At 41.3% G+C, this 52,152-nt stretch carries 48 protein-coding genes; 28 read left to right on the forward strand and 20 right to left on the reverse strand.

The window, feature by feature from the left end:
* From B9T26_RS13905 to B9T26_RS13915, 3 genes are all read right to left on the reverse strand, one after another.
* On the reverse strand, positions 1 to 240 hold a 240-nt coding region (locus B9T26_RS13905; RefSeq protein WP_086200257.1), incomplete at its 3' end, for an IS630 transposase-related protein.
* Between the two features lie 117 nt (positions 241 to 357).
* On the reverse strand, positions 358 to 4,872 hold the full coding sequence (locus tag B9T26_RS13910) for a translocation/assembly module TamB domain-containing protein (protein WP_086200258.1): 4,515 nt from the start codon (positions 4,870 to 4,872) through the stop codon (positions 358 to 360).
* 38 nt (positions 4,873 to 4,910) lie between these two features.
* The gene (locus B9T26_RS13915) at positions 4,911 to 7,634 is read right to left on the reverse strand and encodes an autotransporter assembly complex protein TamA (RefSeq protein ID WP_086200259.1); all 2,724 of its coding nucleotides are present in this window, start codon (positions 7,632 to 7,634) and stop codon (positions 4,911 to 4,913) included.
* Between the two features lie 177 nt (positions 7,635 to 7,811).
* Between B9T26_RS13915 and B9T26_RS13920 the strand changes: the two genes are divergently transcribed.
* Entirely contained in the window at positions 7,812 to 9,134 is a 1,323-nt protein-coding gene (locus tag B9T26_RS13920; RefSeq protein WP_086200260.1) for an MFS transporter, read from the forward strand.
* A gap of 4 nt (positions 9,135 to 9,138) precedes the next feature.
* Positions 9,139 to 9,774, forward strand: coding sequence for a 2-polyprenyl-3-methyl-6-methoxy-1,4-benzoquinone monooxygenase (coq7, locus tag B9T26_RS13925; RefSeq protein ID WP_086200261.1), 636 nt, complete (start codon positions 9,139 to 9,141; stop codon positions 9,772 to 9,774).
* A gap of 51 nt (positions 9,775 to 9,825) precedes the next feature.
* Here the strand turns inward: coq7 and B9T26_RS13930 are convergent, their stop codons facing one another.
* On the reverse strand, positions 9,826 to 10,401 hold the full coding sequence (locus B9T26_RS13930; RefSeq protein ID WP_086200262.1) for a DedA family protein: 576 nt from the start codon (positions 10,399 to 10,401) through the stop codon (positions 9,826 to 9,828).
* A gap of 468 nt (positions 10,402 to 10,869) precedes the next feature.
* On the opposite strand from B9T26_RS13930, the gene B9T26_RS13935 reads away from it, so the two are divergent.
* Positions 10,870 to 11,196: a pyrimidine/purine nucleoside phosphorylase gene (locus B9T26_RS13935; protein WP_086200263.1), complete on the forward strand. Its 327-nt coding sequence runs from the start codon at positions 10,870 to 10,872 to the stop codon at positions 11,194 to 11,196.
* A gap of 509 nt (positions 11,197 to 11,705) precedes the next feature.
* Here B9T26_RS13935 and B9T26_RS13940 read toward each other — a convergent pair.
* From B9T26_RS13940 to B9T26_RS13975, 8 genes are all read right to left on the reverse strand, one after another.
* Complete coding sequence (locus B9T26_RS13940) at positions 11,706 to 12,335, reverse strand: hypothetical protein (protein WP_086200264.1); 630 nt, start codon at positions 12,333 to 12,335, stop codon at positions 11,706 to 11,708.
* A gap of 326 nt (positions 12,336 to 12,661) precedes the next feature.
* Positions 12,662 to 13,099, reverse strand: coding sequence for a 2-amino-4-hydroxy-6-hydroxymethyldihydropteridine diphosphokinase (locus tag B9T26_RS13945; protein ID WP_086200265.1), 438 nt, complete (start codon positions 13,097 to 13,099; stop codon positions 12,662 to 12,664).
* Positions 13,056 to 13,436 carry a dihydroneopterin aldolase gene (folB, locus tag B9T26_RS13950; RefSeq protein WP_086200266.1) on the reverse strand — a complete coding sequence of 127 codons (381 nt, stop codon included), beginning with the start codon at positions 13,434 to 13,436 and terminating at the stop codon, positions 13,056 to 13,058. Before folB ends, B9T26_RS13945 begins: the two co-directional genes overlap by 44 nt.
* 156 nt (positions 13,437 to 13,592) lie before the next feature.
* Positions 13,593 to 14,891 (reverse strand): ABC1 kinase family protein, encoded by a 1,299-nt coding sequence (locus B9T26_RS13955; protein WP_086200267.1) that lies wholly within the window; start codon positions 14,889 to 14,891, stop codon positions 13,593 to 13,595.
* A gap of 58 nt (positions 14,892 to 14,949) precedes the next feature.
* On the reverse strand, positions 14,950 to 15,705 hold the full coding sequence (locus B9T26_RS13960; RefSeq protein WP_086200268.1) for a HesA/MoeB/ThiF family protein: 756 nt from the start codon (positions 15,703 to 15,705) through the stop codon (positions 14,950 to 14,952).
* A 152-nt stretch (positions 15,706 to 15,857) separates the two neighbouring features.
* Positions 15,858 to 17,504 (reverse strand): AMP-binding protein, encoded by a 1,647-nt coding sequence (locus B9T26_RS13965; protein ID WP_086200269.1) that lies wholly within the window; start codon positions 17,502 to 17,504, stop codon positions 15,858 to 15,860.
* A 248-nt stretch (positions 17,505 to 17,752) separates the two neighbouring features.
* Positions 17,753 to 18,889: an acyl-CoA dehydrogenase family protein gene (locus tag B9T26_RS13970; RefSeq protein ID WP_086200270.1), complete on the reverse strand. Its 1,137-nt coding sequence runs from the start codon at positions 18,887 to 18,889 to the stop codon at positions 17,753 to 17,755.
* 247 nt (positions 18,890 to 19,136) lie between these two features.
* Entirely contained in the window at positions 19,137 to 19,907 is a 771-nt protein-coding gene (locus tag B9T26_RS13975) for a 3-hydroxyacyl-CoA dehydrogenase (RefSeq protein ID WP_086200271.1), read from the reverse strand.
* A 156-nt stretch (positions 19,908 to 20,063) separates the two neighbouring features.
* On the opposite strand from B9T26_RS13975, the gene B9T26_RS13980 reads away from it, so the two are divergent.
* The 4 genes from B9T26_RS13980 (at position 20,064) to B9T26_RS13995 (ending at position 24,026) form a co-directional block, all read left to right on the forward strand.
* A complete protein-coding gene (locus tag B9T26_RS13980) occupies positions 20,064 to 21,086 on the forward strand; it encodes an AraC family transcriptional regulator (protein ID WP_086200272.1) in 1,023 nt (340 codons plus the stop codon).
* A gap of 209 nt (positions 21,087 to 21,295) precedes the next feature.
* On the forward strand, positions 21,296 to 21,649 hold the full coding sequence (locus tag B9T26_RS13985) for a hypothetical protein (protein WP_086200273.1): 354 nt from the start codon (positions 21,296 to 21,298) through the stop codon (positions 21,647 to 21,649).
* Between the two features lie 569 nt (positions 21,650 to 22,218).
* The gene (locus B9T26_RS13990; RefSeq protein ID WP_086200274.1) at positions 22,219 to 23,187 is read left to right on the forward strand and encodes an aliphatic sulfonate ABC transporter substrate-binding protein; all 969 of its coding nucleotides are present in this window, start codon (positions 22,219 to 22,221) and stop codon (positions 23,185 to 23,187) included.
* Positions 23,187 to 24,026, forward strand: coding sequence for an ABC transporter permease (locus tag B9T26_RS13995; RefSeq protein WP_086200275.1), 840 nt, complete (start codon positions 23,187 to 23,189; stop codon positions 24,024 to 24,026). The genes B9T26_RS13990 and B9T26_RS13995 overlap by 1 nt, the downstream gene beginning before the upstream one ends.
* Before the next feature lie 39 nt (positions 24,027 to 24,065).
* On the opposite strand, the gene prmC is transcribed toward B9T26_RS13995, so the two are convergent.
* Positions 24,066 to 24,884 (reverse strand): peptide chain release factor N(5)-glutamine methyltransferase, encoded by an 819-nt coding sequence (prmC, locus tag B9T26_RS14000; RefSeq protein ID WP_086200276.1) that lies wholly within the window; start codon positions 24,882 to 24,884, stop codon positions 24,066 to 24,068.
* A complete protein-coding gene (gene prfA / locus B9T26_RS14005) occupies positions 24,884 to 25,972 on the reverse strand; it encodes a peptide chain release factor 1 (RefSeq protein WP_086200277.1) in 1,089 nt (362 codons plus the stop codon). The genes prmC and prfA overlap by 1 nt, the downstream gene beginning before the upstream one ends.
* A gap of 366 nt (positions 25,973 to 26,338) precedes the next feature.
* Here prfA and B9T26_RS14010 point away from each other — a divergent pair, with 366 nt between their 5' ends.
* The 7 genes from B9T26_RS14010 to B9T26_RS14040 all read left to right on the forward strand — a co-directional run bounded on the left by B9T26_RS14010 (position 26,339) and on the right by B9T26_RS14040 (position 31,687).
* Positions 26,339 to 26,770, forward strand: a complete 432-nt coding sequence (locus tag B9T26_RS14010; protein ID WP_086200278.1) for a hypothetical protein — start codon at positions 26,339 to 26,341, stop codon at positions 26,768 to 26,770.
* Between the two features lie 192 nt (positions 26,771 to 26,962).
* On the forward strand, positions 26,963 to 27,400 hold the full coding sequence (locus tag B9T26_RS14015) for a hypothetical protein (protein ID WP_086200279.1): 438 nt from the start codon (positions 26,963 to 26,965) through the stop codon (positions 27,398 to 27,400).
* 205 nt (positions 27,401 to 27,605) lie between these two features.
* Positions 27,606 to 28,121 carry a hypothetical protein gene (locus B9T26_RS14020; RefSeq protein WP_086200280.1) on the forward strand — a complete coding sequence of 172 codons (516 nt, stop codon included), beginning with the start codon at positions 27,606 to 27,608 and terminating at the stop codon, positions 28,119 to 28,121.
* 156 nt (positions 28,122 to 28,277) lie between these two features.
* Positions 28,278 to 29,279: an LLM class flavin-dependent oxidoreductase gene (locus tag B9T26_RS14025; protein WP_086200281.1), complete on the forward strand. Its 1,002-nt coding sequence runs from the start codon at positions 28,278 to 28,280 to the stop codon at positions 29,277 to 29,279.
* Positions 29,280 to 29,450: 171 nt separating this feature from the next.
* Complete coding sequence (yiaA, locus tag B9T26_RS14030) at positions 29,451 to 29,927, forward strand: inner membrane protein YiaA (RefSeq protein WP_086200282.1); 477 nt, start codon at positions 29,451 to 29,453, stop codon at positions 29,925 to 29,927.
* A gap of 255 nt (positions 29,928 to 30,182) precedes the next feature.
* Complete coding sequence (locus B9T26_RS14035) at positions 30,183 to 31,112, forward strand: reductase (RefSeq protein ID WP_086200283.1); 930 nt, start codon at positions 30,183 to 30,185, stop codon at positions 31,110 to 31,112.
* Positions 31,113 to 31,132: 20 nt separating this feature from the next.
* Positions 31,133 to 31,687, forward strand: a complete 555-nt coding sequence (locus tag B9T26_RS14040; protein ID WP_086200284.1) for a flavoprotein — start codon at positions 31,133 to 31,135, stop codon at positions 31,685 to 31,687.
* 68 nt (positions 31,688 to 31,755) lie between these two features.
* Here B9T26_RS14040 and B9T26_RS14045 read toward each other — a convergent pair whose 3' ends face one another.
* A complete protein-coding gene (locus tag B9T26_RS14045) occupies positions 31,756 to 32,499 on the reverse strand; it encodes a hypothetical protein (protein ID WP_086200285.1) in 744 nt (247 codons plus the stop codon).
* A 103-nt stretch (positions 32,500 to 32,602) separates the two neighbouring features.
* Positions 32,603 to 33,439 carry a pyruvate, water dikinase regulatory protein gene (locus B9T26_RS14050; protein WP_086200286.1) on the reverse strand — a complete coding sequence of 279 codons (837 nt, stop codon included), beginning with the start codon at positions 33,437 to 33,439 and terminating at the stop codon, positions 32,603 to 32,605.
* A gap of 153 nt (positions 33,440 to 33,592) precedes the next feature.
* Here B9T26_RS14050 and ppsA point away from each other — a divergent pair, with 153 nt between their 5' ends.
* From ppsA to alr, 12 genes are all read left to right on the forward strand, one after another.
* The gene (gene ppsA / locus B9T26_RS14055; RefSeq protein ID WP_086200287.1) at positions 33,593 to 35,971 is read left to right on the forward strand and encodes a phosphoenolpyruvate synthase; all 2,379 of its coding nucleotides are present in this window, start codon (positions 33,593 to 33,595) and stop codon (positions 35,969 to 35,971) included.
* A gap of 89 nt (positions 35,972 to 36,060) precedes the next feature.
* Positions 36,061 to 36,831: an RDD family protein gene (locus B9T26_RS14060; protein WP_086200288.1), complete on the forward strand. Its 771-nt coding sequence runs from the start codon at positions 36,061 to 36,063 to the stop codon at positions 36,829 to 36,831.
* A gap of 317 nt (positions 36,832 to 37,148) precedes the next feature.
* Positions 37,149 to 38,213: a ubiquinol oxidase subunit II gene (gene cyoA / locus B9T26_RS14065; protein WP_086200289.1), complete on the forward strand. Its 1,065-nt coding sequence runs from the start codon at positions 37,149 to 37,151 to the stop codon at positions 38,211 to 38,213.
* A 3-nt stretch (positions 38,214 to 38,216) separates the two neighbouring features.
* Positions 38,217 to 40,205 (forward strand): cytochrome o ubiquinol oxidase subunit I, encoded by a 1,989-nt coding sequence (gene cyoB / locus B9T26_RS14070; RefSeq protein ID WP_086200290.1) that lies wholly within the window; start codon positions 38,217 to 38,219, stop codon positions 40,203 to 40,205.
* A gap of 4 nt (positions 40,206 to 40,209) precedes the next feature.
* The gene (gene cyoC / locus B9T26_RS14075) at positions 40,210 to 40,830 is read left to right on the forward strand and encodes a cytochrome o ubiquinol oxidase subunit III (RefSeq protein WP_086200291.1); all 621 of its coding nucleotides are present in this window, start codon (positions 40,210 to 40,212) and stop codon (positions 40,828 to 40,830) included.
* Positions 40,830 to 41,156, forward strand: a complete 327-nt coding sequence (locus tag B9T26_RS14080) for a cytochrome o ubiquinol oxidase subunit IV (protein WP_086200292.1) — start codon at positions 40,830 to 40,832, stop codon at positions 41,154 to 41,156. The genes cyoC and B9T26_RS14080 overlap by 1 nt, the downstream gene beginning before the upstream one ends.
* Positions 41,157 to 41,166: 10 nt before the next feature.
* On the forward strand, positions 41,167 to 42,045 hold the full coding sequence (gene cyoE, locus B9T26_RS14085) for a heme o synthase (RefSeq protein ID WP_086175040.1): 879 nt from the start codon (positions 41,167 to 41,169) through the stop codon (positions 42,043 to 42,045).
* 311 nt (positions 42,046 to 42,356) lie between these two features.
* Positions 42,357 to 42,743, forward strand: a complete 387-nt coding sequence (rpsF, locus tag B9T26_RS14090; protein ID WP_086197267.1) for a 30S ribosomal protein S6 — start codon at positions 42,357 to 42,359, stop codon at positions 42,741 to 42,743.
* A 12-nt stretch (positions 42,744 to 42,755) separates the two neighbouring features.
* Entirely contained in the window at positions 42,756 to 42,983 is a 228-nt protein-coding gene (gene rpsR / locus B9T26_RS14095; protein WP_004719336.1) for a 30S ribosomal protein S18, read from the forward strand.
* Between the two features lie 9 nt (positions 42,984 to 42,992).
* Positions 42,993 to 43,439: a 50S ribosomal protein L9 gene (gene rplI, locus B9T26_RS14100; protein WP_086200293.1), complete on the forward strand. Its 447-nt coding sequence runs from the start codon at positions 42,993 to 42,995 to the stop codon at positions 43,437 to 43,439.
* Between the two features lie 257 nt (positions 43,440 to 43,696).
* Positions 43,697 to 45,142, forward strand: a complete 1,446-nt coding sequence (gene dnaB, locus B9T26_RS14105) for a replicative DNA helicase (protein WP_086200294.1) — start codon at positions 43,697 to 43,699, stop codon at positions 45,140 to 45,142.
* Positions 45,143 to 45,474: 332 nt separating this feature from the next.
* Complete coding sequence (gene alr, locus B9T26_RS14110; protein ID WP_086200295.1) at positions 45,475 to 46,539, forward strand: alanine racemase; 1,065 nt, start codon at positions 45,475 to 45,477, stop codon at positions 46,537 to 46,539.
* 63 nt (positions 46,540 to 46,602) lie between these two features.
* Here alr and B9T26_RS14115 read toward each other — a convergent pair whose 3' ends face one another.
* Genes B9T26_RS14115 through B9T26_RS14130 form a run of 4 tightly spaced genes read right to left on the reverse strand, consistent with a single transcriptional unit; the run spans position 46,603 to position 50,332 of the window.
* Positions 46,603 to 47,343, reverse strand: coding sequence for a proteasome-type protease (locus B9T26_RS14115; RefSeq protein WP_086200296.1), 741 nt, complete (start codon positions 47,341 to 47,343; stop codon positions 46,603 to 46,605).
* Between the two features lie 26 nt (positions 47,344 to 47,369).
* Positions 47,370 to 48,149, reverse strand: a complete 780-nt coding sequence (locus B9T26_RS14120) for a transglutaminase family protein (protein WP_086200297.1) — start codon at positions 48,147 to 48,149, stop codon at positions 47,370 to 47,372.
* Positions 48,146 to 48,748: an alpha-E domain-containing protein gene (locus B9T26_RS14125; RefSeq protein WP_086200298.1), complete on the reverse strand. Its 603-nt coding sequence runs from the start codon at positions 48,746 to 48,748 to the stop codon at positions 48,146 to 48,148. The genes B9T26_RS14120 and B9T26_RS14125 overlap by 4 nt, the downstream gene beginning before the upstream one ends.
* Positions 48,749 to 48,772: 24 nt before the next feature.
* Complete coding sequence (locus B9T26_RS14130; RefSeq protein ID WP_086200299.1) at positions 48,773 to 50,332, reverse strand: circularly permuted type 2 ATP-grasp protein; 1,560 nt, start codon at positions 50,330 to 50,332, stop codon at positions 48,773 to 48,775.
* 381 nt (positions 50,333 to 50,713) lie between these two features.
* Between B9T26_RS14130 and B9T26_RS14135 the strand changes: the two genes are divergently transcribed.
* Complete coding sequence (locus B9T26_RS14135) at positions 50,714 to 51,715, forward strand: helix-turn-helix transcriptional regulator (RefSeq protein WP_086200300.1); 1,002 nt, start codon at positions 50,714 to 50,716, stop codon at positions 51,713 to 51,715.
* Positions 51,716 to 51,861: 146 nt separating this feature from the next.
* Complete coding sequence (locus B9T26_RS16005) at positions 51,862 to 52,140, forward strand: helix-turn-helix domain-containing protein (protein ID WP_086200301.1); 279 nt, start codon at positions 51,862 to 51,864, stop codon at positions 52,138 to 52,140.
* Positions 52,141 to 52,152 lie beyond the last annotated feature (12 nt).

Raw genomic sequence — 52,152 nt, forward strand, 5'->3', positions numbered from 1 at the left:
ACCAAAACGTTCTGCCCGTTCACTAATATAATCATCAGGATATTGTTCAACATCCTTCAATATTTGCTCTTTGCTGATTTTAGCTGGACGACCTGGAATTGGTTTAATCTCGGTTGATTTTTTCCATAGCTGTATCGTACGCGTGCATACCCCAAAATGTTGAGCAGCTTTACGTACTGACAGTTGATCTCTTGCCATAATTTCTATGACTTTGTCTTTAAAATCTTTTGAATATCCCATGTCTTATAGTGTATTAAATATTTGAGAACTTAGCTATAGTCTACACGTGATTTTAAAGTGTAGACTAAAAAAATTACATAATAACAATGTCTTAACAATATTTATCTTTTCAGATTGTTAGAAGCGCCAGTTATAGAATACGTCGATGGCACGTTCTAGTGACTGACTCGCTTCCAGATATAAACGCTTATTCATTTGATAACGTAAGGTCAATTTATTCACCGGTGTAAATACCCCAACCCCGTAACGGATAAACAGATCCGGGGTAATATAACCCGTCACACTCACTTGAGTATCATCCCCTGTTCCTTGAGCATCCAAAGCCAAACCACTTAGACCAAAAGTACGTCCAATCTGGTTGGTTAGCGCACGGGTACCACCTAAGCCCATACTGATTCCGGCAGCAGCAATGGTATTGTTAACATCGGACTTGAAGCCCTCTGCCTGACTAATACCACTGGTGCCTTCATTAATACGACCAGTAATTAAGGCGTTCAGTGCTTCTTGCTCAGACAAACCGGCATCGTTATAGACCTGAATATTTGGTGTGGTTGCCGTACCGGTGACCCGTACCCCAACCAAGCTGCCTTGTACACTCTTATTGGCATCGATATCTAAAGTCGGGTTATATAAAGGCCCGTTAAAACGTGCAATCGCACGATTTAAATCCAGACTTTGTCCATAAGCTTCAATTTTTACCCGCTGGCTCACCCCTATAGCACCATTGGCACGCATGGCCGTTTCAAGCCCCCGTTGTGAGAGGTACAAACGCCCTGCCAGTGGAATACGGCTATCAAAGCCTTGGAAAATCACCTGATTACCTAAATTTACCAAGACATCGGCACGAATATCCCAAGGTCGGGCAGCTCTTAATATGGCCAGCTGATCTTGTCCTTCACGCACAATTCGTACATCTGAAGATACATTGACTACCGGTGCTGAAGCTTCAGGCATAGAAATTAAGGCACGTGGCACATCTACCTTACCATTTAAGGTCAATTTTTTCTTAAACGGCAACATATCCAAAGTCACATCTGGCGTAACCACGGCGGTAATTAACGGTGCCTGACGAACAAGCAGGTTTTCACCTTTTAAATGCAACTGAATGCGAGGATCATCTTTCCAGTTTACGCTACCGGTCAATGCACCAACACCTCGTCCACTATTAAATGCTCCATTAATGGTGGCGTGATCTTGGCGTATAGAAGAATAAACTTGAATATTGGTTAAATTCACCGGCAATGAGATCATGCTGATTGCACCATCTTTCAGGCGCATTTCACCATTCACTAAAGGCTGCGTTAAGGTACCGCTAATTTTTCCGGCAAATGACAGGTTACCAGCCAAAGAACGGACATCTTGAATAAAGGGTTTAAAGACTTTCAGTTGCACCTGATCAAAGGCAATCTCACCACGCATCGGCATATTGTCTTTATAGGGATCAATAATTACATTGGCATAACCGGTACCAATTTCAGGTGTTTTAACATCTAGACGAACTTGCAAACCTGCCGCGACACTTTTTGCCACTACTGCAATTTCATTATAATTCAGGGTAGAACCGGTATCTTGTGGATCTTCGGCCGCAAGCCCAATTACACCATTACGGGTCACCAGTCTGGCATCAATTTTTGGCTTGCCGCCTTGTATCCAGGCTGCTTTGGCATAACCATTAACCTTACCGGTAATTTCCAGACCTTCGGGCATAAAGGCAGCAAAATCATTTAAGTCGACATTTTGGGTAATAAAGGAAACATTGCCCTTGGTTTTGCTTACCCGAATCGGTTGGTCAAAACACAACTGGCTTTGCTGGCTAGACCAGCAATGGGCGCCGACAAACAATTCACTTTTTGCCGAGCTGTAAATCACAGAGGCATTTTGACGTTGCACCAAACGTGCACGCAAAGAGTCAAAGTCACCGTTCTGGATTTGTCCTAACCAATCATTCTGCGCATTAAAACCACCGGCCAATTGCACATAGAATTTGGAAATTCGGTTTTGCGCCTGAATTTTCAAGATGTGAGCTTTACGTGTACCGGCCAGTGAAATTTCACCCTGCTGAATCTCACGTGCTCCACTGCGCAAGTTTTCCATTTTCGCTGTCATCAATGTCGGGGTCGATTCCGAAGTCGGCAGCTCGCCCTGTACACGCAATTTTTTCACACTGAATAACTGGTTAAAACCAAAATCATCTACTGCCAGATTTGCAGTCGCTTGCAAGCGTGGCTGTGATTGCACATTTAAATAACCATAAGCACGACCACGCAGACCACTGTAAATTTCATACAAGGCTGGTGCATTGATTTTCAATCTTAAGTTTTGTGCATTGCCTGTGGCTTGAACCTGATTTTTGGCATAAGAAAGATAGAGATTATTTGCTTCAAATTGTTGTGGCAGGAAGCCTTTTTGATTGGAATCGATCACCACAGCCAGATTACCGGTGCCCCGTACAGGTTTATTGTTGATGATACCCGCGAGATTCAATTTCTGGATATTGATGCGTTTTAAAGCGTCCGACCAAATCCCTTCAGTTTTCACATTACCGGAGAGTTCACCACGTACAGAAGAAACAAAATAATGCGGTTTAAAGCGTACCAGGGAAGCATTGATATTCCAGCCAATGCCATTGTGCAAATGGATCAGACCACTGGCATAAATTTTTCCGGCAATACCTGAATGTTTCAGTTCATCCACTTTAATCAGTTCTGGCGTACCGGAGATCTTAAACTTGAGCATGCCTTCACTGGCAGGAAGCTGACTGGCATTCAGTGCCCCATCATAATTCACGGCAAAACTTTTAAATGCACCACCCGCCTTTTGATCATTAAACAAAATGGCTGCGGTACTACGACCGGTTAAGCGTACTGTTTCGTTGTTATTTTGCTGTGCCAGACGACCAGTTAAATTAATCGCATCCAGATGGATAATTTGCTGATTCGGTTTGGCAAAACCGTTGGCTTTGACCTGTCCATTGAGCAGATTCACCGGTGCAGCTTCAGCTACAGTTTGCGGATTAAAATCTTTGGCATTAACAATGGCATTCCATTTCAATTGACGTTTTTTAGTCGGCAATTCTACTTTTGCATTACCCGTTAAGCTGCCTTTGCCCGCTACATAACTAAAACTTGGGATATTTAAATTATCATTTTTTAGATTGAGCTGTGCAGTGTATAACCCTTCAGGCAACACACCCTTATCATTTTGGGTGACCGCAGTAGCAACATGAATATCCTGTTTGCCTTCGACCAGCGCTAATTTTACGTCACCTGATTTACTGCTTAACCAGCCCACATAAGGCACGGCGCGATCAATATTTTGCCAGGCAACATTCAGCAGCATCGGATTTGGTTTTTTACCTTTCTGCTCCGCCTGATCGAGCTTTAAGTTCCATGTTTCATAACGGTCAAAATCTACTAAGGCCGTCAGATGCATGCCATCTTGCAAACGCCCTTTAGAGGCAATTTTGGCATCCAGACTTGGCGGCAGAAAGTCCTGAATGATTTGCGGAATCAGTTTGTCTTTGGGATTGATTTTATCGACACGACCATTCATATCCCAAGTGACATGATCTTTCCAGCTCACTACACCAGCCACATTCACCGCGCCATTCATCAGCTGGCCATTTAAATTGCGAATGTCGAGCTGATGCACCAAGTCGGTATGCATACTGCCGTTATATTGGCCTTGCGGAATATTTTTACCACTTAAGTCCGTGATTGCATCGATATTTAAACGCTCGATATCACCATTAAATTTTGCCACGCCATTCTTGGTATATAGCTTTTGTTCAGTCAGTAATGGCCAATGGTATTTTTTAAACTTTAACTCACCAAACATGGGAACATGTTTACGCACCGGATGTAATACTACCCAACCGGTCAACAAGTCTGGAGTATTGGTGGCTACACCGGCCTGAATGGTATCCAGCGAACCTTTCGCTACGACTTTAATATCATGAATATTCAGGCTCTTGTTCAATGAGGGTATATTCAGATCACCCACAGCATCTAAAGGATATTTTCCTTCAAACTTCATGTTACCGCTGGCATTTTTAACAGAAAGATAGCCCATATCCATTCGGGAATCTTCGAACTTCAGTTCAGTCCCCGACCAGAGCGCTTTATTCAGGTGAATATCGTGAAACTTTACACTTGCCGCAGCAGTCTTAATTAATAGATGATCAACATCAGCGGTGTCTAGACGTAACACAAAGGGTAAGCGAATTTCACTAAATTTAAACGGTTCATCGCTGGGTGGATGCTTGGTAATAATTTGCAGATTACGCACATCGGCACGATTCAGGTGAATTTCTTTCTTCAGAATTGCACGCCAACCCAAGGTGACATCTGCTCGGTCTATTTTAACGTCTACCGGCTTTAGGGTAACTAAAATATTTTTGAGGATAATGCCGCTTAACAGATTACCGCCTTCATATTCATAATGAATAATCTGCTGGCGCTCTAAAACACGATTCAGCAAAAATCTGCTGCCTTTATCGGTACTAAACATTACAGCGAAAGAAGCAATCAGCAACACAAACACAATAAGTAGTGTGAACAGCACACTCCTTAGAATACGACGCTTTTTAGGTCTAGGTGTTTCATTCTCTGGTTGCTGTTCTACTTCAGCCATAATACTCTCTAAAAACTAAGATTTATAAAAACCAAGATTTATAATTGTGAACCAATAAAGAAATGCAGACGTATTGGATGGTTGTCATCAGAAATACCTGAAGCCACATCTACGCGAATAGGACCAATGGGCGATGCCCAACGCAGCCCCAAGCCCACACTATATGCTGTAGGCGTATTAAAGGTTTTATCATAAGCATTGCCGACATCGCTAAAAATGGCTGCACGCCAGCCTTCTTTAAATTGATAGTTATATTCAAGTGATCCCACAGCCAAAGCCTGACCACCGATTTTAAATCCATTTTCTTCTGGCGATAAACTTTTATAATCAAAACCGCGTACAGTTTGGTCACCACCAGTAAAGTAACGCAGATTATAAGGCACCTTGCTAAAGTCTTGGGTCAAGATATAACCCAAATCACCGCGCCCTACAAACTGGTGATTGTCATTTTCACCCAAAGAGTAAATAAAACGCCAGCCTGCATTGAGAATGGCCATATCCGCATCGGACAATAACGATTCACTGCCAAGTTCCACTTTATAGGTCTGCTTAAAGCCTTTACCCGGGTTAACACGTTTGTCACTGGTGGTACGCGACGCTTCATAGCCAAACAATAAAGATTGTTGCTGTTCATTGGAGTTCGCCAGGAAAGTGTCCGGAATTTCACTTGCGGCAATATCACCATCTTGGGTCAGCTGGTCTAAACGGTAACGAAGACCAAAAGTATGTTGCCAGCTACCACGCGGTCTTTTAATAATTCTGTCCACACCAGCCACAGCAGATTCAATTTGCAAGCTATTGCCTTGGGCAACATCATCACGTTCCTCGCGCTCATAACCGCCCACAATACTGATATAGTCATTGATGGGATGGTGATAAGGAATATTATAATGCCCATCTATAGACTGACGAATTTGAGAGAGTTCGACGTTGGCATCAAAGGAATGTCCACGGCGGTTGACAATGGCACGGCGGTACTGACCACGTAAACGCGTACCTGTATCTGTACCATAACCTACACCCAGCTCTGCACTATTCAAACGGTCTGCGTTTAAAGTCACAATAACCGGAATTTTCTTCTCTTCACGTGCCTGAACTTTTAAACGTTCTTCTTCAGAATCTTTCATTTCCTGTTGTGCACGCATTTGACGCAGATTTTCATCCCCTTCAGTTTCACCTTTACCGGCAAATTGGGTTTCATCTGCTACCGATTGCGTTACCTCTTTTGCAGAAGCGACCCGTTTTTTATCCTGCACCGCCGCTTCGCTTTCAGATATTTTTTGCTGATCGACCAAGGCCTGAATATCTGGTGGTAATTCCAGCGATTTTTCAATTGGATCTGGGCGTACTGCATCTACCAAGGTGTAATTAAAATAACGTGAGTTAGTGAGGTTATTGGCCAAGCCATTGACACGCCAGAAGGTATAGTCCGCACCATCTTCCCAAGAGACCATGCTTTGCAACACATCCATATCGATCGGAAATGGTTTGGTCGGATCACTCATACGAAACTCAACAGGACCTAACTTATAGCGTTCGCCTGTCTCATAACGTAAATTCACATCTGCCGTGTTTTGCGGCTGGGCTACTTTAACATCATGCAAACGCCAGTAACCATCAAAGAAACCGTTATTGGATGCGGCATCGTTAATACGGGTTTTGGTGTGTTCATATAGACCATGATTGAAAATATCGCCCACATCCTGATCCGGTAAAAGCCGGATCACCTGGAACTGAGGCTGGTTTTCACCGGCACCACTCAATTCAATATTCTGCTCTTTAATTTGTACCGGTGCATTTGCCGTCACTCTGACCCGAACACGGCTTTCACTGAGTTTCTCGAATTTAAATTCGGCATTATAAAAACCAACCGCTTGCGCCGCTTGATTGGACAAGGTTCTCAGCTGTGGCAATGCAGATGGAAAATCGCTAAATGATTCCTCAGTAAAACTGGAAAGTTTAGCCTTGAGATTTGTTTTCAGATTGTCCAGTGCCTGTGCATAAGCTTTGGCAGAAACGTCGCTGCTGTTTGGCGTAGCAACAACAATTACATCGGCACTGATACGTTCTACCTTGGCAGTATTGAATTGACGTGGTGGGCGTATTTTATAGAGCCAGCGTTTAAAAAAGTTAGGTTCTTCTATTTCGTCAGTGGGTGCCAGTTCAGGCAAGGTCTTACCGGCTTCATTGGCTTCAACCACAATCTGGCTGTCGGCCTGAATAGTTGACATCAGCTGATCGATATTCACCGGTGCCTGATTGATTTCAACCAGTTCCTGCTGCGTGGCATCAGAAACTACCGCTTCTGTGCCTTGACCTGCACGGTATTGCTGGGCTTCTTTTTTCGCCTCTTCAGCGACACGAAAAATTTCATTTGCCATGTCTGCACTGACAGGTGTAATCGGCAGTTCTTCTAGGTCTTCAAATTCAATCGGTTTGAATTCTTCCAGAGGCTGTGTAGCCTGTTCTTGCTGCTCCAGCATTTGCAAGCTATCAGGTGCGGCTGAGTTTTGGAGGCTTTCTATTTTTTCCAGTTCTTCACTACTGCTCATACCCTGTTTAACAGCTTCATCCTTGAGTTGCTGCTGAAATTCTGCTTCAGTGATTGGAGGATTTGGCTGAGTGACTTGTGCAAAACCTTGTTGAGCCAGTAACATGAATACCAGACTGAGTCCGAATCGTTTATGCTCATTGTTCCACTGTAAAATGGAATTAACACTTAAACTCAGTGTCGACTTTTGAAAATTCAGTTTTGAAAGCATAAAAAACTCTAAACTCATATAATATTTGTAATGGAAATGCCCGATGAAAGCTTGCTAACAAACTCAAATCTATTGGAATTTTCCCAAAAGTATAGGTTGAAAACATCATACATGATTTTTATTGTGTTTTACCAAATGCTCACATTTCTTAATAAAACTTAATGAAGTCCAGAAACCATGGAAAAAAATGAACATCTTCTAGGCACACGTCGATTCTTACCGATGTTTGTCACTCAATTTTTCGGTGCCCTGAATGACAACGTTTATAAACAGGCCTTGTTGCTGGTCATTACCTATGGTTGGATTAATCAGCAAAGTGCCAGTGTAAGTACACTCAACAACCTTGCAGCCTTGCTATTTATTTTACCCTATTTCATTTTCTCTGCGACAGCCGGACAGATTGCCGATAAATACGAGCGTTCACAACTTGTACGGGGCATCAAAATTCTCGAAATTGTGATTATGCTGATTGGCTCTGCCGGCTTTTTACTCGGTCATTTGTGGTTGTTATTGGTGGCTTTATTTTTAATGGGCACGCATTCAACCTTTTTCGGGCCAATCAAATACGCCATTTTGCCGGAAATTTTAAAACCGAATGAGCTGATGTCAGGCAATGCCTTATTTCAGTCAGGAACCTCGATTGCCATTTTAGTCGGGATGATTTTAGGCGGTGCGGTAATATCGGCCTCAGATGGTAATCTGATCTGGATTAGTATCACCATAGTAACCATTGCCGTTTTAGGTTATATCTCCAGCCGTTTTGTCTTAAAGCAAAAAGTAACTGCGCCTGATGTACACATAGACTGGAACTTTTTTAGAACCAGTTTCCAAACTCTAGCTTATGCAAAAAGTTTACCGGTCGTGTTTCTTATTCTGCTGGGCAATTCCTGGTACTGGTTTTATGGCGCGACCTATCTCACCCAAATTCCGCAGCTGACTCAACAGAACCTGCACGCCTCTGAAAACGTAGTCAGCTTGCTATTAACTTTCTTTTCTGTGGGGATTGGGGTTGGTTCATTATTGTGCCGTAGAATTGGCGGTACAGAAGTCAATTTGAAGATGGTGCCGATTGGCGCGATTGGCCTAACCGTATTTGCTTTTTATCTGGCAGCAAGTTTGGCTTTTGTGCCTGAACGTACAGGCGAGATGCTCGGCTTGAAAGATGTCTTTACCCAAGGCTGGAGTTATTACCATGTCATGCTTGCTGTGACATTGCTTGGGATTAGTGGCGGTTTTTATATCGTACCTCTATACGCCATGATGCAGGCCTTTTCGCCACAATCACATCGTGCACGTGTGGTTGCTGCAAACAACATTCTCAATGCCGTATTCATGGTATCCTCTGCAATATTTTCCATTATCATCTTAAGTGTACTTAAGATTGATATTAAAATACTTTTTAGTATTACAGCAATTCTAAGCGCCATTTTCACTACATGGCTCCTGTTTAAGCTCAAGCCCATGCTTGCAGCACAGCAACAAGATGCTTTAGAGGATTAATTTTATGCGTCAATATACCGGTATCGACAAATTTATTCATTCGTTTGACCAAGCGCTACGCAGTCTGGTTCCCGGAACGACCTCTGCACATCGTGAAAATCCAGGCCATGATGTAGAAACCAAATTAGGGGTTAGTGAAGCACGCCATGTTGCAGGCTTAATGCGGGTAAACCATAGTGGTGAAGTGTGTGCACAGGCGCTTTATCATGGTCAGGCACTCACAGCCAAACTTCCAAATGTACGCCGTGAAATGGAACAGGCTGCCATTGAAGAACAAGACCATTTGGCTTGGTGTGAAGATCGCTTAAAAGAACTGGATAGCCATACCAGTTTGCTCAATCCGGTTTGGTATGGACTGTCTTTTGGCATGGGTGCGATTGCCGGTATCGCTGGTGATAAATATAGTCTGGGTTTTGTGGCAGAAACAGAACGTCAGGTGAGCTTGCATTTACAAGACCATATTAAACAGTTGCCTGAGCAGGATGAGCGTTCACGTAAAATATTGGTGCAAATGAATGAAGATGAGTTGCACCACAGAGATACTGCGTTAAATGCCGGAGGTGTAGATTTACCTGCACCGGTACGGATTACCATGACAGCCATTTCCAAACTGATGACCAAGACCAGTTATTATATTTAATTGAAATTTGCATGATTGAGCCCACTTGAATGTGGGCTTTTTTATGCCTCTTTAAGGTGAATGTTTATGATGAATGAATAGCGCATATATAATCCGAGCCAGTACAATACAAGCCACCACGGCAAGAACAATATAAATATCATGATGGTAAGACAGTACACTTGCCCAAAACACATGTAACCAGTGGCTAATCTGCAATCCAACACTCACAATAACGAACGCCCAGATAAAACAGGCCAGTAGATTAATCAGCATATATTTCCATAGCGGATAAGCTTTAATCCCGATGGATATGGGCAAAATGGTCCTGAGTCCCCACGCAAATCGCATCAACAAAATGGTCAGCACCGGATAATGATCGATGATGCTGCTGGCCTGGGTAAATTTTTGCGCCAATTGCGGCTTGCTTTGGAGGATTTTCTGACCATAGCGAACGCCAATTTGATAGTAAAATTGATCGCCAATAAAACCGCCTACCATCGCGACCAGAATAAGAACCCAAAAATGGAAAATATGCTGATGCACCGCATAGGCACCGAGTATCAGGACAGTTTCACCTTCTAATAGCGTTCCAATAAAAATGGCAAAATAACCATAATGTTGCAGCAGATCAGTCCAGTTCATCATTTTTAAATGTGTCTGATAACAATTTTAATATCTTCACCAGATCGCTATTCATTGCAAAGGCCAGTCTGGTTGCTTTTTTAAGCATTTATATTTCATCAGTAAAATAAAGTGATTTCTCGGCCGATATCATCTCATCCATATTTGTTGTTTTTAGCTTTGTCTGGGGCATGGCATGATTTATATATTTGTTATTCATCTGCAATAAACTGTTTTTAAAAAGCTTTTTTCATTCAAAAAAATGAATCTAAAAATATAAGAGATAAACCTGTTTCCTTGTAAGTTTTAGCTTACAACACTTGTCTAAAATTTAATTGGCATAAATAAGCTTTTATAACACTGCATAAAGCTTTTATTCTTGTAAAATTTATACAATACGATGACCAAAATATATAAAAAAAATTGATTCGTATACTTTATAAAAATAAATATTAGCTGCACAAACAACAAAAATAATCTAAGGAGCAAGGTATGTCTACCCAGTTCAATTTTGTCTCTGTCAAAAAAAAATCAAACATTCATTTTGATGGCTGTTCTGTAAGTCATGTGATTGAGTTGAAAGATGGAACTAAAAAAACCATAGGTGTGATTCTTCCCACAGAACGCCCTCTTGTTTTTGAAACTCTGGTTGCTGAACGCATAGAAATTGTTTCAGGCAAATGTCTGGTTCAAATTGGCAACAATCAACAGAGTCAAACCTATTATGCGGGCGAGTCTTTTTATGTGCCTAAAAAAACCCAATTTAAAATCATCAGTGATGACATTATTGATTATGTTTGCCATCTGGAAGATCGTTAAGATTGGCTGCAACCAGCATTACACAGTAATTGATTCACAATAAAAAAGCCCGACATCCTGTCGGGCTTTTTCGTATTGGTTCGCTCGGTATAACTCCTGTCGTACCTTACTATCCTTGTGCTTGTCTATTGTTATTCTTGTATGGAACTTCCTGTTCCTGATGATTTCATCATATGAAATTTCCACTATTCCAACCAGAAGCTATAAACTTGAATTCATGTGAGCAAATGCGTACAAAGTCGATTAAAAATTATCCCAGATTTATCCGCAGAAATTGGGGATAACTTTTGCCGTGGAAAGACCGAAAACACTGAAAAAAGTTTCAATTAGATTAAAAATTAATCATTTTTATTGGCAAAATATTCCACTTCAGAATAAAAAGAAACCGTCTTGTTTCCAAGATAGTTTTTTGGAAATTTTATGGATTTTTATTTTAAGTTAACATACTGATATTACATAATTATTTAAATTACATTACGTATAATCGCCATTATGTTAAATGAAAGGCTTTATAAACTACTAATTTTAAAGTCTTCTAATGTTTTGCCTTTTTCATTTAATAAATTATGAACAAACTCAGGATCCAACTTGAGCATAAGATCAATAGCATCATGTATTTTCCAAAAATGTAGTTTAGGATGATCAATTATTTGAGTTAAATGATTTTTTATCAAAGGAATATATTCACTATATTTATACTTTTCAATTACCCAAAATACACCTGCGATATCAAATGGTTGAGTGTTAGATTTTTCGATAATTTTTTGTATAGGAGGGAATATTTTACTTCTAGCCTGCTCACTAAATCCTAAGTCAGCTTGGGTTGCCCAATAACTGACAAAAGCGCGAAGTACATGCTGCAGTGTATCATCATAACCATGTAAACGATGATCTATATAACCGTCTAATTTATTCTCATTTAATAAATTTACTAATACATCAAAACCAGATGACTGTCCCCAATGAGTCAAAAGTTTTGCTGCTTCAAAGACAGTATTTTCATCAGAAGAATTTAATAAATTTATGACTTTTTCTATACGATCTTCAGGAATATCTTCTAGATCTAAATCGGTTGCATCACATGCGTAATCTGCATGAGTAGGAACGTCATGCAGTAATACATAAATTTCTTTATTCATTAATCCACTCATTAATAATTATCTTAAGATTTCCTAAAATTAACATAATACACGTTATGCGAAGTTCAAAATTTATTTTATATAAATCATTAATTTAATTCCAATCAAAAAGCTTAATCCTTGCATATTAGGCTTTTTGATTGATTTTTCATGTTCCACGCCTAATATTTGATCATTTTTTCATAATTTAAATAACTTAGACTTTATAAGCACTCACCTTTTGTCCAATGTTTATTGCTTGATTAAACAAATCAAATGTTCAGGTTAATCTCATCTCACTTAGGCTATTTTTATAACTTAATTCGCTTATCCGTGAGAACTGAATTTTAATTTGTCCAATTCACCACTGGAAATTGATGATTTTCGTGCTGAAAATCAGTGCTCTGCCAAATATCGAGCATTGGAATTTTGACATCTAGAGCCAAAGGTAATTTTTTGGGGTTAAACCGCATATGCTCTAAGTCCTGTCCCCATGCAATTAAGTCCACATCCAAAGAAATTTGATGTGAAGGACGTACACGCCCCGAATCTGTTTCCATTTTTTTTAATAGCGCAATGATATCATCCACCGATATGGCTGCTTTTAACAAACATGCCGCATTCCAATAATCCGCACCCACAGCATCGCGACATGGAATTAAATAAATTTCAGAGAATTGAACTTGTCCAATTTCAGCAATCTGGTCAAATGCCTGCTTAAAATGAAGTTCAGGATTACAATTACTCGCCAGAGCTAAGGCGAATATCGTTTCGGTGGCGTTCAAGACGAATTCCTACAGAATTTGCTTGCGCGATAATGGCAGGCTTACGGATAGTAATCATAATCGATTCTACTGTAGGAAAGGTAGTAAAAAGCGCGTTTAACACAAGTTTTGCTGCATGTTCAATCAGTTCTGGCTTGGCATCCTGAATAACTTTGGCAGAAATCTCGCAAATTTCAGCATAGTTTAAAGTATGTTCCAGTTTGTCCGAATTAGAAGCCTGTTCCAGACTGGTCTGAATGGTCATATCCAGCATTAAAGGCTGTATGATTTGACGTTCCCAATCGAAACATCCCACTACAGTGTCGACCTTTAAACCTTCAATGATAATTGCGTCCATGTTTAACCTTTCATTAATTTATAATCCCTCCCTTGCGAAACAACGTTTCTCACCCTTTAAAAATGGAGGAGCTTTAAGCTGGCTCAACAGAAGTTGAATAGTCAAAAAGTCCCCCTTTAATAAAGAGGGATTTAGGGAGATTTTCTTAAAAATACTTTAATGCTTTAATAGCAAATTCGGATCCAGAGTTTGCACCATTTGCAGTCTCTGGTCTGCATAAATATCGGTATATGGCGCAAGGATGCGCATAAAGCGATCGAAATACAGCATTTGTTTAAACAGCAAGGCAAAGTCACGCGGGAAGCGAATACCATGACGCTCCCCTACACCCACCATATCCATCATGATGTCATTTAAATCAGCAGGATTAGAAGTCAGCAATTCTTGAGGATCGGCCATAAGCACGCCACTAAATAAACGCTCTAAATCAGCTGCGAGTACTTGGGTATCAATTTTCTTGTCAGTCATGCCCATTTTCAGCATGTTTTCTGCCATCAAGTTGTAATTGGTGTTTTGCAATGCATCCATAAAGGCAATACATGCAGTCCATACTTCAGGTTTCAGCTGGCCGACGATGCCAAAATCGATAAAACCGACACGACCATCTTCCAGCAACATCAGGTTTCCGGCATGTAAATCGGCATGGAAGCTGTTACACATCATCAGGCTACCGAACCATGTATTCATGGCAGTAATGAGTACTTGAGATGGATCTTTTGCCACCTTTTTTACCACTTCGAAATCGGTCAATGGCACGCCATACAAGCGCTGCATGGTTAAAACGCGGCGGGTTGAATATTGGTGATAAACCTTTGGTGCTGTGGCTTTCTGATTTTGCGTCACATTCAGATAATTAACAAAATCATCCAGGTTTTGTGCTTCTTCAATAAAATCGACTTCACGCACCATACGACTTTTAATTTCATCGACTATATCGGCAAGTGATGCAAACTTTACTTTCGGTACGGCTTTTTCTAAAATTTTGGTAGCCCAGTGCAACACATTTAAGTCGGTATATAGAATGGTTTCTACACCCGGCTTTTGCACTTTAATCACCACATCTTCACCGGTCACCAGTTTTGCTGCATGAACCTGAGCAATAGAGGCAGAAGCTAAAGGCTTTTCATCAATGGAAGCAAAAATTTCATCCAGATTTCTGCCTGCAAATTCAGAAGCCAATACGCCTTGAACATAACTGAATGGCAGAGAGGGTGTTTGATCTAGACAGCCTTGAAATTCTTCCACATATTCACGTGGAAACAAGGAAGGTGTGCTGGCAATAAACTGTCCGAGCTTGATATAAGTTGAACCGAGCGATTCAAAAGTTTCACGCATCAGTTTTGCGTTACTTGGTTTTTCTGTGGCGTATTTAATGCCGGCTTTTGCTGCAATAACAGCTGTTTCACCTACGCGGGCAACTGAACGCAGGCCATCTAACCAGATATTGTTTTTCATAATGTCAGCTTAGAATTAAATTGTAGTGAGTGTAGCAAAAAAATATTCGTTTGCAGGCCTATCTTGCCTGACAGACTGGACAATCTGTATCTTTTTCGAAAGCAAGTAAACGTTGCCTCATGCTTAAACCATCCCAGAGCATCAGTTTTTGCTTCAGCGGTGTTTTGCCTAGTCCCAAATAAAGCAAGGCATGATGGGCTTGCAAGCTTGCCATGACATTAGGCGTAGTGGCTAACACGCCTGAATCGGCACAGCGCAGGTTTTCATTGGCGTGTTGCTCTTTGGGAAATAGGCATTCATAACAGGCCGAATCGCCTTCTACCATAAACATTTGTCCCTGAAAACCGATGGCCGAAGCACTGATTAAAGGTACATTGAATTGCTTACAGACTTGATTGACCAAATAACGGGTGGTGAAATTATCGCAACCATCTAAAACCAGATCTTGATTTGAAATCAGTTGTTCTGCATTGCTTTGATCCAGTTTCACCGTTTGAGATTCAACCCGAATATGCGGATTAATCTGGTTTAAACGTTTAGCCAGTATTTCAGATTTATAGAAACCAATATTGTCTTCTACATAGGCTATTTGCCGTTGCAGATTACTCATTTCAATTATATCGGCATCGATGAGGGTGATTTTTCCTACACCTGCACGTGCAAGCAGTTCCGCAGTTGTACAACCGATTCCACCACAACCTACAATCAAGACATTGGCAAGTTTAAGTTTTTCCTGTGCTTGAATGTCCCAACCATCTAGCAAGATTTGACGGCTATAGAGATGCATTTCTTCATCAGTTAACTCTAGGTCCATATCTATATCAGTCACTTGGCGATTCCTATCCGAACAATCACGTTATCTAAATTCAGCATGAATTATAGTTCAAAATGATGGCTAAAGAAGACTAATAAAAAAAGCACCCTTTCGGGTGCAAAGAGCATGAAACTTTAAAAACTGAAATTAGCTTAACCGACTTTTTGAATGCCCTGCATTTTGGCAATTTCCTGTTGTTTGAGTAAATTGCGCTGAATTTTACCACTCGAGGTTTTAGGAAGGCTCTCCACAAATTCAATTTCCTTAGGATAGGCATGTTTAGACAAACGTGAACGTACATATTCCTGAAGTTGCTGACTTAACTCAACTGAAGCTGAAAATTGCGGTTTGAGCACCACAAAAGCTTTCACCACTTCTGTGCGTTCTGGATCTGGCTTGCCAATTACTGCCGATTCCAAAACCTGTTCACATTCCAATAAAGTGCTTTCCACATCGAAAGGGCCTACACGATAGCCTGACGTTGTAATGACATCGTCAGCACGTCCAATAAAATCTACCCCACCAAACTCATTTAATTTAACGGTATCGCCGGTTAAATAATAATGACCTACAAAAGATTTACGGTTATGACCGTCATAACCTTTAAACCAGGCCAGTGGTGATTGTGAGTAATCGATGGCAAGTGTACCAATACCACCTTTTTCAACTTCCTGATGGTCTTTATTCAAAACCGCAAAGCGATGTCCCGGAATGGCATAACCTGCTGAACCGACTTTCTTTTCATGCTCTAAAGCATGATGGTTAGCAATCACCATGCCCAGTTCAGTTTGTCCATATTGATCATAAATATTCACATTCAGGTCATGATTAAACCAGTGAATCACTTCCGGGGTTAATGGCTCTCCTGCACTACTGACTGCACGTAAATGCTCTTTAATGGATGGATCAAATTTTTCTTTAAAGCCGAAGAACATACGGAATGCAGTTGGCGAACCGGTTAAGTTACTCACTTTATATTTTTGAATCACTTGCACGGCGTTATCTACACTAAATGCACGCTCGTCCATAATAATGCTATGCCCCAGGCTTAAAGGCCCGGTAATACCGTAATACAAACCATAAGCCCAGCCTGGATCTGCCAGATTCCAGAAAGAATCTTCTTCAAGCAAATCCACAGCATGGGTCATATAACCTTTAAATGCCAATACAGCCTTTAAAGGCACTGGAACTGATTTTGCCAATCCAGTCGTACCAGAAGTAAACATCATCAGGAAATCATCTTCAAAGCTTTGCATGACCGGTGCAAAAACTGAAGATTGCTTCTCGAGTTCTGTCCAAAAATCATCATCCTGACGATTTGAATGATCTGACTGATGCACGGTTAAAATATGTGGGACTGCGACACTATTGAGTTTTGGTCGTTGTTCTGCATTGGTCACAATCAATTGGGTTTTGGCGTTATTGATACGATGTTCAATCGCTTTGGATTCAAATGCGGTAAATAAAGGCTGGTAAATTGCCCCCATACGCCAGGTTGCCAAAATCGTAATTAGCAATTCAGGGGTACGTGGCAATAAACCTGCAATACAATCGCCTGCTTTCAGTCCAATTAACGTAAAATAATTTGCCAGTTTTCCTGAAGCTTCTGCCAGTTGTTCAAAGGTCCAGATTGCAGATTCGCCATTTTTGCCTTCCCAGATTAAGGCCGTTTTATTTGCACCGAGATAACGCTCACAACATTCAACGTAGGCATTCACCGCCTGAGATGTACCTACCAGTTGTTCGGCAAGATAATGATCGAAATTAAACTCTTGATATGCTTGTTGCAGTGTCTTCATGATAACTACCTCTCATCCGTTTTTTATAACAAAGCGCTTGCTGAGTGCTTCTGCTTTGCGTGTCCATTTTCATTGTTGTTTTCATCATTAAAATGCCAAATGGTATTCAGCGTTTTGAACCGTTTTATTGCAATATTTATCTAGATAATCATGTTTGGAATGATCCTGCAATTTCCGAATCCATCAAAAAATATGCAGGATTTGAGCACCGACTAAAGTCTAAAATTTAACCAAACTTAAGTCTCTATTTAGATTTTGGTGACCTCGCGGGCAATAACCAAACGCTGAATGTCCGAAGCCCCCTCATAAATTTGGCTGACCCGTACATCACGGTAAATTCGCTCTACCGGGAAATCAGATACATAGCCATAACCGCCATGAATCTGAATGGCATCTGAACAGACGCGTTCAGCCATGGTGGAGGCAAACAGCTTGGCCATGGATGCTTCTTTTAAGCAAGGCAGCCCTGCATCTTTTAAGGTGGCAGCATGGAAAATCAGCTGACGAGCAGCTTCAATCTGGGTGGCCATATCCGCCAGACGGAATGCCACCGCCTGATGCTGAACAATCTCCACCCCAAAAGCCTTGCGTTCATTGGCATATTCCACCGCGGCATCCAAAGCTGCACGCGCCATCCCTACCGATTGGGCGGCAATACCAATACGTCCTGACTCCAGGTTAGATAAAGCAATCTTGTAGCCTTCACCTTCCTTACCTAATAAATTTTCGGCAGGAATGCGACAGTTTTCAAAAATGATGGTTGCGGTGTCTGAACAGTGTTGTCCCATTTTTTCTTCAAGACGCGAGACAATATAGCCTTCTGTTTCTGTGGGAACCAAGAAACAGGAAATGCCTTTTTTCCCTGCGGCTTTATCGGTCACGGCAAAGACTATTGCAACTTGGGCATATTTGCCTGTGGTAATGAACTGTTTAGTACCATTCAAGACCCATTCGTCTCCGTCACGTTCTGCCTTGCATTCCAGTGAACCTGCATCTGAACCAGCTTGAGGCTCCGTTAAACAGAAACAACCTAACCATTCACCGGTGGCAAGTTTGGTTAAATATTTCTGTTTCTGCTCTTCTGTACCGTAACGTTGGGTAATTCCGCAAGGCAATGAGTTTTGTACGCTCACTATAGTAGAAATTGCTCCGTCACCTGCGGCAATTTCCTCTAAAGCTGCCACAAGGGATACATAGTCCAGACCTGCACCGCCCCATTGTTCAGAAACTGTCATGCCCAAAGCACCCAGCTCACCCAGCTCTTTTAATTCCTGTGCAGGAAATATGGCAGTTTTATCACGTTCTGCTGCGGTGGGTTTCAGCTTGTTTTGCGAATAATTGCGCAACATGTCCTGAACCATTTTTTGTTCATCATTTAAAATCATTGAGCTTCCCTTTCTATATCTATTTTATTTACTTCAAGCTTTTTGCTATTGAGATCGTTTGAACGTAGGTGACGGCGACATGGAGGTCGCCCGCGAAACTGAGATACAGGGACGTATCTTCAGTTTCGAAAAGGATTTTTGTTTCTTTTGATCCTTCAAAAGAAAATGAATGCTTTCGCAAAGCCATTTAAATTCGATGAGAAATTCGCAGCTGTGCAAATCATCATGTTCTATAAAAATCGAAAAATTATTTAGGCTGCATACGAATCGCACCATCCAGACGAATCACTTCACCATTCAAATAACTATTTTCAAAAATATGTCCCACCAGATGTGCAAACTCTTCCGGTTTGGCTAAACGTGGTGGAAATGGCACCATCTGTCCCAAAGCATCCTGTACATTCTGTGGCATCGCCTTAAGCATAGGTGTTTCCATAATTCCCGGTGCAATGGTCATCACCCGAATCGCTTCACGAGCCAGCTCACGAGCCAAAGGCAAAGTCATGGCAACCACGGCACCTTTTGAAGCAGCATAAGCCGACTGACCAATCTGACCATCATAGGCAGCCACAGAAGCGGTATTCACAATGACACCGCGTTCTTCTTCACCCGCTTGTAATGGGTATTTCGACATCAAGCTTGCAGCAAAGCGAATCATGTTGAATGTGCCGTTCACATTAATATTCAACACGCGTTGGAACATGGCAAAATCATGAATGCCATCACGGCCCAGCACTTTGGCAGAAGGTGCTATACCGGCACAATTCACCAGACCATTCAATTGACCATATTGCTGAGCTACATTGTCAAAGAACACCTGCACTGCGTGCTCATCCGTAACATCCAGTTTGACAAATGCGGCATGCTCGCCTAAACGCTGTTGCATTTCCAGGCCTAGCTCATGATTCATATCGACCATGATCACTTTAGCGCCCTGACCCACCAGATATGTTGCCGTTGCGGCACCCAAACCTGATGCACCACCGGTCACTACAAACACTTTCCCTTGGATTTTCATTTTATTTTCCTGTTAATTCTTTGAATAAACACTCGACTTAAGATGCAGAGTAAATGCAGTTAAGCTAGAGTACAATTTCCAAACGTTGCATCCTCTCTGATGGATTTGGACAATCCCAGTCACGGCAGCAAAAATACGGAATATGGATAACGGCGCATGAATGAACAGGATTTAGACTACAGCAAAGGTACGATTTCAATCAGCCTGGTGCATGAGGCACTGCTCAATGCGCAGCAACAAGGTCTGGACATTCAAAATATTCTGATGAAATCAGGCATTCCCGATGAATTGATGCACTCCAGCAAGGCCCGTGTTTCTGTTTCCCAATACGCACAGCTCTGGACCGAGCTTGCCGATGCCATGAATGATGAGTTTTTTGGGATGGATAGCCATCCTATGCGACGTGGCAGCTTTAAACTTTTATCACAATCGGTAATGCATGCGGAGACGCTAGAAAAAGCCCTGCAACAGATTCTGCAATTCTTAAATCTGCTGCTGGATGATTTTGTCAGTCAGTTATTTGTGCAGGAAAACTACGCCTATATTGTGATTTATGAACAAACGCAGACCAAAAGAATGTTCAGCTATGCCACCTATTTAATGCTGATTCATGGCTTGATGTGCTGGTTAAGTGGACAAAGGGTTTTGCTCAAGCAGATTCAGCTTAAGTGTGATGCACCGCTAGATGATCAGGACTATAAGGTGCGATTTTGTGAAAATATTCAATACAATAGCGATGAAAATTACATCCAGTTTGATGCCAATTATTTAAAAATCCAAATCAAACAAGATCAGCAATCCTGGTATCAATTTATCAGGCAGACCCCGCAAAACCTGCTGGTGCGTTTTAAAAACCCGCATGCCATCAGTTCCCAGATCCGCAAACATTTAATGCATTTTCCTCCTGCTGAATGGCTGGAACTGAATGAAATTGCCCAGCGTTTGAATATGTCGGATGCCACCATACAACGGCGCTTAAAAAGTGAAGGTGTCAGTTATCAGCAACTCAAAAATGATATCCGGCGAGATACGGCCATTGAATTGCTGACCAAAACAGAAAAAACCTTACAGGAAATTAGCGATGAATTAAGCTTTCATGATCCGAGTGCCTTTCACCGTGCTTTTAAAAAATGGACCGGCGTCAGTCCCGGTGCCTATCGGCAGAACCAGGATCAATAAGTTAAATCGGTTGCTAAAAAATCAATCCTTTTTTGAGAATTTAATAATTCTTTGCTTTTCATTATCTTAAAAAAATGACACATTTTTCGTCGGAATTTAGTTGCAAAAAATACCAAAATAGATTACTTTTCAACCAATTTAAAGGCATATCTTTATGCCATTCCTGCTGTACTCCTCCCCATGAAACACCTTAGATTAAAGGTTCTGACATGCTTAAGATGATTGATGTACTAGAGCAAAGCTTGGTGCAAAACTTTACTCATTCTCTCAACTCTCACACCAGTCAATTTGATGAATTATTCAATCAGGGTATTTTAAATACTTCTGATTCAGCACTTCAAAATGTGGTGGTCAATTTCTTCAATCGTGCCGATGCGATTGAATCCGCTCAGGCTCTTGATATCAGTGCTGAACGCATTGCCGCGCTGCAATCCGCTACAGCGTTAAAAGATGATCAATATCTTGCAGATACAGCAAAAATCGTGGCGCTTTGTTTAGCCCTTGAAACCAATAGCTTGGAGCAAGTTGAAGTTTCAGACTGCTTACAAGATTATCCGATGTAATCTTTCAGTATATAAAAAACGGCTCACAGGAGCCGTTTTTTTATGCACATCATTACTCAATCTTTAAACTTGAATGAAATAGGATGCTTCAAGCTTTAACAACTTGCTGCGGTCCTGAGCTTGATTCAGATAATTTTGTTTGCGCAGCTGTTTAAGCTTTCAGGTGTAATAGCTTATGTGAAAAGCAGTGCTCCATCACAGTTCAAATTTATTCAAATGCCAGGGTCATTCACAAATCAAACCAGTCGGCAATTTATCGGTATTATTATTTCAATTTCTTCCCTTAAAACCATTTGTCATTACATTGAAATGACTATGAAATTATATAGACCATTGATAATCTGAAATTTTCTTTATTTTCTTTTTATTCATGTCGATGTATGTTTTTCGTATAAAATTAAAATATAGAAACATTAAAAATAAATTTATTTATATTTCATTCACTTAATTTAGATTAATCGACATATCTGGAATTAAGATAATTTTATAAAAAATACTCTTTTGTCTTATCTCTTCACTCACTGGCACTATTCGCTGCATATATTATTGTAAAATTTACTGGGGCTTATATGCACAAATTTAGCTTAAAAACTAAAATCCTGACTGCAATTACACTTGGCTTAACCAGTCATTATAGTCTGGCCGCTATACCAGATACACTGAAACTCGATTATGCCTATTACGCTCCGACCAGTTTGGTCGTTAAAGAGCAAAAGTTATTGGAAAAAGCTTTACCCAATACCCAGATTAAATGGGTATTTAGCCAAGGCAGTAACCGTTCACTCGAATATTTAAATAGTGGCAGTGTGGATTTTTCTTCTACGGCAGGTTTGGCTGCTGTCCTGAGCCGTGCCAATGGTAGTCCAATTAAAACCGTATATATCCAGAGCCAGCCTGAATGGACTGCTTTGCTGGTTGCCAAAAATTCTCCCATTAAAAGCATTAAAGATTTAAAAGGGAAAAAGATTGCAGCCACCAAAGGTACAGACCCATTCCTGTTTACCTTACAGGCACTGGAAACTGCTGGCTTAAATAAGAAGGATGTTCAGCTTGTACATTTGCAACATCCAGATGGCAAAACCGCACTTGAACGTGGACAAGTGGATGCCTGGGCAGGTTTAGATCCGCTGATGGCTGCTGCTCAAGTCCAGTCGGGTGCAAAACTACTATATAGAAATGTCGGTTTTAATAGTTACAGCGTATTAAGTACCAAGGAACAATTTGCCAACCAGAGTCCAGAAGCCATCGAAGCGGTGATTAAAGCCTATGAACAGGCACGTAAATGGGCCAAAGCCAATCCGGCTAAACTGGCCGAATTACTGGCACGTGAATCGAAACTGCCTGTTCCGGTGGCAAAGCTTCAACTCAGCCGTACCAATTTTGAGCAAAATATTCCAACAGCCAAGCATATTAATGCCCTGAAAAAATCTGGAACTATTTTGACTGAGGAAGAACTGGTGCGTAACGGTACCAACGTCAATCAGGTCGTGGATCAACTGTTTGATGCCAAATATGCACAAAAGGTTGTAAAAAAATAATGAGTTCGTCTGCATCAACGAATAATAAGACACCGATTCAACCTGAAGTTGATAGAGATAGAGTCCCAGCGCCTGGCTTGCTGAAATTATTAAGCAAGCTTAAGGGCTTGGTCATCCCTGTTTTTGTGCTGATCTTGTGTGAAGTACTGGTGAGAAATGGGGTTATCGAAGCTTACTTACTTCCCGCCCCCAGCGGCTTATGGCAGTCACTTTTGGAACTATCTTCAGGCGATTTGTGGCTGCATATTTGGACCAGTACCTGGCGGGTATTTTTAGGCTTCTTTATTGGTAGCGGACTTGCACTGGCTTTCGCAATTTTTGTAGGCTTAAATAAACAGGCTGAAGAATTTTTAGAACCTTCTTTTTCAGCGATTAAATCCATCCCAAGTCTGGCCTGGATTCCGTTGTTATTGCTGTGGTTAGGCATTGATGAAGCCTCTAAAATCACCTTAATTGCCATCGGTGCATTTTTCCCGACCTATACCAATACTGTTGCAGCCATTCAGGGCGTAGACCGTAAGCTGATTGAAGTGGCGCAAGTCTATCGTTTGAAATATTTTCAGCAGATTAAGGAGATTGTGCTTCCTGCCGCCTCACCTGGTATTTTGACCGGTCTACGCAACAGCCTGAGCTTGTCCTGGATGTTTATGATTGCGGCTGAACTGATTGCGGCCACTCAAGGGATTGGTTATTTGCTCAGTGATGGGCGGGAAACGTCCCGACCCGACATTGTGATTATTGCAATTATTTTATTGGCCATTTTAGGCAAAATGACCGATAGCTTAATGAAAATTGCTGAAAGCTGGCTGTTACGCTGGCGTGATGTGGTCAAAAAATAAAGCGCATGATGCGCTTTATTTTTATCTTATTTTTAACTTTTAATGCGGCCACTGCCCCAAAGTCACGCGATCATTACCGCCATAGTCTTTTACCGTACGGACTTGCTTATAGCCCGCCTGGGTAAAAATATGCCGTATCGCATCCCCCTGATCATAACCATGTTCAAGTACCACCCAGCCATTCACGGTCAAATGCTTTTTGCCTTGTACAATAATCTGCTCTAAATCTGCCAGGCCATGTTTGTCTGCCACCAAAGCACGCTCCGGTTCTGTAGCCAAATCCTGCATATGCACATCATCCGCATCAATATACGGCGGATTGGAAACAATCACATCAAAGAACTCGCGACCCAAAGGTTTAAACCATGAGCCACAGACAAAACGCACATGTTCAAGATCATGCTTTTCGGCATTAAACTGAGCAACATCTAAAGTCGGTTCATAAATATCGGTTGCTGTAACCGACCAATCCGGACGTTCGCTGGCAAGAGATAAGGCAATAGCACCCGTTCCGGTGCCCAAATCGACAATTCGAGCATCTTCAGGGAGTTCCAGACGTAATACTGTTTCAACCAGTACTTCAGTATCTGGACGTGGCACCAAAGTATCCTGAGTCACTTTTAAATCCAGTGTCCAGAATGGCTGTGAACCGGTGACATAAGCCAGGGGCTCACCTGCAGCAATACGGCTTAAACCTTCGGTATAGGCTTGTTCCTGTTCTGCGGTCAGTTCCTGATCCTTTTTCATGATCAAATCAAAAGCATCAATTTTGGTAATGTGCTCAAGTAACCATGCATTTTCTTGACGTTCGTAGCTTTCCGCATCACCACGTAAGGCCAAAGCCTGTGAAATATTCATTAGCCACCATTCTGCTGTGCAAGAAGTGCCAACTGATCTGCCTGATATTCGCGATGCAAACTATCCAGCAATTCGTTCAAATCACCTTCCATCACCGCATCTAACTTATATAAGGTTAAGTTAATACGGTGATCGGTCATCCGACCTTGCGGATAGTTATAGGTACGAATACGTTCTGAACGGTCGCCCGAACCAACCAGATCACGGCGCATTTCCGAAGTTGCGGCATCTGCTGCTGCACGTTTGGCATTTTCCAGACGGGAAACCAACAGCGCCATGGCTTTGGCCTTGTTCTTATGCTGTGAACGTTCATCCTGACATTCCACCACGGTCCCTGTTGGAATATGGGTAATACGTACCGCAGAATCGGTTTTGTTAATGTGCTGACCACCCGCACCCGATGCACGGTAGGTATCAATACGCAGTTCAGATGGATTGATTTCGACCGAGGTATCGACATCCACTTCAGGCAAAATGGCAACGGTACATGCTGAAGTATGCACACGACCTTGGGATTCGGTTGCCGGCACACGCTGTACCCGGTGTGCGCCACTTTCAAACTTCAGGCGACCATACACGCCTTCGCCATTAATCAGGCAGATGACTTCTTTATAACCGCCATGCTCGCCTTCATTTTCCGACAGAATTTCCAGACGCCAGCCTCGACTTTCCGCATATTTACTATACATACGGAATAAGTCGCCCGAGAAAATCGCAGCTTCATCACCGCCTGTTCCGGCACGAATTTCCAGATACGCAGAGTTGGCATCATTGGGATCTTTCGGAATCATCAGGATATTTAAATCTGCTTCAAGTTGTTCTAGCAGTGCTTTATTGTCTTTAATTTCTTCCTGCGCCATTTCCTTAAAGTCAGGATCTGACAGCATGGCTTCGGCAGTTTCAATGTCTTCTTCGGCTTGACGGAATTTAGTCCAGACTTCGGTAATTTCGGATAGGTCACTATGCTCACGAGACAATTGACGGAAGCGTTTGTTATCTGAAATCACTTCAACGTCGGCAAGTAATGCATTTAATTCTTCGTGACGGTCAGAAAGTTGATCTAATCGTAAACGTAACGATTCTTTCATTTGCTAAAATATCTCAATAAAAAGGCCATCTCCATGTCGGACTAGACATAGATCAGCGCAAAAAAATTGTGCCTAGTGTAACGATTCTAAGGGCTAAATGACATAGATATTGTGCGGACAAAACCCCTTATAAACTGAGATTTTTTTCAACCAAGCTTTACTTTGCTCCTCGTTTTCTTCATATTTCAAATGTAAATGCATATTTTCTGATCACTTTTCAACATTGTTAAAGAAACTTTACAAAGCAGAAACTAAACACCACAACTATGAACTATCCTCTCCACATTGTTGGAAAAAATTTTTGTTACATTTGCCGCCATCGAAATAACTTACTGACAATGTCTACTTTTGGACACGGAGTTAACTATGAAACTTAATGCACTATTATTAAGCGCAACATTAGCCACTGCATCGATGTTTACTGTGACTGCTCATGCAGACAGCTCTACTCGTATTGCAGCAACTTCTGCATTAGGTAGCGTAGCCGGTACTGCTATCGGTAAACAAATGGGTGGTAACACTGGAGCAATGATTGGTTCTGCAATCGGTGGTGCGGGTGGTGCTGCTGTTTCAGCAGATAGACGTGACCGTACTGGCGCTGCAATTGGTGGTGGTTTAGGCGGTGTTGGTGGTTATACTGTAGGTAAAAGCATGGGTGGAACAACTGGCGGTTATGTCGGTTCAGCTCTAGGTGCTGCGGGTGGTTCAGTTCTTGGTAAAAAAGTATCACAAGACCGTCATGCTGACCAACGCAAATACAAAAAACATTCTAAAAAATACCGTCGCAGCCATCGTTAATACATCATTAACTGACTGGACAAAAAAGCACCTTCGGGTGCTTTTTTCATTTATTCACCTTATTGACTGTTAATTATGAATAAATCTGGCAGAAAAAAAATACAAACCCTTAACAACTTGTCCATCTTCATTTCCAGATTTTTTATTACATTTAACTCAAGAGATAACAAAAGATTCCCACTGGAGTTGGTCATGAAATTTAATTCAGTTTTATTTGCTACATTAATTGCGACTTCTGCTATTGCGTCTACAACAACTTATGCAGGCAATAGTACCAATGTTGCTTTAACTTCTGCGCTTGGTAGCGTAGTGGGTACTGCAGTGGGTAAGCACATGGGCGGTAATACTGGAGCAATGATTGGTTCTGCCATCGGTGGGGCTGGCGGTGCTGCGGTTTCAGCAAATAAACGTGACCGTACCGGTGCTGCCATTGGTGGTGGTCTAGGTGGTGTGGGTGGCTATACTGTAGGCAAGAGCCTAGGTGGTACCAACGGCGGCTATATCGGTTCTGCTTTAGGTGCTGCGGGTGGTTCGGTACTGGGTAAAAAAGTCAGCGAAGACCGCCGTTATGATGACCGTTATGACCGCCGTTACAACAGCTATAACAACCGCCGTTATAATCGTCGTTAATTGCTCAAAATTTCTTTTAAAGCACCTTCGGGTGCTTTTCTACTTTTGATCATGCTTCTCTTTCTATCGTCTTAGTGCATGATTAATTATGAATAAATGTGCCAGAAAAAAAATACAAATAATAAACAACTCATCCATTTTTATTTCTACATCTTTTATTACATTTAAGCCAATAGATAACAAAAGCTTCCCTCTGGAGTTTGCCATGAAATTTAATTCAATAATTCTAGCTGCTGTAGTCACAACATCTGCTTTAACAATGACAACTGCAAATGCAGGCAATACAACAAATACAGCCCTAACTTCTGCCCTAGGTGGGGTGGTCGGTGCCGCAGTAGGTAAACAAATGGGTGGTACTACAGGTGCCATGATTGGTTCCGCCATTGGTGGTGGTGCCGGAGCTGGTGTTGCTGCAAATAAGCGTGACCGTACTGGCGCTGTGATCGGTGGTGCGTTAGGCGGTGCTGGTGGCTATACCGTAGGCAAAAACATGGGCGGTACCAACGGTGGCTATATTGGCGCTGGCTTAGGTTCTGCCGGTGGTGCAGTCCTCGGTAAAAAAGTTAGCGAAGACCGCCGTTACGATGATCGCTATGATGATCGTTATGATCGTGATGACCGTCGTCGTTATAATGATCGCTATGACCGCCGTAATAATGGTTACCGTTACAATGACCGCCACGATAATGGCCGTCATTTAGGCTGGAACAAACATCGTTAATTTTAAAGATTCAATTTAAAGCACCTTCGGGTGCTTTTTTTATAGTTGCGATGAGCCCCCCTATTTACATAACACACCCATATATCGAAAAAAAACGATATACAAATTCAGGCAGGCATCGTATGCTTTTATTAGCCCTGATATTAGAGAAAACCAATGCGTTCTTTAAAAGATACCGAATTTTCAATTCTGGACTTAGTTCCTGTTCGTGAAAATAAAAGCATTCAATCTTCATTGCATCATGCACTTGCTTTGGCTCAACATGCCGAAAAATTAGCTTATAAACGCTTATGGCTGGCTGAACATCACAATATGTCTGGTATTGCCAGTTCAGCAACTTCTGTTCTCTTAGGCTATTTACTGGCAAATACGCAAACTTTAAAAGTCGGTTCAGGCGGTATTATGTTGCCGAACCATGCCCCTTTAATAGTTGCAGAGCAATTTGGCACTTTAGCAACACTCTATCCAAACCGCATTGAACTTGGTCTTGGTCGTGCACCGGGTACAGATCAAAATACCATGCGTGCACTGCGTCGTGGTCAGCAAGAAACTGAAGATCAATTTCCGCAAGATGTACTGGAAATTCTGCAATACTTTAAAGACCCACTCCCACAGCAACGTATTGTGGCAACTCCAGGCCAAAGTACCCATGTTCCAGTCTGGCTATTGGGCTCTAGTTTGTTTAGCGCACAACTGGCTGCAAAATTGGGACTGCCCTATTCATTTGCCTCACACTTTGCCCCGCGCATGCTGGATCAAGCGATTAAACTGTATAGAGAAAACTTTGAACCCTCAGAATATCTGGAGCGACCTTATGTGTCGATGGGTGTACCTACCGTCATAGCCGATACAGATGAAGAAGCGCAATATTTAGCAACATCACCCTATCAGCGTATTATCTCAATGTTCCGTAATCAGCGCGGCATGTTGAAACCACCAATCGAAAACATTGATGAAATTTGGTCACCATCAGAAAAAATGTCGGTGCAACAGTTCTATGCCATGGCACAAATTGGCTCACCTGATACAGTAAAAGCAGGTTTAGAAAAGCTATTGCAAAAATATGATATCAATGAGTTTATCTTTACCTGTGACATTTACGACACAGACAAACGTATTAAAAACTTCGAGTTATTAATGGATATCAAGAATTCTTGATTCTGGGTCAAAAATCTAAAAAAGCACCTGTAGCGGTGCTTTTTTATGCAAAAAATTCCAATAAAGAAATTCCTTCATTTTTAAAATAAATCATAACAATAATTGTGAAATGCTGGAGCTTAGGCATAATAGCTGTATAAAAAACAAACTCATATAAAAATGGACGATAAAATGAATCAATATATCAATAAACCCACATCTGCATTTATTGCCGCAAGCTGGCTGGCGCTGATTGCAGGTGCAGCAGCCTATATGATTGGTCTCTGGAATGCAGACATGCTGTTAAATGAAAAAGGCTATTATCTGATCCTGATTTTATACGGCTTATTTGCCGCAGTATCATTACAAAAAATTGTCCGCGATAAACTCGAAGGAATTCATGTCACTGCCATATACTTTGGGCTTTGCTGGGCCTCCATTGCAATCTGTATTGCCTTATTGACCATTGGTTTATGGAATGCTTCACTGCAATTGAGTGAAAAAGGCTTTTATATTATGGCTTTTTTACTCAGCTTATTTGGTGCTGTTGCCGTGCAAAAAAATATCCGTGATTTAGACTATCTTCGCGTTCATAGCCAGCCACCGAGTATGCCAAATTATTCAGCTACAGAATTGCACTCCCCAGAACAGGATAACGAAAAAAACTAACTGCTTTTAGAGGTGTTTTATTCCCCGCAGTACTTTCATTATAATTAAATAATTGCATACATTTTAAAGATAAGACTTGGCCCTTAATGACAAGTCTTTATTTTTAATATCAAATAGTTAAATAAATTATTCCAATAAATCATCAGCCTAAATAATTAACCAAAATGCTCACCTCACTTTAAGCACTTAGGCAAGTTACATTGCCATGCTTTTTCATACACTTGTAATTAAATAATGATTTTACAGGTGTGCATAATGGCTTCTATCGACTTGGAAAAAATGCTGGATAAAGTCAAAAATACCCAATGGACCTTATCTGATATTGACTGGGATGCACCAGGAAAAGAATTGATCACGGCTGAACAATGGCCGAATCTTAAAGAATTTATGGCCGATTTAATGTGGATTGAACATGTCGGTGCACGCGCTTTTGCGGCCATGTCAAAAAAAGCACCCAATCCAGTATTGGCAGAAATGTATGCCATCTTTCATGCTGAAGAACAACGGCATGCCAATGCAGAAATGGCACTGATGAAACGCTGGAATATGCTGGAAGATGACATTCCCAAGCCCAATAAAAATCTGTGCCTGATTATTAAATGGCTAGATCGCTATGCGGATGACATGCCCTTTTATATTTTAGGTGCGGTTATTCCAATGCTGGAAGTTGCCCTGGATGGTGCCTTATGTACTTTTTTACTGGACAGCGTAGAGGATCCGGTTTGTCATCAGGCCTTTAAATTGATCAATGGCGATGAAGCGCGTCACCTCGGTGTGGGTTTTAGTGTCATGGAAGCCCAAGGCTATAACAAAACCTTTATTCAACTGGCGCAGATGGCGGCCAGAGCCATAGATCCTCGTATATTGCTCGGTATTTTGGCTTATTTACCCCTGATCAATAAAATGCGTGACAATGTAATCAAATTAGGGCTTGCAGAAGAAAAACTTTATGCTGCCATGAACAAGTTTTCCAGAATTGGCGGCCGAACTGCAGCCGGACGTCGCAATCCCTGGTATCAGATTATTCAGTTTCATGCCTATAAAGTGATCGATCGCAAGCAAAAATGGTTCCATATTCCTGTAGATGCCATGGTAACGATGACTGACAAGATTCCAGAAAAATCTTTACCAAAAGTCCCATCTTGGATATACCAGTTAACTGCAGAACCAACTGCAACGAAGTAAAAATAAGAAAGGATATGAAAATGGTTAACAAGAAGAAGAGCCCATTGGATGGTTTCTTTCAAAATTCACCCGAGTTTTTCCAGAAATTTCATGGAAAAATTGTCGCTGCTGAAGATATTAAAAACTTTGATTTTACAGATTTAAATGTGGCGATTGTCGGGGGCAATCAAATGACAGTCATGCATCTGGAGCAGATCTGCATTACTGCAAAATTTGTGAAAGTATTCCAGAATATGCCTTTGTTTATTTTGCCGCAAACTGAAAAAGGCATTCACAAACTGCTTTCACATCCTTTAATTATCAAGAATCGTCGTTTGTTTAATAATCGCGTTAAATCATTATTGGCGATTCGCTATCTTGAATCGCAAGTTCAGGATACCTGGTTAAAACGCCAGCTCATGCCCAATTCAGCTTCTGAAAATAAGATTTTTTTCAAATCGGATAGTTATTATGCTGCGCTACAACGCGAGAATTGCAAGCTGCTTACCTGGCCTGTGGTGAAAATCACTGAAAATGCCGTACAAAGCATGGAAGGTGTTGAACATCTGGTAGATGTAATTATTACAACCTATTAATGGCGAGTATTTGCCATCAAAAAAAGAGGTTTAGAAGCCTCTTTTTTATTGGTTTTATTGAATAGCCTTTATTTGACTGTACCCACATATTGGTAATTACTTTTAGTTTTTTGATAACGCAGATAATTTGAAGTTAACTCACCAGAAGCTTTCACCACTAAAATATCTATATTTTTTAAATCCTTAGATACCCGAATATAGTGCTGGTTCATATCAAAAGGCTCTATATTTTTGGGATAATAATTGCAGTCATAATCGACATCGATATGGTTCATTGTTTGAGTTCTGGTTTTAAACACATCAATAGCTTTATATTTTGCATTTTTGATTTGTGCTGCCTGTATAGCATAAGCCCCGACACAACTACTGCCTACATAAGTACTGGAAATGAGATACATCGCTTGCTGATTCAATTGCGTTTGCTGAATAGATCGAATAAATCCACCCTCCTTTACGGCTTGAGTAATGACTTTATTGCCCTGTTTAAATTGCACATAGGACTCAAATTCGCGCATCGTACCGCCTGCAGAAATATCAAATGTATAAAATTTAAGCTTTCGGTCAGGGCTATAATTCACAAAAACCATGCTTTTGCTGCTTAATTTTTTAAAATCATAAGCAAAACTTTGCGGATTCTGTTGAATAAATTCGCTTATTTTTAAGGCAACTTCCTGGTTCACACCCTCATTTTCATAGCGATCAGTTAAGCGGATTTGTTCATATTGATTGATTATTCGGGTTTCAAAATCAGCCACAGATGCTGCAAAAATTGGGCTATTTGCCAGACTGAGCCAAGCAAACAAAAAGACCATTATTTTTGGCTTTAATATTTTATTCATATAATAACCATTTTTATTTTCGATTATTAAAACGTAGAGTTAAACCTTGATTTAACTCTAGTTTAAAACTTTTCAATTAACCAATACGACGTTTCAAGCCAGTCATTTGCAAAACACGGGTTGAAATTTCTTCAATCGACATTTCAGAAACGTTCAGATATTTAATGCCTTCTGAAATATAAATACCTTCTACCGCACGCAGTTCCATCTGGCATTGACTGAAACTTGCATAACGGCTGTTGGCTTTACGCTCGGTACGAATCGCGACAAGTCGCTCTGCATCAATCATTAAGCCAAATAGTTTATGTTTGTGTGCTTTTAATACCGCAGGCAGACGGTTGTCATCCAGGTCTTCTTCAGTCAGTGGATAGTTCGCTACACGAATTCCAAATTGTAATGACAAATAAATTGAAGTTGGTGTTTTACCGGAACGTGATACCCCGATCAGGATCAAATCGGCCTTGTCATAATGGCGTGTGCGTGCGCCGTCATCGTTATCCAAAGCAAAATGTACCGCATCAATACGTGCCTTATATGACTCGGAATCGGTCACGGCATGGGTTTGTCCGACTAAAGTTGTAGGCGCAGTACCCAAAACCTCAGACAACTTACCAATAAGACCTTCAAAAACATCAAGATTTACTGCATTTGCAGTGTTGATAATGTCCCGAACATAAGGGTCTACCAAGGTATCAAATACCAAAGGTTGTTGCCCGTCTTGATCAGCACGCTGGTTAATTTCAGCCACAACATTCATCGCAGCTTCTTCGGAACTGATATAAGGAATAATATGAATGTCAAAATCTACATGAGGAAACTGCGCTAACAGTGAGTGTCCAAGGGTTTCAGCAGTAATTGCAGTACCATCGGAGATAAAAAAAACACTGCGCTTAATCTGTTTACCTTCTGACATTAAAATTCTCCTTAAATATTTGTCTTAGTGCTATATAATCTTTATAGTAAACCATCTTACATGACTGTCGCCCAGTAAATTCTTAAAGCTAGGCGATTTGCTATAATTTCATGCCAAGATAGTGATTAATACTGCATAAGTGGAGTAACAACTTTGGAAGCGCGCGTAATTGGTCTAGAAAAATTAGGGAAACACGACGTTGAGCTCGTTGGTGGGAAAAACTCATCATTGGGTGAGATGATCAGCCATTTGTCTAATGCTGGTGTATCGGTACCGGGTGGTTTTGCAACCACAGCTGCTGCATATCGTGAATTTCTCGAGCAAAGCGGCCTAAACGCTAAAATCAACGCAGAGCTTGCAGCACTAAATGTTGATGACGTAATAGCTCTAGCAGAAACTGGCGCTAAAATTCGTCAATGGATTGTCGAAACTCCGCTTACGGCAGAACTTGAAAAAGAAGTTCGTGAATCTTTCGCAATTCTTTCAAACGGCAACCCCGACATCGCGGTTGCCGTTCGTTCATCTGCGACTGCAGAAGACTTGCCGGATGCTTCTTTCGCTGGTCAGCAAGAAACTTTCCTGAACATCCGTGGCATCGACAACGTTCTTATTGCAATTAAAGAAGTATTTGCATCTCTTTATAACGATCGCGCAATTTCTTACCGTGTACACCAAAACTTTGCACATGACGTGGTTGCCCTTTCTGCTGGCGTACAACGTATGGTGCGCTCAGAAACTGGTGCTGCAGGTGTAATGTTCACTTTGGACACAGAATCTGGCTTCCGTGATGCAGTATTTATCACTGCATCTTATGGCTTGGGTGAAATGGTTGTGCAAGGTGCAGTAAACCCTGACGAATTCTATATCTCTAAACCACTTCTTAAAAACGGCAAACATTCAATCCTGCGTCGTAACCTTGGTTCTAAACACCAAAAAATGATTTATGGTGAAGAAGGCGCTGCAGGTAAATCTGTGGTTGTAGTCGACGTTGAAAAACAAGACCGTCAACAATTTTCTTTAAATGATCATGAACTTCAAGAGCTTGCAAAACAAGCGTTGATCATTGAAGAACATTACGGTGCGCCAATGGACATCGAATGGGCAAAAGATGGCGACGACCAACAGCTTTACATCGTTCAGGCACGTCCAGAAACAGTAAAAAGCCGTGAAAATGTCGGCACTATGGAACGCTACCTGTTGAAACAAAAAGGTACTGTGCTTTGCGAAGGCCGTTCAATCGGTCAACGTATCGGTTCTGGTAAAGTCCGCATCGTAACGTCAATCAAAGAAATGGACAAAGTACAAGACGGTGACGTACTTGTATCTGACATGACTGACCCGGATTGGGAACCAGTAATGAAACGTGCTGCGGCCATTGTCACTAACCGTGGTGGTCGTACTTGTCACGCAGCCATCATTGCACGTGAACTCGGTGTTCCGGCAATTGTAGGTTGTGGTAATGCAACTGAAGTATTAACCGATGGTCAAGAAGTGACTGTGTCTTGTGCTGAAGGTGATACAGGTTTCATCTACGAAGGTTCTTTAGATTTCGAAGTTCAACGCAACTCTATCGAATCTATGCCTGCGCTTCCATTTAAAGTCATGATGAACGTGGGTAACCCTGACCGTGCATTCGACTTTGCTCAAATTCCAAACGAAGGTATTGGTCTTGCACGTCTAGAATTCATCATCAACCGTATGATTGGTGTGCATCCTAAAGCATTGTTGAACATTGACAGCCTGCCACGTGAAACTCGTGCTGCTGTAATGGCACGTACTGCAGGTTACTCTTCGCCAATCGAGTTCTATGTAGAAAAATTGGTGGAAGGTATTTCTACCCTTGCTGCTGCTTTTGCTGACAAACCAGTGATCGTGCGTATGTCTGACTTTAAGTCAAACGAATATGCAAACTTGATCGGTGGTAAGTTATACGAACCAGAAGAAGAAAACCCAATGTTGGGCTTCCGTGGTGCAAGCCGCTACGTTTCTGACAACTTCCGTGACTGCTTCGAACTTGAATGCCGTGCGCTGAAAAAAGCACGTGACGAAATGGGCTTGACTAACATCCAAATCATGATTCCTTTCGTACGTACAGTTGCTGAAGCGAAACGTGTGATTGAGTTATTGGCGCTGAATGGTCTTAAACGCGGTGAAAATGGTCTTAAAGTGATCATGATGTGCGAATTGCCAACAAATGCATTATTGGCTGAACAATTCCTTGAACACTTCGATGGTTTCTCTATCGGTTCTAACGACTTGACTCAGTTAACATTGGGTCTAGACCGTGACTCTGGTATTGTTTCTCATTTGTTTGATGAACGTGACCCAGCGGTTAAAGCACTTCTTTCTATGGCAATCCATGCATGTCGTAAAGCAGGTAAATACGTAGGTATTTGTGGTCAAGGTCCTTCTGACCACCCTGACCTAGCTAAATGGTTGATGGAACAAGGTATTGAGTCTGTTTCTTTAAACCCGGACTCTGTTTTAGACACTTGGTTCTTCCTTGCTGAAGAAAAAGCTCAACAAGCGTAATAAAACATGTTAAAAAAGACCCATTCGTGGGTCTTTTTTTTCATCTGCGATTTTTTGTATTTTTAGATTTATTTTGAGAATTTAGTTTTATGCAAATTTACTTGGCGAGAAATAATCAACAAGCCGGTCCCTACACTCTGGAGCAACTGAACCAGATGCTTGCCAGTCAACAAGTACTGCTTACAGACTTGGCCTGGCATCAAGGTATGACCGAATGGAAGGCTTTAGGTGAATTAACCCAAGGGAAACTTGTATATCAACCTGAGGGCTATACTGCACCTCTATCCTTTCCCGAACAAAGCCCTGTACAGAATTCAGCTATTCGTAAAGTTCAGGTTGAAAAAAAAGCCTCTGCCCAACAGGAACTTGCTTCAATTCCAACCCGTATATTGGCAAAAATTATCGATTTACTGCTTTGGTTACCTGCAGCAGCAATTCCTTCATTTTTTTTAAAACCTGAACAATTCAATCAGCTATCCGAGATTCAGCAAAAAATGCAAGCGGCTCAGAGCTCAACTCAAGCTGTTCAATTGCAACAGGAACTATTTAGCCTTATTCCAGCAGAAGCATGGCAAGCCATGTTGGTTTACATCATTATTATGCTGGGTATACAGGCATTTATGCTGGCGAAATCAGGCCAAAGTATCGGCAAAAAACTGACTAAAATTAAAATTGTCGATGCCGACAGTGGCGAAAAAGTGAGCCTGATGCGTGCTTTCACTCTACGCAGCTTTATCTTTATTGTTTTAAATTTGCTCTTTATGCCATTTATTACAATTATTGATCATGTTTTCGCTCTCACTGAAAAGCGTCAGACCTTACATGATAAATTAGCAAAAACCAAAGTGGTTAAACAATAACCATTTAATTAAACAGGGATTGTTTTTACATCCCTGTTTTTCCCCAGAATATTGATATTAAAATAAAATTCATATAATAAAAGTTCAATTCCGAGTAAAAAAATCAGTTTTTATAACAGGTATTTAAAGCCATTTTACATATAGCTTAGTTGCTCGATATGAGGCATAATGCCCTACAACGTAGCGGTGTCTCATGATTGGGAAGGATTTTCTATGCTTGGATTTTCCAAGTGAAAATAAACATTTCCAATCATGCGACACTTTAATCGCTATCCCATATTAAATTAGGGAATGGGACTCTTCACCGAGGTTGTAAAATGAGACAAACGATTTTAGCTGTATTGTCTTTATCTGCGATCGCTGCACTCTTGACTGGGTGTGGTGGTGATATGGTACTTCTAAACTCAAAAGGTCCAGTAGCAGAAGGTCAAAGTGGCCTGATGATGGCTGCGATCTACTTAATGCTTTTGGTGGTAATTCCATCAGCAATTATGGCATTGTGGTTTGGTTGGAAATATCGCGCGTCAAATAAAGATGCAGACTATAAACCTACATGGGCACACTCTACTGCAATTGAGATTGTAGTTTGGGGTATTCCTGTCATTATTATTGGTATTTTAGCTTGGTTAACTTGGTGGGGTTCCCACAAGTATGACCCATACCGTCCGCTAGAATCAGATAAAGCCCCTTTAACTGTTCAGGTTATTGCTGAACAATTCAAATGGATCTTTATCTATCCAGAACAAAACATTGCGACTGTAAACGAAATACGTTTCCCAGAGAAAACTCCGGTAACATTCCGTATTACTTCTAACTTCACGATGAACTCGTTCTTCATCCCTGCGTTAGGTGGTCAGATTTATGCAATGGCGGGCATGCAAACTCACTTGAACTTGTTAGCAAATGAAACTAGCCCAGCCGAAGGCTACCGCGGTTTCTCTTCTAACTATTCAGGTTATGGCTTCTCGCAAATGCGTTTCCGTGCTCACTCTGTGACTGATGCTCAGTTCGCTGAATGGGTAGCTGCAGTTAAAGCAGGTAATGGTGCTTCAGTAAACCCTCAAGCAATTCAAAAAACTGTTTTAGACAAAGCTGAATTCAAAACCTTACGTGACGGCAACCGTTCTAAGCATCAGATCGAAGCAATGATTGCGAATGCCCAAACTCCTGAAGAAAAGGCTGCTGCTGAAGCATTGAAGCCTTATCCAACTAAGCCACACCCTGTGACTTATTACTCTTCAGTAGAGCCTAAATTGTTCGAATCTGTGATTAACAACTACATGAGCAACTACCACGGTGCTGATCATTCAGCGTCTGCGGGTCACGAAGCTGCTGCTTCTGAAGCTCATGCCAATGTTGAACATGCGACTGCAGGGGAATAAGACATGAGCTTATTAGGTAAGTTAGGTCCTGATGCAATTCCACACGATCCAATCGTGTTGGTTACTGTTGCACTGATGATCCTAGGCGGTATTGCAGCTGTTGCAGGTATCACCTATTTCAAAAAATGGAACTACTTGTGGACTGAATGGTTCACATCTGTAGACCATAAAAAAATTGGTATCATGTATATCCTTGTATCCATTGTCATGCTTGTGCGTGGCTTTGCCGATGCGATCATGATGCGTCTTCAACAGTTCCTTGCAAAAGGTGGCGGTGAAGGTTATTTACACCCGGAACATTACGATCAGATCTTTACTGCGCATGGCGTAATCATGATCTTCTTCGTGGCAATGGGTCTTGTAGTTGGTTTAATGAACGTTTCTGTACCTCTTCAAATTGGTGCACGTGACGTAGCCTTCCCATTATTGAACTCTTTAAGCTTCTGGCTGTTTGCTGGTGCTGCGGGTCTAATGATGGCTTCTCTTGCGATTGGTGAATTTGCTGCGACTGGCTGGATGGCTTACCCTCCACTTTCAGGCATTCAATATTCTCCAGGCGTGGGTGTAGACTACTACATCTGGGCACTCCAGGTTTCAGGTCTAGGTACGCTTTTAACAGGTGTTAACTTCTTCGTTACCATCATTAAAATGCGTGCACCTGGCATGACGCTTATGGACATGCCGATTTTCACTTGGACAGCTTTAGTCACTGTTGTACTTATCATTGCTACATTCCCAGTATTAACTGCGACTCTTGCAATGTTGACACTTGACCGTTACTTCGGCTTCCACTTCTTTACAAATGACTTGGGTGGTAGCCCAATGTTGTATGTAAACTTGATTTGGACTTGGGGTCACCCAGAAGTATACATCTTGGTATTACCAGCTTTTGGTATTTACTCAGAAGTTACTGCCGTGTTCTGCCGTAAAGCATTGTTCGGTTACAAATCAATGGTGTATGCAACTGTAGCAATTGGTGTGTTATCACTTGTTGTTTGGGTTCACCACTTCTTTACTATGGGTGCAGGTGCCAACGTTAACGCGTTCTTCGGTATCATGACCATGATCATTGCGATCCCTACTGGTGTGAAAATCTTCTCTTGGTTATTCACCATGTACAAGGGCCGCATTACCTTTACAACACCAATGCTTTGGACACTTGGCTTCCTTGTGACTTTCGGTATCGGTGGTTTAACAGGTGTATTAATGGCAGTTCCACCAGCGGACTTCCTGGTACACAACTCTTTATTCCTTATTGCTCACTTCCATAACGTAATTATTGGTGGTGTTGTATTCGCGATGTTCGCAGCAATCATTTTCTACTGGCCAAAAATGTTTGGCTGGCAGTTGAATGAAGCTTGGGGTAAAGCAGCATTCTGGTTCTGGTTCTTCGGTTTCTACTTTGCGTTCATGCCACTTTATATCCTTGGTTTCATGGGTATGACTCGTCGTCTGAATACATTTGATAACCCAGAATGGGATCCGTATGTAAACATTGCAATGTTTGGTGCTGTTCTTATCGCGCTTGGTATTGCATCTTTCGTTATGCAAATCGTGGTTGGTTTCTTACAACGCGAAAAAGGTATGGACGTAACTGGCGACATCTGGGATGGCCGTACTCTAGAATGGGCGACTTCATCTCCTGCTCCGTTCTATAACTTTGCTTATATTCCAAAGATCAATGGTATTGATACTTTCTGGACTGACAAAGAAAACGGTATTGCATACGCTAAACCAACTAAATATGAAGACATTCATATGCCAACAAACCGTGCGGCTGGTTTCGTTATTGCAATGTTTATTACAGTAATGGGCTTCGCATTAATCTGGCACATCTGGTGGCTAGTAGTCGTTACTTTCGTATCAGCAATCATCAGCTTCATCGTGTCTTCTTTCACTAAGAAAGTGGATTACTATGTACCTGCTGCTGAAGTTGAACGTATCGAAAACGAACGTTATGCGCAACTTGAAAAACACTTGAAGAAGGACTAAGACTATGGCTGAAGTACTTCATCACGATAACCACGGACACGATGAACATCATCATCACGATGATACTGACATCACTGTCTTTGGTTTCTGGTCTTACTTGATGAGTGACTTGATCCTATTCGGTACACTCTTCATCGCGTTCGCTGTATTAAGCAGTCACGTTCCAGTTGGTACTCCAAGTGCACGAGATCTTTTTGGTGAATCTCTCGGTTTCGTATTAACTGAAACATTTGCTCTCTTGATTTCGTCTGTAACGTTCGGCTTTGCTGTTCTTGCTGCATACAAGAAAGACGTATCTAAAGTTCTTACTTGGCTTGCAATTACTTGGGTATTTGGTGCTTGCTTCATCGGCATGGAATTATATGAGTTCAATCATTTAGTTCATGAAGGTTATGGCCCTAGCACTTCTGCGTTCCTTTCTGCGTTCTTTACGTTGGTAGGTACACACGGTATTCACGTAACTTCAGGTTTGGTGTGGATGATTATTTTGATGATTCAAATCAAGAAATATGGTTTGACTCTTCCAAACACTCGTCGTCTTGCATGCTTAAGCTTGTTCTGGCACTTCCTTGACATCGTTTGGATCTGTGTATTCAGCGTAGTTTACTTGATGGGAGTTCTCTAATGAGTCACGATCACAATTCAGCTGGTGCAGCGCACGGTAACTTTAAGCAATATACTGTTGGCTTTATCCTATCTATCATCCTCACCATCATTCCTTTCGGAATGGTGATGGCGGGTGGTTTTGGCCGCGGTATCTTGATTACTGTGATTGCAATTACTGCTGTTGCTCAGATTCTTGTACAGTTAATTTATTTCCTGCACATGAACTCTTCTTCAGAGCAACGCTGGAACGTTATTGCATTCGTATATACGATTCTGACCATTGCGATCCTTTTGGTTGGTTCTGTATGGATCATGAACTACCTTCACTACAACATGATGATCTAAACTGGTTGTCATGCTGAAAAAGTATTTATTCCTGACTAAGCCAGGAATTCTCTTTGGTAACTTCGTTACCACTTTGGGTGGCTACTTTGTAGCTGCCCAAGGTTCTGTAGATTTCCTTCTCCTGCTCCTTACCCTCTTGGGCACACTCTTCGTTGTTGCTTCTGGATGCGTGGTCAATAATGTTATTGATCAAGACATCGACCAAAAAATGCAGCGCACACAAAATCGTGCGATGGTTAAAAAATCCATTTCAGAACCTGTTGCTTATGCCTATGCATTGGTACTTGGACTTATTGGTTTTAGCATTTTATGGTTTTGGGTAAATGCATACGCTTTCCTATTCGCAGTCCTTGGTTTTGTCGTATACGTTGGCTTTTACAGCTTATGGACAAAACGAACGACTATTCATCAAACAATCGTTGGTAGTATTTCTGGTGCAGCACCGCCTGTGATCGGTTATACCGCTGTCGCTCAACATTTTGATTTGGGTGCCTTACTGGTTTTCATCGGTTATGCACTTTGGCAAATGCCTCATTCATGGGCTATTGCTGTTTATCGTTTTGACGATTACAAAAATGCAGGTGTTCCGATTCTTCCCGTAGCGCGTTCAATCTTACGCACTAAAATTGAATCGTTGATTTATGTTGTTTTATTTACCATCACCATGAATGCCCTATTTGTATATGGTTATGCAAATTGGCTTTATTTAGTGATATTAAATGCTTTATGTATTTACTGGTTATATATTGGTGTAATTGGATTTAAAGCTGAAAATGACCAACTCTGGGCAAAACGCTTTTTCCTTTATTCTGTAATTTTAATTACAGTGATCAGTATCTGTTTTAGTTTCACAGCTACCGCACCGGCAACACAAATCGTATTTTTTTAAAAGATAGAGTTACACTCTATCTTTTAATGAGATATTTCATCTTCTCTTCTTACGCCCTCTTTGCTATTTTTAATTTCTGTTTTTCACTTACAAACTTTAAGTAAGCCTATTACTCATAAAGCTTGTGAAAAGCAAAATTTAACATCCACCTTTTTCAGTATTTTTCCGTTTTCCTGTGCTTAAACCTTGTATTTAGCAAGCAAAGGCTCTAAAATTCACGCTTCGCAAATTTATGCGACACAACTTTGGTTGTGACTCCTTGCTTCAATTCATTTAAGAGTTGGGGCTGTCCAAACCGTAAGGAGCTGACAATGCGTCACTACGAAATCGTACTTTTGGTACATCCAGACCAAAGCGATCAAGTTGTGGGTATGGTAGAACGTTACCTAACTCACATCAAAGAAGCTGAAGGTCAAATTCACCGTTTAGAAGATTGGGGCCGTCGTCAATTGGCTTACCCAATTAACAAAATTCACAAAGCTCACTACATTTTAATGAACGTTGAATGTGGTCAAGCTACGCTTAATGAATTAGAAGAATTGTTCCGTTATAACGACGCAATCCTTCGTAATGTTATTATTCGTCGTGAACACGCAATCACTGAAGAGTCTTTACTTGCTAAGAGTGCTGAAGAAAAACGTGCGCGTAAAGCTCAACGTGAAGAAGCACAACAAGCTCAAGACTCTGCTGAAGCATAAGGAGAACATTACATGGCACGTTTTTACCGTCGTCGCAAGTTCTGCCGCTTTACAGCTGAGAACGTTACGTACATCGACTACAAAGATATCGATACTTTAAAACAGTACATCACTGAAAACGGCAAGATTGTTCCTAGCCGTATTACAGGTACTAAAGCTCGTTACCAACGTCAATTAGCGCTTGCTATTAAACAAGCTCGCTACTTAGCGTTGATCCCTTACACTGACAATCATAAGTGAGGTTGAGCTGTGGATATTATCTTATTACAACGCATTAAAAACCTTGGTAAATTAGGCGATAAAGTATCAGTTAAAGCTGGTTACGGCCGTAACTTCCTTATCCCTCAAGGTAAAGCAGTTGCAGCGACTGAAGCTAACACTGCTGCTTTTGAAGCTCGTCGTGCTGAACTTGAGAAAGCTGAAGCTGACGTTTTAGCTGCTGCTCAAGCACGTGCTGACCAATTGAACGAAGTTAACATCGTAATCACTGCTAAAGCTGGTGACGAAGGTAAACTATTCGGTTCTATCGGTACTCGTGACATCGCAGACGCTTTAACTAATGCTGGTCTTACTGTAGACCGTGCAGAAGTTCGTTTACCAAACGGTGCGCTTCGTAACACTGGTGAATTCAACATCGCAATCCAATTGCATCATGATGTTGTTGCTGAAGTTCTCGTTACTATCGTATCTGAGTAATTTCTTGCAAGAAAAAGAGCATGCTTTTGCATGCTCTTTTTTTATCTCTGAAAATAGTCAAAATAGTTGAATCAGCTTAGTTAGCCCTTGTTCACTTCACTTATTTTGACTATTTTTAAACACTTCAATAAATGAAATTTTCGATTCGCATTTTTTTTAAGAGCGCGTATCATCTGCTTATACGAAGAGAATACCTTTTTGTTCTTCGTCACTTTTTCTAAATTATTCATTTATTGCATTTAAAATTAGGGTTTTATATGTCACAGGCGAATGCCAACGCGATGCTTAACTCAGCTAAAGTCGATAATAAAGCAAGCGAGTCGGGCCAACTCAAAGAGTTTCGTACCCCTCCGCATAACTTGGCGATTGAACAGGCCGTTCTTGCCGCACTTATGACGGTAGCCGAATCTTTTGAGCAAGTCGGTGATGTATTAAGTGAAAATGATTTCTATGCCACACGGCATAAATATATTTTTCGTGCCATTGAAAAATTAGCCCAGGAAAATTCCCCTTATGACGCAGTCCTGGTCAATGACTGGCTGATCAAACAAAATCTTCTAGAGGCTGTAGGCGGTGAAGAATATTTAATGCAATTGATGGCAGATTCCCCTTCCAGTTTTTATAACCTGGAAACCTATGCCAATAAAATTAAAGAATTTTCAACCTTACGCAGCATGATTAAAGTCAGCTCTGAAATTCTACAAAATGCCTATGACACCAAAGGCCGCAGTGTCAGTGAAATTTTAGACCTGGCTGAAACCAATATTTTTTCGATTGCCGAACAGCATAATAACAATGCCAAAGCTCAAGGCCCAAAACCGATCAATGCTGTAGTCGCCGATGTTTTTGACAAGTTAAATGAACTTTCGCAAATGGAAGGCAATATTACCGGTTTAACTTCAGGCTTTCTGGAACTTGATAATAAAACTTCAGGCATGCAAGCGGGTGATTTAATCATTGTTGCGGCCCGTCCATCTATGGGTAAAACCACCTTCGCCATGAATCTGGTGGAAAGTGTGCTGTTTAATTGCGATTTGCCTGCTTTGGTTTTTTCCATGGAGATGCCCGCAGATTCGATTGCCATGCGTTTGATTTCTGCTTACGGTAAAGTGCATCAGGGCCATTTACGTGCCGGTAAACTGGATGGCGATGAATGGTCTAAAGTAACAGGCACCATTTTACAACTGCAGGAAAAAAATCTGTACATCGATGATTCTTCTGCCCTGCCTCCGACGGAATTACGTGCACGTGCACGTCGTATTGCCAAACAGCATGGCGGGAAAATTGGCTGCATTATGGTCGATTATTTGCAGCTGATGAAAGTACCCGGTATGGGTGATAACCGTGTAGGTGAGATTTCAGAAATTTCACGAAGCTTAAAAGCCTTGGCTAAAGAAATGCAATGTCCCGTGATTGCACTTTCCCAGCTTAACCGCTCGCTGGAGAACCGTCCAAATAAACGTCCGGTGATGTCCGACTTACGTGAATCCGGTGCGATCGAGCAGGATGCCGATTTAATTATGTTTATTTACCGTGATGAGGTTTATAACAAGGAATCCAAAGAAGCCGGTACTGCTGAAATTATTATCGGTAAGCAGCGTAACGGTCCTATTGGTACGGTACGTCTGGCTTTTGAAGGCCAATATACACGTTTTAGTAATCTTTCACCTGAGTTCTACGCCCAGTATGATGATGAAGAATAAGCCAAAAAAACGAGGTTCAAGCCTCGTTTTTTTACTATTTGTCCTGTTTTTAGAAATAATATCTTAGCCTCATTTTTCTTGTTCTATTGCTTTAATTTATCATTGTTCAATATTACATAATATTTTTCTGTTTAAAATTTGGTGAAAAATACACTTTAACTTAGTGTTTATTTTCAATCAGAGGACTACAATATCACTCTCCATTTTGCTTAAGTTCCTCATTTTCGATACTGAGATCACAAGCATATCTATAATATTCTTACGTAGCTTATAAGCGATTTGATCCAACGAATTGCTGTAATGTTTCATTGTAACCCCAAGGAGTAACTAGGGTGCGCCAAGCAACAGTTTATATTGATAGAGAAGCCCTTCAATATAATTTAAACCGTGTCAAACAACTTGCACCAACTGCTCAAATTGTAAGTATGGTTAAAGCCAATGCTTATGGACATGGAGTCAAAGACTGTTTAGCAGCCTTAGGTGATACGGATGCCTTTGGTGTCGCCTGCCTTGAAGAAGCTTTAGAAATTCGCGAACTTGGCTATCAACAACCCATTACCCTGATTGAAGGCATTTTCTCTGAAGATGAAATGCAGGTTGTGGTAGAGAACAATATTGAATGTGTGGTCCATCATCAGCAACAACTAGACTGGTTACGTGCACACAAAGCGCGCTACATTGGCAAAAACTTAAAAGTTTGGGTCAAGCTCAATAGCGGTATGAACCGTCTGGGTTTCAAAGTACCCGAAATTATTGAGGTGATTAATTCACTTAAAGCTGAAGGTTTTACTTGTGTACTGGCGATGCACTTTGCCAATGCCGATGCAGACCACCCCCTCAATGAACAGCAGAAATCACAATTTTTACAAGTGAAACAAGCCTGTGCACCAGTGATGGGCTCTTGCTGTAATTCAGCTGCCATTTATAAATGGCCTGAATTGAATTTTGATTTTGTTCGTCCAGGGATCATGCTCTATGGCGCATCTCCATTTGCGGATAAATCAGTCCATGATTTAGACCTCAAACCAGTCATGACCTTTAGTGCTGAAATTATTGCCCTTAACCATATTCAAGCCGGTGAACATGTCGGTTATGGTTCAACTTTTACTGCAGACAAAGAAATGAACCTCGCCATCGTTTCGATTGGCTATGGAGATGGTTATCCCCGCGCCTTTCCCAAACAAAACTATGTGTCCATTAAGGGGCAAGCGACGCGTGTCATTGGTCGCGTGGCAATGGACATGATTGCGATCGATGTGACCGGTATCGATGCTCCACTGGGTACTGAAGTTGAACTTTGGGGTAAAGACCGTTTAGTGGATGATGTTGCCGAAGCCAATGGCACCATTGGCTATGAACTGCTATGTCGTTTAAGCCCCCGCCCTATAAGAAAATAACACTATAAATTCAATAAAAAACCCAAGTTTGTACTTGGGTTTTTTCAATCTGATAACAGCTAATTACTCTAGATAATCATCAGTCGGAATTGGCAACTCTTGTAAGCCACGACGCAAAGTATCTGACCATTGTTTACTGAGTTTCCTAAAATAAGGATCTTCTTCGTAAATTCGTTTGCCATTTGGAATATGCAAAGAGTCTTTTTTATACACCACCATATCCAGTGGCATACCCACAGAAACATTGGAACGCAAGGTAGAATCAAAAGAAATTAAACTGCAACGTACAGCTTCATCTAAAGGCATTTGATAAATTAAGGCCCGATCGAGTATCGGTTTGCCATATTTACTTTCGCCAATCTGGAAATAAGGCGTATCTTCTGTTGCACAAATAAAATTACCTTGCGGATAAATATTGTACAGCTGTATATCTGAACCTTGAATCTGCCCGCCCAGCAAAATACTACAATAATAATTACTTTGTTCATGCATATGCGAGTCTTCTGTGACATCAGCAATGACTTTTTTTAGTGTATGCCCCACCAGTTCCGCCATTTCAAACATGGTGTTCACACTATACAAGTTCGGTTCTTGTTTAAGTTCCAGATGATTATTTAAATGTCCAATCACGGCCTGGGTTGTGGCTAAATTTCCTGATGTCTGTATCGTGAGAAATCTTTCGCCCTCTACACCAAAGATATAGAGCTTGCGAAATACCGAGATGTGATCAACCCCGGCATTGGTACGGGTATCGCTCACAAAGACTAGACCATCTTCTAATCGTAGCGCACAGCAATAAGTCATGAGAACTCCTTATGACTTTTAAATTTTCAGCAAGCGAGCACTTGAACGATAGAGTTCATGGATTCAACACCACCGCGCTCTCGTATGCCTCGCACTGGTGCAACATCCCAGTAATCACGACCCACAGCCACATAAATGTGTGCATTCGGCGTAAATAACTGGTTGCTGGTATCAAAACAATACCACGAATTTTCAAAAAAAACCTCTGCCCAAGCGTGACTGGCAAGATGAGATGAATCGGGTACAAATAAGTAACCCGAGACATATCGCGCCGGCAAGCCTAGATATTTACACATGGCAATAAAGACATGACTATGATCCTGGCATACCCCCTGTCGGCATTGAAAAGCATCTATAGCTGAAGTTTGTACCGAAGTTCGGTCGGGCGTATAAGGAATATGATTTAAAATGGCTTCTGACAGAACCATTAAGTTGGCTCGGTTCAGCCGGGGAACATAACACTCTGCAAAACTTTTCATCTCCGCATTGCACAGCGTACTTGGCGTAGGCTGCAAAAATAAATGCGGATTGAGGTTTGTAGCAATCCCGAACTGCGTATCAGGGTTAATCTCGACGATGCCCTGCGCCATGATGGTCATTTGGCTATAAGACTGGCGCTGCGAACTGGTAATCCAGATATTATTAAAGGCATCATTTTTTATTTCTTTTAGCCCCGGCACGCTGACATCCCAGCAATGTACCTGCTGATGGGCATTGCTGGTCGGTGTCATTTTAATGTACTGAATACTGTTGCAGGCCTGATCACTATATTGATAATGCGTTTGGTGATTGATCATCAACTTCATACATCCACCTCAAATAAATTTTGAATATGGTCACTAAAGTGATAAAAATTCATATTATCCGGTGTTAATTTAAGTTGCTGCCAGGCAGCATCCAGCTTATCCCAACCAATCTGCGTCAATAGCTCTACAACTTTATTCAGGTTGTTTAGTGTTACAGTCTGATCCTGTTTCAGACGAATTTGCCGATCAAGCTGCTCAATATTTTGTCCCAAACTAAAAAACAGAAACACATCTTCCGATTCGGCTTCTATCACCTCATGGCAATCTGCTGCCACATCACAAATATAAGTCGCATTTTCGTTGGCATTTTTAATCAGCTGATTCAGTTCTGCATAGGCTTTTGCCGAAAGAACGCCACGCAAATCCTGAATATTATCTTTGGCATATTGAAATTGTTGATTAAACGATGAAGGCTGTTCCGCATCCAGAAATAATGAATTGAGTGAACTTGCATCAAAAGCGGGCAAGCAGAAACCATGGGCATATTGCAATGCATCCTGATTATCCACAAATGGAAACTGGCCACATGCATATTGAATCCGGGTTAAATACCGACCTAACCAAAAAATGTGCTGAGCATTACTATTTAATAAAATCATAATTTCCTTCCCATGGTTAGATGTCTATGAATGCAGGTTATCGACCACCCATGTGTCTTTAACGCCACCACCTTGTGAAGAGTTCACCACCAGTGATCCTGCCTGCATGGCCACCCGTGTCAAACCGCCCGGAACAATTTCGGTTCGGTAAGGTGAACTGAGCACAAAAGGCCGCAAATCGATATGACGCTCTGCCACGCCAAAATCGGTCAAAGTCGGGCAAACCGATAAATCCAGCGTTGGCTGTGCAATATACAAATGCGGAGCAGCAATAATTTTGTCTCTGAAAGACTCAATCTGGCTGTTCGAGGCCTGAGGACCAATCAACATGCCATAACCGCCTGAACCTTGAGCTTCTTTCACCACCAGTTGTTCTAAATTGGACAAAACATAGTCTAGATCTTCAGTTTGCCGGCATTGATACGTAGGCACATTTTTTAAGATGGCCTGCTCACCCAGATAAAAATGAATCATTTTATCGACATAAGGATAAATCGATTTATCATCTGCCACTCCGGTACCCGGTGCGTTGGCAATCACCACATTGTGATTTAGATAGGCCGACATTAAACCTGGTACACCCAAGGTGCTATCAGGCAAAAAGCATAGAGGATCTAGATATGCGTCATCGACCCGTCGATAAATTACATCAACCTGCTGTCTGCCACGAATCGTTTTGACATAAACCTTATCGTTCTCTACAAAAAGGTCACGCGATGTCACTAAAGGCACATCCATTTCCCTTGCCAGGAAGGAATGTTCATAATATGCGCTGTTATAGCGTCCCGGTGTCAGCACCACGATAAAAGGACTATCGACATACGCATTTTCAGCCAGGATTTCTTTAAGTAGCTGAGGATATTGCTCAATAGCCAGAACATTATTTTGCTGGAAAAGCTGTGGCATGAGCTCTTGGCTAATTTTGCGGCATTCCAGCATATAAGACACACCGGACGGCGTTCTTAAATTATCCTCCAGCACATAAAATTCACCGTGGCGGTCACGAATAATATCAATCCCGCTAATTTGGCTGTATATTTTCCCTTTTAAATTATGCTCATACATATGCGGCAGATAGGCTTCATGAGTAAGCACTTGTAATTCAGGTACCACATTGGCTTTCAAAATGTCCTGTTGATGGTAAATATCGTGTAAAAATAAATTCAGTGCCCGTACCCTTTGTGCACAGCCAAGCGATACCTTGTTCCATTGCTTTTTTTCAATCACCCGTGGAATTAAATCATAGGGAATGGTTCGCTCTATTCCTTCGGACTCGCCATATACGGTAAAAGTAATTCCTTCATATAAAAAATGATCTTTGGCTGCCTGATTCAGCGACTTCAACTCTTCCAGCGTATGTTGTGATAGCCAGTGTTCTATTTTTTGGCAGGTTTCACCGGACATGCCTTGATCATCAACCAATTCATTAAAAAAATGTGATTTAAACTGTTGAAATAAAGTATTAAATTTAGCGTTTGGTTTTAATTGTGTTGCTACAGACACATTGCTTTTTGCCCCTGCTTCAGTATGGGCAAACGTCTCCAGTGACGGAATCGAATTTGTATCTTGATTTTCTTTAAGCATACAAACCTCGTAATTTTCTCTATTGTCAGTAGAGTCAAGCAACAAACATGCCAGTCATCGTTTAGGCTATTCATCCACTTGCGTTTTAGGGTCTGTTGGTAATTCTTCTATGTTTGCGACTACGCGTATTTTTTAGGCGATACCAGGCGTGAACTGAAAAATTTAGTTATTCTAAATGCGTAGTTCACAACGACGTAGCGTCAAAAAATATCCTAGTCCCAGCTGTGCCTTGCGCTGCAAATAAAGCCGTGCTTTGTTCTTGCTCATATCAAAACATGCAAGCTTTCAGGCGCAAGGGCTTGCGAAAAAAAATTCAGTTTTTTTATTGTGTTCATCATTTAATGGTTATATAAACACTCTACTTGATCTTTAATTTTAGTTATGTCTTCACAAGAAAAAGAAACATCGAATAGCCTGTATCGTCAGTGGCAAATTTTATCTCGTCTTTCTACCGGGAAATGGATGGGCACCCGTGAATTGCAGGAAATTTTGCAACGTGAAGGTATTGATATCAGCCTGCGTACCATTCAACGTGATTTAAATCAGATCTCGTTACGTTTTCCGATTGAAAGCAGTAAAACCGTACCGCAGGGCTGGCGCTGGCGTTCAGATGCGCCTATTCAAAGCTTGCCGCATATGACCAGCTCGCAGGCGGTCACCTTTATGATGGTCGAAGAACATTTAAAACACCTGTTACCGCCTAGCCTGATTGAAGAGATGAATCCCTGGTTTGATCTGGCACGCCGCAGCTTGTCGACCCAAAACAATGTACGCCAATGGATTAACCGCGTGCGCATTGTTCCAGCGACTCAACCTCTGATTCCGCCTGTGGTCGATAAACTGGCACAACAATCCATTTATGAAGGTTTGTTGCAAGATAAACAGCTTGAATGTATTTATCAGGGACGCAGCCATTCGGGTGAAGAAAAAACTTATATTTTAAATCCTCTGGCCTTGGTACAAAAAGGTGCAATTATTTATTTAATTTGTACCCGTCATGATAAAACCGATATTCAAACCTTTGCCCTGCACCGATTTAAATCGGCTATCGTATTGAATTCACGTGCAATGCATCCGGTGAATTTCGATATTGATGCTTATATTGATTCTGGGGCATTAGGGTTTAGAGTCGACTATAACAAGCCGACCGAAAATGTAGTGTTACAACTGATCATGACAGAAGAAGATGCGCATTATTTTGATGAAAGCCAGCTCAGTACAGACCAGGTTATAAACAAACTGGATCATGGCTTAGCACAAATCACTGCAACTGTGCCTTTTACTTCACAGCTGGTGTGGTGGTTAAGAAGTTTTGGCAATAAAATTCAGCATATTGAACCGGTTGAAGTTTCCAATGCTGTACATCAAATTACTGATGAATGAAATCAGTGAAATAAAATATCTCTAACCAGAATCAATTAAATAAAAAACTTAGATTCTCAAATGAAGTGCAACAGAGATTAAATTATTGGAAAGAAGCAAGATGAGCTAGCATTCTGCTTCCGACCGACCAAAGTCAAAGTTGCATCATGAACTATACTCATCTTACCCAAGAAGAAAGATATCAGATTTATACCTTGTTACGTGAAGGTTTTTCTAAACGTTATATTGCTTCGAGACTGAATCGTTCCCCTTCAACCATTTTTAGAGAAATCAAACGTAATCGAGCCAGAAATGGCTATTTCGCTAAACATGCCCATAAACTAGCTCGAAGACGCCATTGTCCCAATCCTAAAACAATCAATCCTGTGGATAAGACGTGTAAAATTCTAGGCGATTTTTATTTATCCACCGTTTTTATCTTTTGAGGTTCTGCCTCG

It is taken from the genome of Acinetobacter sp. ANC 4169 (assembly GCF_002135355.1).
Lineage (GTDB): Bacteria > Pseudomonadota > Gammaproteobacteria > Pseudomonadales > Moraxellaceae > Acinetobacter.

What these genes read in the sequence shown, in the direction of transcription:
- B9T26_RS13910 (WP_086200258.1), bottom strand. Translation starts at nt 4,872, where the DNA reads ATGGCTGAAGTAGAACAGCAACCAGAGAATGAAACACCTAGACCTAAA.
- B9T26_RS13915 (WP_086200259.1), bottom strand. Translation starts at nt 7,634, where the DNA reads ATGCTTTCAAAACTGAATTTTCAAAAGTCGACACTGAGTTTAAGTGTT.
- B9T26_RS13920 (WP_086200260.1), top strand. Translation starts at nt 7,812, where the DNA reads ATGGAAAAAAATGAACATCTTCTAGGCACACGTCGATTCTTACCGATG.
- coq7 (WP_086200261.1), top strand. Translation starts at nt 9,139, where the DNA reads ATGCGTCAATATACCGGTATCGACAAATTTATTCATTCGTTTGACCAA.
- B9T26_RS13930 (WP_086200262.1), bottom strand. Translation starts at nt 10,401, where the DNA reads ATGATGAACTGGACTGATCTGCTGCAACATTATGGTTATTTTGCCATT.
- B9T26_RS13935 (WP_086200263.1), top strand. Translation starts at nt 10,870, where the DNA reads ATGTCTACCCAGTTCAATTTTGTCTCTGTCAAAAAAAAATCAAACATT.
- B9T26_RS13940 (WP_086200264.1), bottom strand. Translation starts at nt 12,335, where the DNA reads ATGAATAAAGAAATTTATGTATTACTGCATGACGTTCCTACTCATGCA.
- folB (WP_086200266.1), bottom strand. Translation starts at nt 13,436, where the DNA reads ATGGACGCAATTATCATTGAAGGTTTAAAGGTCGACACTGTAGTGGGA.
- B9T26_RS13955 (WP_086200267.1), bottom strand. Translation starts at nt 14,891, where the DNA reads ATGAAAAACAATATCTGGTTAGATGGCCTGCGTTCAGTTGCCCGCGTA.
- B9T26_RS13960 (WP_086200268.1), bottom strand. Translation starts at nt 15,705, where the DNA reads ATGGACCTAGAGTTAACTGATGAAGAAATGCATCTCTATAGCCGTCAA.
- B9T26_RS13965 (WP_086200269.1), bottom strand. Translation starts at nt 17,504, where the DNA reads ATGAAGACACTGCAACAAGCATATCAAGAGTTTAATTTCGATCATTAT.
- B9T26_RS13970 (WP_086200270.1), bottom strand. Translation starts at nt 18,889, where the DNA reads ATGATTTTAAATGATGAACAAAAAATGGTTCAGGACATGTTGCGCAAT.
- B9T26_RS13975 (WP_086200271.1), bottom strand. Translation starts at nt 19,907, where the DNA reads ATGAAAATCCAAGGGAAAGTGTTTGTAGTGACCGGTGGTGCATCAGGT.
- B9T26_RS13980 (WP_086200272.1), top strand. Translation starts at nt 20,064, where the DNA reads ATGAATGAACAGGATTTAGACTACAGCAAAGGTACGATTTCAATCAGC.
- B9T26_RS13985 (WP_086200273.1), top strand. Translation starts at nt 21,296, where the DNA reads ATGCTTAAGATGATTGATGTACTAGAGCAAAGCTTGGTGCAAAACTTT.
- B9T26_RS13990 (WP_086200274.1), top strand. Translation starts at nt 22,219, where the DNA reads ATGCACAAATTTAGCTTAAAAACTAAAATCCTGACTGCAATTACACTT.
- B9T26_RS13995 (WP_086200275.1), top strand. Translation starts at nt 23,187, where the DNA reads ATGAGTTCGTCTGCATCAACGAATAATAAGACACCGATTCAACCTGAA.
- prmC (WP_086200276.1), bottom strand. Translation starts at nt 24,884, where the DNA reads ATGAATATTTCACAGGCTTTGGCCTTACGTGGTGATGCGGAAAGCTAC.
- prfA (WP_086200277.1), bottom strand. Translation starts at nt 25,972, where the DNA reads ATGAAAGAATCGTTACGTTTACGATTAGATCAACTTTCTGACCGTCAC.
- B9T26_RS14010 (WP_086200278.1), top strand. Translation starts at nt 26,339, where the DNA reads ATGAAACTTAATGCACTATTATTAAGCGCAACATTAGCCACTGCATCG.
- B9T26_RS14015 (WP_086200279.1), top strand. Translation starts at nt 26,963, where the DNA reads ATGAAATTTAATTCAGTTTTATTTGCTACATTAATTGCGACTTCTGCT.
- B9T26_RS14020 (WP_086200280.1), top strand. Translation starts at nt 27,606, where the DNA reads ATGAAATTTAATTCAATAATTCTAGCTGCTGTAGTCACAACATCTGCT.
- B9T26_RS14025 (WP_086200281.1), top strand. Translation starts at nt 28,278, where the DNA reads ATGCGTTCTTTAAAAGATACCGAATTTTCAATTCTGGACTTAGTTCCT.
- yiaA (WP_086200282.1), top strand. Translation starts at nt 29,451, where the DNA reads ATGAATCAATATATCAATAAACCCACATCTGCATTTATTGCCGCAAGC.
- B9T26_RS14035 (WP_086200283.1), top strand. Translation starts at nt 30,183, where the DNA reads ATGGCTTCTATCGACTTGGAAAAAATGCTGGATAAAGTCAAAAATACC.
- B9T26_RS14040 (WP_086200284.1), top strand. Translation starts at nt 31,133, where the DNA reads ATGGTTAACAAGAAGAAGAGCCCATTGGATGGTTTCTTTCAAAATTCA.
- B9T26_RS14045 (WP_086200285.1), bottom strand. Translation starts at nt 32,499, where the DNA reads ATGGTCTTTTTGTTTGCTTGGCTCAGTCTGGCAAATAGCCCAATTTTT.
- B9T26_RS14050 (WP_086200286.1), bottom strand. Translation starts at nt 33,439, where the DNA reads ATGTCAGAAGGTAAACAGATTAAGCGCAGTGTTTTTTTTATCTCCGAT.
- B9T26_RS14060 (WP_086200288.1), top strand. Translation starts at nt 36,061, where the DNA reads ATGCAAATTTACTTGGCGAGAAATAATCAACAAGCCGGTCCCTACACT.
- cyoA (WP_086200289.1), top strand. Translation starts at nt 37,149, where the DNA reads ATGAGACAAACGATTTTAGCTGTATTGTCTTTATCTGCGATCGCTGCA.
- cyoB (WP_086200290.1), top strand. Translation starts at nt 38,217, where the DNA reads ATGAGCTTATTAGGTAAGTTAGGTCCTGATGCAATTCCACACGATCCA.
- cyoC (WP_086200291.1), top strand. Translation starts at nt 40,210, where the DNA reads ATGGCTGAAGTACTTCATCACGATAACCACGGACACGATGAACATCAT.
- B9T26_RS14080 (WP_086200292.1), top strand. Translation starts at nt 40,830, where the DNA reads ATGAGTCACGATCACAATTCAGCTGGTGCAGCGCACGGTAACTTTAAG.
- cyoE (WP_086175040.1), top strand. Translation starts at nt 41,167, where the DNA reads ATGCTGAAAAAGTATTTATTCCTGACTAAGCCAGGAATTCTCTTTGGT.
- rpsF (WP_086197267.1), top strand. Translation starts at nt 42,357, where the DNA reads ATGCGTCACTACGAAATCGTACTTTTGGTACATCCAGACCAAAGCGAT.
- rpsR (WP_004719336.1), top strand. Translation starts at nt 42,756, where the DNA reads ATGGCACGTTTTTACCGTCGTCGCAAGTTCTGCCGCTTTACAGCTGAG.
- dnaB (WP_086200294.1), top strand. Translation starts at nt 43,697, where the DNA reads ATGTCACAGGCGAATGCCAACGCGATGCTTAACTCAGCTAAAGTCGAT.
- B9T26_RS14115 (WP_086200296.1), bottom strand. Translation starts at nt 47,343, where the DNA reads ATGACTTATTGCTGTGCGCTACGATTAGAAGATGGTCTAGTCTTTGTG.
- B9T26_RS14120 (WP_086200297.1), bottom strand. Translation starts at nt 48,149, where the DNA reads ATGAAGTTGATGATCAATCACCAAACGCATTATCAATATAGTGATCAG.
- B9T26_RS14125 (WP_086200298.1), bottom strand. Translation starts at nt 48,748, where the DNA reads ATGATTTTATTAAATAGTAATGCTCAGCACATTTTTTGGTTAGGTCGG.
- B9T26_RS14130 (WP_086200299.1), bottom strand. Translation starts at nt 50,332, where the DNA reads ATGCTTAAAGAAAATCAAGATACAAATTCGATTCCGTCACTGGAGACG.
- B9T26_RS14135 (WP_086200300.1), top strand. Translation starts at nt 50,714, where the DNA reads ATGTCTTCACAAGAAAAAGAAACATCGAATAGCCTGTATCGTCAGTGG.
- B9T26_RS16005 (WP_086200301.1), top strand. Translation starts at nt 51,862, where the DNA reads ATGAACTATACTCATCTTACCCAAGAAGAAAGATATCAGATTTATACC.